This is a genomic window from Caulobacter sp. 1776 (assembly GCF_040545685.1).
Lineage (GTDB): Bacteria > Pseudomonadota > Alphaproteobacteria > Caulobacterales > Caulobacteraceae > Caulobacter.
This window is the reverse complement of sequence record NZ_JBEPMI010000006.1, coordinates 277,770-332,235: the sequence shown is the minus strand read 5'-3', so window position 1 is coordinate 332,235 and position 54,466 is coordinate 277,770. Positions and strand designations below refer to the sequence as shown.

General features: G+C 68.3%; 56 protein-coding genes and 4 pseudogenes (2 of these 60 only partly in view). 36 read left to right on the top strand and 24 right to left on the bottom strand.

Features of this window, described 5'->3' with window-relative positions; genetic code table 11:
• A protein-coding gene (locus ABIC66_RS17745; protein WP_502910367.1) for a protein adenylyltransferase SelO crosses the window boundary here: on the bottom strand, window positions 1-300 show its beginning. Its footprint begins 1,149 nt before the window's first position; the window shows 300 of its 1,449 coding nt (coding positions 1-300); its start codon is at window positions 298-300; its stop codon lies off the left edge, out of view.
• 245 nt (window positions 301-545) lie between these two features.
• Between ABIC66_RS17745 and ABIC66_RS17740 the strand changes: the two genes are divergently transcribed.
• Both ABIC66_RS17740 and ABIC66_RS17735 read left to right on the top strand, forming a co-directional pair.
• Window positions 546-3,062, top strand: a complete 2,517-nt coding sequence (locus tag ABIC66_RS17740; RefSeq protein ID WP_354071694.1) for a TonB-dependent receptor — start codon at window positions 546-548, stop codon at window positions 3,060-3,062.
• 187 nt (window positions 3,063-3,249) lie between these two features.
• Entirely contained in the window at window positions 3,250-5,667 is a 2,418-nt protein-coding gene (locus ABIC66_RS17735) for a M28 family metallopeptidase (protein WP_354071693.1), read from the top strand.
• A gap of 4 nt (window positions 5,668-5,671) precedes the next feature.
• Here ABIC66_RS17735 and ABIC66_RS17730 read toward each other — a convergent pair whose 3' ends face one another.
• The 4 genes from ABIC66_RS17730 to ABIC66_RS17715 form a co-directional block, all read right to left on the bottom strand.
• On the bottom strand, window positions 5,672-7,546 hold the full coding sequence (locus tag ABIC66_RS17730) for an AMP-binding protein (protein WP_354071691.1): 1,875 nt from the start codon (window positions 7,544-7,546) through the stop codon (window positions 5,672-5,674).
• Window positions 7,547-7,643: 97 nt separating this feature from the next.
• Window positions 7,644-7,913 (bottom strand): hypothetical protein, encoded by a 270-nt coding sequence (locus tag ABIC66_RS17725; RefSeq protein ID WP_354071689.1) that lies wholly within the window; start codon window positions 7,911-7,913, stop codon window positions 7,644-7,646.
• Window positions 7,910-8,119 (bottom strand): hypothetical protein, encoded by a 210-nt coding sequence (locus ABIC66_RS17720; protein ID WP_354071687.1) that lies wholly within the window; start codon window positions 8,117-8,119, stop codon window positions 7,910-7,912. Before ABIC66_RS17720 ends, ABIC66_RS17725 begins: the two co-directional genes overlap by 4 nt.
• Window positions 8,120-8,258: 139 nt before the next feature.
• Entirely contained in the window at window positions 8,259-8,501 is a 243-nt protein-coding gene (locus ABIC66_RS17715; RefSeq protein WP_354071685.1) for a hypothetical protein, read from the bottom strand.
• Between the two features lie 183 nt (window positions 8,502-8,684).
• Between ABIC66_RS17715 and ABIC66_RS17710 the strand changes: the two genes are divergently transcribed.
• The 5 genes and pseudogenes from ABIC66_RS17710 (at window position 8,685) to ABIC66_RS17690 (ending at window position 12,690) form a co-directional block, all read left to right on the top strand.
• Window positions 8,685-8,924, top strand: a complete 240-nt coding sequence (locus ABIC66_RS17710; protein ID WP_354071683.1) for a hypothetical protein — start codon at window positions 8,685-8,687, stop codon at window positions 8,922-8,924.
• Between the two features lie 66 nt (window positions 8,925-8,990).
• Window positions 8,991-10,529, top strand: a complete 1,539-nt coding sequence (locus ABIC66_RS17705) for a cation:proton antiporter (RefSeq protein WP_354071681.1) — start codon at window positions 8,991-8,993, stop codon at window positions 10,527-10,529.
• 795 nt (window positions 10,530-11,324) lie between these two features.
• A pseudogene (locus ABIC66_RS17700) lies at window positions 11,325-11,390 on the top strand (hypothetical protein); the annotation flags it as partial.
• Window positions 11,391-11,689: 299 nt separating this feature from the next.
• Window positions 11,690-12,178: a hypothetical protein gene (locus ABIC66_RS17695; protein ID WP_354071679.1), complete on the top strand. Its 489-nt coding sequence runs from the start codon at window positions 11,690-11,692 to the stop codon at window positions 12,176-12,178.
• On the top strand, window positions 12,175-12,690 hold the full coding sequence (locus ABIC66_RS17690; RefSeq protein ID WP_354071678.1) for a hypothetical protein: 516 nt from the start codon (window positions 12,175-12,177) through the stop codon (window positions 12,688-12,690). The genes ABIC66_RS17695 and ABIC66_RS17690 overlap by 4 nt, the downstream gene beginning before the upstream one ends.
• 49 nt (window positions 12,691-12,739) lie before the next feature.
• Here ABIC66_RS17690 and ABIC66_RS17685 read toward each other — a convergent pair whose 3' ends face one another.
• The gene (locus tag ABIC66_RS17685; protein WP_354071676.1) at window positions 12,740-14,179 is read right to left on the bottom strand and encodes an aldehyde dehydrogenase family protein; all 1,440 of its coding nucleotides are present in this window, start codon (window positions 14,177-14,179) and stop codon (window positions 12,740-12,742) included.
• 308 nt (window positions 14,180-14,487) lie between these two features.
• Window positions 14,488-14,958, bottom strand: a complete 471-nt coding sequence (locus ABIC66_RS17680; protein WP_354071675.1) for an NUDIX domain-containing protein — start codon at window positions 14,956-14,958, stop codon at window positions 14,488-14,490.
• 190 nt (window positions 14,959-15,148) lie between these two features.
• On the opposite strand from ABIC66_RS17680, the gene ABIC66_RS17675 reads away from it, so the two are divergent.
• From ABIC66_RS17675 to ABIC66_RS17650, 6 genes are all read left to right on the top strand, one after another.
• Window positions 15,149-15,904 carry an SDR family oxidoreductase gene (locus ABIC66_RS17675; protein ID WP_354071673.1) on the top strand — a complete coding sequence of 252 codons (756 nt, stop codon included), beginning with the start codon at window positions 15,149-15,151 and terminating at the stop codon, window positions 15,902-15,904.
• 10 nt (window positions 15,905-15,914) lie between these two features.
• Entirely contained in the window at window positions 15,915-16,334 is a 420-nt protein-coding gene (gene folB, locus ABIC66_RS17670) for a dihydroneopterin aldolase (protein ID WP_354071671.1), read from the top strand.
• A 3-nt stretch (window positions 16,335-16,337) separates the two neighbouring features.
• A complete protein-coding gene (locus ABIC66_RS17665; protein ID WP_354071669.1) occupies window positions 16,338-16,889 on the top strand; it encodes a hypothetical protein in 552 nt (183 codons plus the stop codon).
• 85 nt (window positions 16,890-16,974) lie between these two features.
• The gene (locus ABIC66_RS17660) at window positions 16,975-17,346 is read left to right on the top strand and encodes a DUF4870 family protein (protein WP_354071667.1); all 372 of its coding nucleotides are present in this window, start codon (window positions 16,975-16,977) and stop codon (window positions 17,344-17,346) included.
• 2 nt (window positions 17,347-17,348) lie between these two features.
• A complete protein-coding gene (locus ABIC66_RS17655; protein ID WP_354071666.1) occupies window positions 17,349-17,750 on the top strand; it encodes a DUF4870 family protein in 402 nt (133 codons plus the stop codon).
• Window positions 17,751-17,900: 150 nt separating this feature from the next.
• Entirely contained in the window at window positions 17,901-18,902 is a 1,002-nt protein-coding gene (locus tag ABIC66_RS17650) for a tetratricopeptide repeat protein (protein ID WP_354071664.1), read from the top strand.
• Between the two features lie 7 nt (window positions 18,903-18,909).
• Here the strand turns inward: ABIC66_RS17650 and ABIC66_RS17645 are convergent, their stop codons facing one another.
• On the bottom strand, window positions 18,910-19,704 hold the full coding sequence (locus ABIC66_RS17645) for a winged helix-turn-helix domain-containing protein (protein WP_354071662.1): 795 nt from the start codon (window positions 19,702-19,704) through the stop codon (window positions 18,910-18,912).
• A 172-nt stretch (window positions 19,705-19,876) separates the two neighbouring features.
• On the opposite strand from ABIC66_RS17645, the gene ABIC66_RS17640 reads away from it, so the two are divergent.
• The 3 genes from ABIC66_RS17640 (at window position 19,877) to ahpF (ending at window position 23,066) form a co-directional block, all read left to right on the top strand.
• Window positions 19,877-20,683 (top strand): DoxX family membrane protein, encoded by an 807-nt coding sequence (locus ABIC66_RS17640; protein WP_354071660.1) that lies wholly within the window; start codon window positions 19,877-19,879, stop codon window positions 20,681-20,683.
• 91 nt (window positions 20,684-20,774) lie between these two features.
• A complete protein-coding gene (gene ahpC, locus ABIC66_RS17635) occupies window positions 20,775-21,338 on the top strand; it encodes an alkyl hydroperoxide reductase subunit C (protein WP_354071658.1) in 564 nt (187 codons plus the stop codon).
• Between the two features lie 141 nt (window positions 21,339-21,479).
• Window positions 21,480-23,066, top strand: coding sequence for an alkyl hydroperoxide reductase subunit F (ahpF, locus tag ABIC66_RS17630; protein ID WP_354071656.1), 1,587 nt, complete (start codon window positions 21,480-21,482; stop codon window positions 23,064-23,066).
• A gap of 76 nt (window positions 23,067-23,142) precedes the next feature.
• Here ahpF and ABIC66_RS17625 read toward each other — a convergent pair.
• Window positions 23,143-25,976 (bottom strand): annotated as a pseudogene (locus tag ABIC66_RS17625) (TonB-dependent receptor).
• Between the two features lie 78 nt (window positions 25,977-26,054).
• Here ABIC66_RS17625 and ABIC66_RS17620 point away from each other — a divergent pair.
• A pseudogene (locus ABIC66_RS17620) lies at window positions 26,055-27,170 on the top strand (phosphatidylinositol-specific phospholipase C1-like protein); the annotation flags it as partial.
• Between the two features lie 63 nt (window positions 27,171-27,233).
• Window positions 27,234-27,839, top strand: coding sequence for an acid phosphatase (locus tag ABIC66_RS17615; RefSeq protein ID WP_354072004.1), 606 nt, complete (start codon window positions 27,234-27,236; stop codon window positions 27,837-27,839).
• Between the two features lie 234 nt (window positions 27,840-28,073).
• On the opposite strand, the gene ABIC66_RS17610 is transcribed toward ABIC66_RS17615, so the two are convergent.
• A complete protein-coding gene (locus ABIC66_RS17610) occupies window positions 28,074-28,964 on the bottom strand; it encodes a branched-chain amino acid aminotransferase (protein ID WP_354071654.1) in 891 nt (296 codons plus the stop codon).
• A gap of 80 nt (window positions 28,965-29,044) precedes the next feature.
• On the opposite strand from ABIC66_RS17610, the gene ABIC66_RS17605 reads away from it, so the two are divergent.
• The 3 genes from ABIC66_RS17605 (at window position 29,045) to ABIC66_RS17595 (ending at window position 31,733) form a co-directional block, all read left to right on the top strand.
• Window positions 29,045-29,545: a MarR family winged helix-turn-helix transcriptional regulator gene (locus ABIC66_RS17605; protein ID WP_354071653.1), complete on the top strand. Its 501-nt coding sequence runs from the start codon at window positions 29,045-29,047 to the stop codon at window positions 29,543-29,545.
• 9 nt (window positions 29,546-29,554) lie between these two features.
• Complete coding sequence (locus ABIC66_RS17600; protein ID WP_354071651.1) at window positions 29,555-30,256, top strand: response regulator; 702 nt, start codon at window positions 29,555-29,557, stop codon at window positions 30,254-30,256.
• Window positions 30,257-30,377: 121 nt separating this feature from the next.
• Entirely contained in the window at window positions 30,378-31,733 is a 1,356-nt protein-coding gene (locus tag ABIC66_RS17595) for an ATP-binding protein (RefSeq protein WP_354071649.1), read from the top strand.
• A 20-nt stretch (window positions 31,734-31,753) separates the two neighbouring features.
• Here the strand turns inward: ABIC66_RS17595 and ABIC66_RS17590 are convergent.
• From ABIC66_RS17590 to ABIC66_RS17570, 5 genes and pseudogenes are all read right to left on the bottom strand, one after another.
• Window positions 31,754-31,880: pseudogene (locus tag ABIC66_RS17590) on the bottom strand (hypothetical protein); the annotation flags it as partial.
• Between the two features lie 3 nt (window positions 31,881-31,883).
• Window positions 31,884-32,420, bottom strand: coding sequence for a TetR family transcriptional regulator (locus ABIC66_RS17585; RefSeq protein WP_354072002.1), 537 nt, complete (start codon window positions 32,418-32,420; stop codon window positions 31,884-31,886).
• Window positions 32,421-32,460: 40 nt separating this feature from the next.
• A complete protein-coding gene (gene proC / locus ABIC66_RS17580; protein ID WP_354071647.1) occupies window positions 32,461-33,243 on the bottom strand; it encodes a pyrroline-5-carboxylate reductase in 783 nt (260 codons plus the stop codon).
• Window positions 33,244-33,362: 119 nt separating this feature from the next.
• On the bottom strand, window positions 33,363-33,869 hold the full coding sequence (locus ABIC66_RS17575; RefSeq protein ID WP_354071645.1) for a type III secretion system chaperone family protein: 507 nt from the start codon (window positions 33,867-33,869) through the stop codon (window positions 33,363-33,365).
• Between the two features lie 130 nt (window positions 33,870-33,999).
• Window positions 34,000-34,269 carry an accessory factor UbiK family protein gene (locus ABIC66_RS17570; RefSeq protein WP_354071643.1) on the bottom strand — a complete coding sequence of 90 codons (270 nt, stop codon included), beginning with the start codon at window positions 34,267-34,269 and terminating at the stop codon, window positions 34,000-34,002.
• Window positions 34,270-34,386: 117 nt separating this feature from the next.
• Between ABIC66_RS17570 and lgt the strand changes: the two genes are divergently transcribed.
• The 8 genes from lgt to ABIC66_RS17530 all read left to right on the top strand — a co-directional run bounded on the left by lgt (window position 34,387) and on the right by ABIC66_RS17530 (window position 41,958).
• A complete protein-coding gene (gene lgt / locus ABIC66_RS17565) occupies window positions 34,387-35,286 on the top strand; it encodes a prolipoprotein diacylglyceryl transferase (RefSeq protein WP_354071641.1) in 900 nt (299 codons plus the stop codon).
• A complete protein-coding gene (locus ABIC66_RS17560; RefSeq protein ID WP_354071639.1) occupies window positions 35,273-36,376 on the top strand; it encodes a class I SAM-dependent methyltransferase in 1,104 nt (367 codons plus the stop codon). The genes lgt and ABIC66_RS17560 overlap by 14 nt, the downstream gene beginning before the upstream one ends.
• Window positions 36,373-37,161, top strand: coding sequence for a peptidoglycan editing factor PgeF (pgeF, locus tag ABIC66_RS17555; RefSeq protein ID WP_354071638.1), 789 nt, complete (start codon window positions 36,373-36,375; stop codon window positions 37,159-37,161). Before ABIC66_RS17560 ends, pgeF begins: the two co-directional genes overlap by 4 nt.
• A gap of 184 nt (window positions 37,162-37,345) precedes the next feature.
• Window positions 37,346-38,284 carry a ribose-phosphate pyrophosphokinase gene (locus ABIC66_RS17550; RefSeq protein WP_354071636.1) on the top strand — a complete coding sequence of 313 codons (939 nt, stop codon included), beginning with the start codon at window positions 37,346-37,348 and terminating at the stop codon, window positions 38,282-38,284.
• 322 nt (window positions 38,285-38,606) lie between these two features.
• Window positions 38,607-39,683 (top strand): hypothetical protein, encoded by a 1,077-nt coding sequence (locus ABIC66_RS17545; RefSeq protein ID WP_354071634.1) that lies wholly within the window; start codon window positions 38,607-38,609, stop codon window positions 39,681-39,683.
• Between the two features lie 157 nt (window positions 39,684-39,840).
• Window positions 39,841-40,440 (top strand): 50S ribosomal protein L25/general stress protein Ctc, encoded by a 600-nt coding sequence (locus ABIC66_RS17540; RefSeq protein ID WP_354071632.1) that lies wholly within the window; start codon window positions 39,841-39,843, stop codon window positions 40,438-40,440.
• Window positions 40,441-40,528: 88 nt separating this feature from the next.
• Window positions 40,529-41,149, top strand: a complete 621-nt coding sequence (pth, locus tag ABIC66_RS17535; RefSeq protein ID WP_354071631.1) for an aminoacyl-tRNA hydrolase — start codon at window positions 40,529-40,531, stop codon at window positions 41,147-41,149.
• 50 nt (window positions 41,150-41,199) lie between these two features.
• Window positions 41,200-41,958: a hypothetical protein gene (locus tag ABIC66_RS17530; protein WP_354071629.1), complete on the top strand. Its 759-nt coding sequence runs from the start codon at window positions 41,200-41,202 to the stop codon at window positions 41,956-41,958.
• A gap of 571 nt (window positions 41,959-42,529) precedes the next feature.
• Here ABIC66_RS17530 and ABIC66_RS17525 read toward each other — a convergent pair.
• Window positions 42,530-43,360, bottom strand: a complete 831-nt coding sequence (locus ABIC66_RS17525; protein ID WP_354071627.1) for a pirin family protein — start codon at window positions 43,358-43,360, stop codon at window positions 42,530-42,532.
• A 133-nt stretch (window positions 43,361-43,493) separates the two neighbouring features.
• Between ABIC66_RS17525 and ychF the strand changes: the two genes are divergently transcribed.
• From ychF to ABIC66_RS17510, 3 genes are all read left to right on the top strand, one after another.
• Complete coding sequence (gene ychF / locus ABIC66_RS17520) at window positions 43,494-44,594, top strand: redox-regulated ATPase YchF (protein WP_354071625.1); 1,101 nt, start codon at window positions 43,494-43,496, stop codon at window positions 44,592-44,594.
• Window positions 44,595-44,676: 82 nt separating this feature from the next.
• Window positions 44,677-45,357, top strand: a complete 681-nt coding sequence (locus ABIC66_RS17515; RefSeq protein WP_354071624.1) for a dienelactone hydrolase family protein — start codon at window positions 44,677-44,679, stop codon at window positions 45,355-45,357.
• Between the two features lies 1 nt (window position 45,358).
• On the top strand, window positions 45,359-46,036 hold the full coding sequence (locus ABIC66_RS17510) for a dienelactone hydrolase family protein (RefSeq protein WP_354071622.1): 678 nt from the start codon (window positions 45,359-45,361) through the stop codon (window positions 46,034-46,036).
• Between the two features lie 24 nt (window positions 46,037-46,060).
• On the opposite strand, the gene ABIC66_RS17505 is transcribed toward ABIC66_RS17510, so the two are convergent.
• Window positions 46,061-46,639 carry a DUF1579 domain-containing protein gene (locus tag ABIC66_RS17505; protein WP_354071621.1) on the bottom strand — a complete coding sequence of 193 codons (579 nt, stop codon included), beginning with the start codon at window positions 46,637-46,639 and terminating at the stop codon, window positions 46,061-46,063.
• Window positions 46,640-46,810: 171 nt separating this feature from the next.
• On the opposite strand from ABIC66_RS17505, the gene ABIC66_RS17500 reads away from it, so the two are divergent.
• Complete coding sequence (locus tag ABIC66_RS17500; RefSeq protein ID WP_354071620.1) at window positions 46,811-47,578, top strand: pepsin/retropepsin-like aspartic protease family protein; 768 nt, start codon at window positions 46,811-46,813, stop codon at window positions 47,576-47,578.
• 180 nt (window positions 47,579-47,758) lie between these two features.
• Window positions 47,759-48,229 carry a GNAT family N-acetyltransferase gene (locus ABIC66_RS17495; protein ID WP_354071619.1) on the top strand — a complete coding sequence of 157 codons (471 nt, stop codon included), beginning with the start codon at window positions 47,759-47,761 and terminating at the stop codon, window positions 48,227-48,229.
• Between the two features lie 27 nt (window positions 48,230-48,256).
• Here the strand turns inward: ABIC66_RS17495 and ABIC66_RS17490 are convergent, their stop codons facing one another.
• The 5 genes from ABIC66_RS17490 to petA form a co-directional block, all read right to left on the bottom strand.
• A complete protein-coding gene (locus ABIC66_RS17490) occupies window positions 48,257-48,595 on the bottom strand; it encodes an ArsR/SmtB family transcription factor (protein ID WP_354071617.1) in 339 nt (112 codons plus the stop codon).
• An 8-nt stretch (window positions 48,596-48,603) separates the two neighbouring features.
• Window positions 48,604-49,239 carry an SRPBCC family protein gene (locus ABIC66_RS17485; protein ID WP_354071616.1) on the bottom strand — a complete coding sequence of 212 codons (636 nt, stop codon included), beginning with the start codon at window positions 49,237-49,239 and terminating at the stop codon, window positions 48,604-48,606.
• Between the two features lie 130 nt (window positions 49,240-49,369).
• The gene (locus ABIC66_RS17480; RefSeq protein WP_354071615.1) at window positions 49,370-50,224 is read right to left on the bottom strand and encodes a cytochrome c1; all 855 of its coding nucleotides are present in this window, start codon (window positions 50,222-50,224) and stop codon (window positions 49,370-49,372) included.
• A gap of 5 nt (window positions 50,225-50,229) precedes the next feature.
• Window positions 50,230-51,516 (bottom strand): cytochrome b, encoded by a 1,287-nt coding sequence (locus ABIC66_RS17475; protein ID WP_354071613.1) that lies wholly within the window; start codon window positions 51,514-51,516, stop codon window positions 50,230-50,232.
• 5 nt (window positions 51,517-51,521) lie between these two features.
• Window positions 51,522-52,073 carry a ubiquinol-cytochrome c reductase iron-sulfur subunit gene (gene petA / locus ABIC66_RS17470; RefSeq protein ID WP_354071611.1) on the bottom strand — a complete coding sequence of 184 codons (552 nt, stop codon included), beginning with the start codon at window positions 52,071-52,073 and terminating at the stop codon, window positions 51,522-51,524.
• A gap of 204 nt (window positions 52,074-52,277) precedes the next feature.
• On the opposite strand from petA, the gene ABIC66_RS17465 reads away from it, so the two are divergent.
• On the top strand, window positions 52,278-52,763 hold the full coding sequence (locus ABIC66_RS17465) for a tRNA (cytidine(34)-2'-O)-methyltransferase (protein ID WP_354072000.1): 486 nt from the start codon (window positions 52,278-52,280) through the stop codon (window positions 52,761-52,763).
• Here the strand turns inward: ABIC66_RS17465 and ABIC66_RS17460 are convergent.
• Together ABIC66_RS17460 and ABIC66_RS17455 are read right to left on the bottom strand one after the other, a co-directional pair.
• Window positions 52,760-53,182, bottom strand: coding sequence for a hypothetical protein (locus ABIC66_RS17460; protein ID WP_354071609.1), 423 nt, complete (start codon window positions 53,180-53,182; stop codon window positions 52,760-52,762). The genes ABIC66_RS17465 and ABIC66_RS17460 overlap by 4 nt on opposite strands.
• A gap of 87 nt (window positions 53,183-53,269) precedes the next feature.
• A complete protein-coding gene (locus tag ABIC66_RS17455; protein ID WP_354071607.1) occupies window positions 53,270-54,007 on the bottom strand; it encodes a glycosyltransferase family 2 protein in 738 nt (245 codons plus the stop codon).
• 56 nt (window positions 54,008-54,063) lie between these two features.
• Here ABIC66_RS17455 and ABIC66_RS17450 point away from each other — a divergent pair, with 56 nt between their 5' ends.
• Window positions 54,064-54,466, top strand: the 5' portion of a protein-coding gene (locus tag ABIC66_RS17450; protein WP_354071605.1) for an ArnT family glycosyltransferase. 1,313 nt of this gene lie beyond the right edge of the window; 403 of the gene's 1,716 nt are visible here — the first part of the coding sequence; it begins with the start codon at window positions 54,064-54,066; its stop codon lies off the right edge, out of view.

Genomic DNA, 54,466 nt, shown 5'->3' with positions numbered 1-54,466 from the left:
CAGCTGGGCGAACAGGAAGCCGCGCCCGTCGCCCAGGTCGGGGTTGTAAACCCGGAACTGGTGGCCGTGATAGCGCATGGCCAGCGGGGTCGGCATGTTGTCCGGTAACGGCTCGAAGCGGCCGAAATGGCGGAGCCAGTCGGCGTCGCTCAATCCGTCCAGACCCACGGTCGCCGCGGCGCGGTCGTTCCGGAACCTCAGGATGGTCTGCGGAAAGTCGGCCGCCTCGACCGGATCGGCGAAGTCGCGCCCCAGCCCTTGGAAGCGCGGATCGGGACGATAGGCGGGCGAGAAGCTCATGGCCGCCAGATGAGGCCCGTCCGCCGCGTGCGCAAGAGCCTTTCGAATATCGATGACGGCGCGGGGACGCTGTCGCTTCCCGGCAACAGAAATCGTCAGAACCTTTCCACGGCAAGGGATTTTGCTTGCCGAGACCAGGGACGGCGCCTAACCCTTGGCTATCCATTCGAACAATCGTTCGACGGAGCAACGAAAAACAAGCCGGGGGCGGGCAAGCGCTTTCGGCCAACAAACCGAGGTAGGAAATGCGCTTCACCCAGGTGCTTTGCGGCACTGCGTCCGCTGTTGTCCTCGCCGGTCTTGGCGCCTCGAGCGCCGCGCAGGCTCAAACGAGCGATCAACAAACCGTCGACAGCATTATCGTCACCGCCCAGAAGCGGGAACAGAACCTGCAGGACGTCCCGGTGGTGGTCACCGCCGTCGGCGCCAAGCTGCTGCAGGACACCGGCGTCAAGGACATCAAGGATCTGACGATCCTGACCCCCGGCCTGACCGTCACCTCGACCTCGTCGGAAGCCTCGACCACCGCCCGCGTGCGCGGCGTCGGCACGGTCGGCGACAATCCCGGCCTGGAAAGCTCGGTCGGCGTGGTCATCGACGGCGTCTACCGCCCCCGTAACGGCGTCGGCTTCGGCGACCTGGGCGAAATGGAGCGCATCGAGGTGCTGAAGGGCCCGCAAGGCACCCTGTTCGGCAAGAACACCTCGGCCGGCGTCATCAACGTCGTCACCAAGGAGCCCGAGTTCGGCTTCGGCGCCAACGCCGAGGTCACCCTGGGCAACTATAACGCCCACGGCGTCGCCGCCTCCGTCACCGGCCCGCTGGTCAGCGAGAAGCTGGCCGGCCGCCTCTACGTGGCCGCCCGCGAACGCGACGGCTACAATGACGTGAGAACCGGCAACGGCCCGTCCAAGCGCGACCAGGACGCCGACCAGGGCTTCTACACCGTGCGCGGCCAGCTGTTGTTCGTGCCGGACGACCAAGCCACCTTCCGCGTCATCGCCGACTATTCGAAGCGTGACGAGAACTGCTGCGGCGCCGTGCAGATCCGCACCGGCCCGACCGCCGGCATCCTGGCCATCGTCTCGGGCCAGGCCGCGCCGGTGGCCATGACCGCCGATCCGTTCAAGCGCGTGGCCTATTCTAACCGGGGCGCGCCGGCGACGATCGAGGACAAGGGCGTGTCGCTGCAGGGCGATATCGACCTGCCGTTCGGCAGCCTGACCAGCATCTCGGCCATCCGCCAGTGGCGCACCGACAACGGCCAGGACGCCGACTTCAGCCTCGCCGACCTGGCCTATCGCAACAAGGACGGCACCAACTACTCGCAGTTCACGACCTACACGCAGGAACTGCGCCTGGCCGGCAAGAGCGACAAATTCGACTGGCTGGTCGGCGCCTTCCTGGCCGACGAGCGTCTCGAGACCCGCGCTAACTTCCTGTACGGCAACGACTACGAGCAGTATCTGGGTCGCCTGCTGTCGCGCTCGGCCGCCAACCCGGCGGGCGTGGCCAACTTCATCGCCGCCTTGACCGGCCGCGCGCCGAACACGACCTTCACGCCGGGCCAGGGCCTGTATGACCGCTACAACCAGCGGGCCACCACCATCGCCCTGTTCACCAACGATACCTGGCACGTGACCGACGCGTTCGAGATCACGGCCGGCCTGCGCTACACGTCGGAAGAGAAGAAGCTCAACACCTTCCAGACCATCAGCGACGGCGGCGTCGGCTGCGGCATCGCGCTGTCGGCCGCCGGCCAGGCCCGCATCGCCAGCATCGTCGGCGCGGCGGCCACCCCGACCGTCGTCGGCAACCTCTGCCTGCCCTGGGCCAACCCGCTGTTCAACAACCGCGGCACCCACCAGGAGCGTTCGGACAAGGAGTGGAGCGGCACCCTCAAGGCCTCGTACCGCTTCTCGCCACAGGTCTTCACCTACGCCTCGTTCGCGCGCGGCTACAAGGGCGGCGGCTTCAACCTGGATCGCACCCAGTCGTCGAACGGCCTGCCCTCGGGCGGCAGCGGCGTTCTGCCGATCTACGACACCTCGTTCCCGGCCGAATTCGTCGACAGCTATGAAGTCGGCGTGAAGAACACCCTGTTCAACCGCACGGTCCTGTTCAACGTCAGCCTCTTCGAGCAGAAGTTCACCGACTTCCAGCTGAACACCTTCCTGGGCACCTCGTTCGTGGTGCGCTCGATCCCCGAGGTGAAGTCCAAGGGCGTCGACGCCGACTTCCTGTGGTTCACCCCGGTCAAGGGCCTGATGGTCCAGAGCGGCTTCACCTATGCCGACACCAAGTACGGCAAGCAGCCGATCCCGAACGATCCGGGCAACGCCCTGGCCCTGCTGCCGGGCAGTAACCTGTCGCTGGCGCCGAAGTACTCGGCCTCGGGCTCGCTGACCTACGAGGCCCCGGTCGGCGGCAATCTGAAGGCTCGATTCAACATCGGCGCGAAGTACTCGTCCTCGTACAATACCGGCTCGGACCTGTTCCCGCCGAAGATGCAGAAGAACTTCACGGTCGTGAACGGCCGCATCGGCCTGGGCTCGGCCGACGATCACTGGACCGTCGAGCTGTGGGGCCAGAACCTGTTCAACGAGAAGTACTATCAGGTCGCCTTCAACGGCACCTTGCAGGGCTCCTCGGGCCTCAGCGCCACGCAGAACACCTATGTCCCGGCGAACGACACCATCACCTACGATGCGTTCCTGGGGGCGCCGCGCACCTACGGCGTCACCCTGCGCTCCAAGTTCTAGCCGGCCAAGGTTCTAGCCGGGAGGGGGAACCGGCGGCGCGGTCAGCGTCGTCGGCTTTCGGAAGAGGGAAAGGGCGATCCGGGCGACTGGGTCGCCTTTTTCTTTTCCTTGATCGGAGGGGTTCCGGTTCGGCGCGCATCACCTCAGCATGTCCCGGGGGATTCGTTGTGACGCCGGAGGCACGCCGATGAAGACGATCCGCTTCCTAGGGTTCTGGATCTGCCTGGTCATCGGCCTGGCTTTGGGCGTCTGGAGCCAGCGGCCGCCCGCCGCCGTTCCGGTCAGCGCGCCGGCCAGCGCCTTCTCGGCCGATCGCGCCATGGCCGACGTCGCCGCCATCGCTCGCAAACCCCATCCAACGGGCTCGGCCGAGATCGCCAAGGTTCGCGATCACCTGCTGGCGCGGATCAATGAGCTGGGTCTCGAGGTCTCGGTGCGGCCGGACGAGGGCTTCCGCCCCTATTCCCAGGACGGTCGCGCCCTGGGCGTGGCGGCGGTGCAGAACCTGACCGGCGTGCTGCCCGGCAAGGATCGCGACCTGCCAGCCATCCTGGTGATGAGCCACTACGACTCGGTTCCCAACTCGCCCGGCGCGGCCGACGACGCCACCGGCGTGGCCGCCGCCCTGGAGATCGCCCGCGCTCTGAAGGCTGACGGTTCTCATGCCCGCGACGTGATCTTCCTGTTCACCGACGCCGAGGAGCCGGGCCTGCTGGGCGCCGACGCCTTCTTCGCCCGCGACCCGATGCTGAAACACGTCGGCCTGGTCGTGAACTTGGAGGCGCGCGGCGACGCCGGCCGGGCGGCGATGTTCCAGACCGGGCCCGGCAACGGCGCGCTGATGAGCGTCTTCGCCCGCGCGGCCAAGGGTCCGTCGGCCAATTCCATGGCCTCGACCGTCTATGAGAAGATGCCGAACGATACCGACTTCACCCACGCGGTGAAGCGCGGCCTGCCCGGCCTGAACCTGGCCTTCATCGACGACCAGCTAGCTTATCACACGCCGCTGGCCCGGCCCGATCACCTGGAGCGCGGCAGTCTGCAGCATATCGGCGACCAGGCCCTGCCGACGATCCGCGCCCTGGCCGACGCTCCGACGCTGCCGACCCGCGCCGAGAACGCCATCTATTCCGACCTGCTGGGCCTGTTCCTGATCACCTATCCGCCGGTGGTCGGCTGGATCCTGCTGGGGCTCGCCGCCGTCCTGATCGGCTTCACCGCCTGGCGCACCCTGGCTGGCCAGGGCGCCAGCTGCTGGGAGATCGCCCGCGGCGCGGCGGGCCTACTACTGATCGCCTCCAGCGCCGGCCTCGTCCTGCACTTGGCCGGCCGAGCGTTGATGATCGAGGACGCCCAGCGCTATTACGGCCTGCTGACCCGCTTCGACTATCTGCTGTGGGGGGCCGGCGCGATCGCGGTCGCCGCGGGCCTGGGCGTCGCCACGGCCCAGGCCCGCGGCGCCAGCCGGATCATCCCCTGCGTCGTGGCCCTGGCCCTGGGTGGGGCGTGCAGCCTGGCCGGCGGCTTCGATCCCGTGGGCCTGGGCCTCGGCGTCGCCGCCTGCGTCTTCGCCGCCGCCGCCCTGGGCTTCCGGACCGGGGTCCTGGGCGCCTGGATCGGCGGCATGATCGTGGTGCTGATCCTGGCGACCGCCGCCCAGGTCCTGGCGCCGGGCGCGACCGTGATGCTGACCTGGCCGCTGCTGGTCGCCGCCGTCGGCGCGGCCCTGGTGATCGGGGTCGGCGGGACGCGGGACAAGCGCGTGGCGCTGGCTCTGACCTTCGCTGTCGGCCTGCTGGCCGTGCTGTCGACCGCCCAGCTGACCGCCTGGGGATCCTGGACCTTCGCCGGGGTCGGCATGATGGAGCCGGCGATCCTGGCCCTGTTCGCCATGCTGGCCGCCCCGGCCCTGTCGCCTCTGGCCCACGACTTCGCCGCCACCCGCTGGGCCTGGCGCGCCGCCGGCCTCCTGGCCGTGGCGGGGATCGCCCTGATCGCCAACGCCGCCCGTCTGGGTGGCGAGCCCGGCCGACCGGCCATCACCCAGGCGCTGCAGGTGGCCGACCTGTCGACCGGCAAGGCCTGGCGCGTCGCCGACCAGGCCCGGCTGGACGCCTGGACCAAGGCCGTGCTGCCCGACGACGGCGGCTCCGAACCGAAAAAGCAGGCCCTGGCTCCGTTCTGGCGCCAGCCGGTCTGGATGTCCGAGACCCGCGCCGCGCCAGTCCAGCCCCCGCAGCTGACCGTCGACCGCGCCGACGACCGCCTGCTGGTCCGGCTGATCCCCGCGCCAGGCGCCGAGATGGTGACGATCCGCCTTCGGCCCAGCGCTCCGCTCAGCCAGCCGCGCCTGAACGGCCGGCCGATCACCCTGAAGACCGAGGCCGGCCAGTGGTCCAACCTGACCTATCACGCTCCCGATCCGAACGGCGTGACGCTCAGTTTCACGATCCCGCCGGCCGGCAAGGTCGAGGTCGCGGCGCTGGAATATCACGATGGCTGGCCCGCCCTGGCCAAGGCCCCGCCCGCCAAGCCGGCCGGGCTGATGGCCTACGGCATGTCGGACAAGACGGCGGTGTTGGTGCGCGGCGGGCTGGGGTGGTGATCCGTCAAACCGCGAACACCCCGTCCCCCGGCGCTTTCGCGTACAGCCCCGCCACGCGATCGGCCCGCCGCTCCAACGTCGCGCGCTGGTTCACATAGCCCTTGTCGGTGATCTCGCCCGCGTCGATCGAGGGCGGTTCGGTCAGGATGGTGAAACGGCCGATCCGCCGCGACGAACCACCGGCCCTGGCGTTGAAGGCGCCCAGGCGCTCGCGCAGGATCGCCACCAGCTTCTCCAGCGGCGTCCCCGGCCCGGTGTCGGCCGCCAGGGCCGCCAGACCGGCCGGCGAAGGCCACAGCATCGCGCCGATGAACGGCTGGTCCTGGCCGGTGATCACCGCGTCGTGGATATAGGGGCTGCAGGCGGCCACCAGGTCGGGACGCAGCACGCCGACGCTCACCCAGGTGCCGCTGTCCAGCTTGAAGTCCTCGGTCACCCGGCCGTCGAACACCAGGCCCTTGGTCGGATCCTCCGGATCGACGAACCGCGCCGCGTCGCCCAGCTTGTAGAAGCCCTCCTCGTCGAAGGCCGCCGCCGTGCGTTCGGGATCCTTGTGATAGCCGGCGGCCACGGTCGGCCCCTTCACCCGGACCTCGTACTTCGACCCGCTGGGCGCCAGCTTCAGGGCGATGCCCGGCAGCGGCAGGCCGACCAGCCCGACCCGCTCGGTGATCCAATGGGTGACGGTGACGCCTTGGGTCTCGGTCGCGCCGTACATCGTGGTCAGCGGGATGCGCTGGCCCGTCTCGGCCACCGCCAAGGCCTGGATGCGATCGTAGACGTCGTTGGACAGCGTCGCGCCGCCGTAGCCCATGTAGCGCAGGTTCCTGAAGAACGATGACCGCAGCACCGGATCGTTCTCCATCGCCTCGGCCAGCATCGAGAAAGCGATCGGGGCCGACCCGAACACGATCGGCGAGACCTCGTAGAGGTTCTTGATCGTCGTCTCGAACATGCCCGGCAGCGGCTTGCCCTCGTCGATGTGCAGCGTGCCGCCGGCCCACAGCACGCCGTTGAAGCCGATATTGCCGGCCGAGATGTGGCTCCAGGGCATCCATTCCAGGCTCTGGGGGACGTCGTCGTCGGGCTGGTCCAGCCGCAGGCCCTCCTGGCCGGCGATCACGCCCGCCATCATGCCGTGGGTCTGGGGCACGGCCTTGGGCAAACCGGTCGAGCCCGAGGTGAACAGGTACTTGGCCACCGTCGCCGGGCCGAGGGTCTCGCGCATCGCCTCGACGGCCGCCGTCGGCGTCGTCGCGGCCACGTCCGCGAAGCCGATCGCGCCGTCGGCCCCGTCGACCGTGATCACCGCGATCGTCGGGTCCACGGCTTTCAGGGTCTCCAGCGCCTTGCCGAACAGGGCGCCGCTCTGGGCGAAGACGACGCGCGGGGCGACCTTGTCGAAGCAGTGCTTCAGCTTGGCGTGGTCGGTCGAGATCAGGCTGTAGGCCGGACTGATCGGCGCGACCGGGACGCCGGCGGCATAGGCGCCCAGGGTCATCAAGGCGTGCTCGATCGAGTTGCCCGACAGGATCATGACGCTGTCGTCCGCCGAGAGCCCTTGATCCAGAAGCCATTGCGCGACGCCCTCGACCGCCCGCAGCGCCTCGCCATAGGTGACGCCGCGCCAGGGGCCGTGGCCGGGCTCGCGCTGTTTCAGATAGGGCCGGTCGGGATGCTCGGCGGCCTTGCGGGCGAGCAGGTGGGCGATCGAGCGCGGACCCTCGCCGGGCGGATGGTTGGAGGTGATGACGATCGACCCATCCGGCCGCCGCTCGACCGTGACGTCGGGGCCCCTCATGGCCAACGGCTTGAACGGAACGCCGGGGGCCTTGTCTTCGACGTCGCGCGAGGGCGACGCGCCGTCGGGCGGCGTCATGGTCTCACTCCCTCAGATTATCACTGTTCTGTTGGGAGTGACGGTAGCGCAAAGCCGGCGCGCGGCAAGGTTGACGTTCGGGGAGTGGCCCGAAAGCTCAGCCCTCGGCGGCCCGTTCCAGCACGCTGGCTTCGATGCCGCCCTCGACCACCAGGACGCCCAGGAAGTGCATCTCGCCGCCCAGATAGCTGATCTGCTCCAGCGGCACGGCCTGGTCGCGGCGCAGTCGGCGGCCGTCGTTGAGGGTCAGGCGCAGGGTCATCTTCTTGGCCGGCACGCCCCCGGCGATCGCCGCCTCGATCTCGCCCCGGAACAGCACGGCCGGGGACACCGGCGGCTTCAGCGGCTTGGCGCTGGTCTTGATCATGTGCGCCCCCAGAAACCATGTTCGCCCGAGATACGGACCTGACAGGCCCGGCCGGACTCGTGCAGGCTCAAGGCCCGACGGTGGGCGGCGGCCTTGGCCACCTCCTTGTCGGCGGACTGGCCGAAATAATCGCCGTCCTGCTCGACGCTCCACCCACCATCATGTCGCAGGACGGTGAGGACGGTCCGATTGGTAATTTCACGCATTTCGCACAATTAACACGAAATTAAAAACGCCGCTTGATTAAAGCGCGCACGGAGAGACAGGCCGGCTTTTCTTCGATCGCTGAGATATTTCGGCCATCGAATTCACACCGACGACGTGTGAAAAACTTCGAGTATCCGCTCAAAACAACTCTTCGCCGGCCGCGACACAGCGCGCGGACCACAGGTCGCCGCGCCATTTCACCTCGATGACGACGAAGTCCTTGCAGTGATCGCCGGTCTCGCCGCCGATCGTGCAGACGTCGCCGCGGATCAACGGATGCGCCGATCGCGCCGAGATCGTCACCTCCAGCGACCGCGTCGACCAGCCGTAGACGATCTCGTAGTCGTGTGGCCCGAACAGACTGTCTTGCGAGGTGGCCATCGGTCCGGACCATGCGCCTTCCGCCTCGACAAAGCGAGCAACGTTCATCCAACGCGCGCCAAGCCCCGCCCGGCGTGTTACCCTGCGGGCGCTCATGTCGACCTGGCGGCATCCTCCAGGCGCCTCACCGAGGGCTCGTCCCCTCGCCGATCGGCGGCTTCGATCGCAACCTTCCGGAGCGACATGACCCAGACCCATACCGATGCGCTGCCCGACGGCCACCTGCGCGCCCTGCAAAGCCTGGCCGAGCGCCAGCCGGGCCAGGACTCCAACTTCATCAATATCGCCGCCGCCCAGGCCCTGACCTCGCTGGGCCTGGCGCGCCACGGCGGCGGCGGCTGGGAGATCACCCCCCTGGGCCGCAACCACCTGCTGCGCCTCGTATCGAGCGGCGACGTCGAAGGCGTGGCCAACCTGCGCTAAGGGGCGTTTTCCTTCCCGCGCGACGGCTCTAGGCTGGGCCGCCGCTCGCCACGGAGGGACGATCTCGTGAGCTTCTTCGAGAGCCTGCTGCTGCTGTTGCTGGCGGCGGTGTTGCTGCTGCAGGCCTCGCGGCGGCTGACCATTCCCTATCCGACCATGCTGGCCGCGGCCGGCGTGGGCCTGGCCCTGATCCCCGGCGCGCCGAAGATCACGATCGAGCCGCACACGGCCCTGGCCCTGTTCATCGCCCCGGCCCTGGTCGACGCGGCCTTCGACTTCCCGATCGGCGCGGTGCGGCGGCTGTGGCGGCCGCTGTTCGCCCTGGCCGTGGTCGCCGTGGCCTTGAGCGCCGCCGCGGTGGCCTGGCTGGGCGTGACCCTGGCCGGCCTGCCGCTGGCCGCCGCCCTGGCCCTGGGCGCGATCGTCGCCCCGCCCGACGCGGCCGCCGCCACCGCCATCCTGAACAGCGTGCGCATGCCGCGTGGCTCGGTCACCGTGTTGAAGGGCGAAAGCCTGCTGAACGACGCCACCGCCCTGCTGCTGTTCTCGGCCGCCACCGCCCTGCAGAGCCAGGGCCATATCGACAACGCCCTGGCCCTCCGCCTGACCCTGGCCGCGCCGGGCGGCATCGTGCTGGGCATCCTGCTGGCCCGGCTGCTGCGCGTCATCTCGCCGTTCGTCGCCGGCACCCTGGGCGGCAATGTCATCGAGTTCGTCACCACCTTCGGGGTGTGGATCATCGCCGAGCGGATCGGCCTGTCGCCGGTGCTGTGCCTGGTCGCCTTCGCCATGACCATCGCCCGCACCGCCGGCCTGCGCACCCCGCCCCGGACCCGGATCCACACCTTCGCCGTCTGGACCTCGGCGGTGTTCCTGCTGAACGTGCTGGCCTTCCTGCTGATGGGCCTGCAGGCGCGGATCATCGTCGCCGGCATGGACAGCGAGCGGCTGAGGGCGGCCGCGACCTTCGCCGGGGCCGTGATCCTGTGCCTGATCGTCGTCCGCCTGGCCTGGGTGCTGATCTACAACCGCCTGGCCTGGCGGTTTCAGTGGTTCCGGGGCGACGCCAAGCCGGTGTCGCTGCGCCACGGGATCCTGGTCGGCTGGTGCGGCATGCGGGGCCTGGTCACCCTGGCGACCGCCTTCGCCCTGCCCGCCACCTTCCCGCAGCGCGACCTGATCGTGCTGACCGCCTTCGCCGTGGTGCTGGCCACCCTGGTGGTCCAGGGCCTGACCCTGTCGCCGCTGGTCCGCCTGCTGAAGCTGGACGGCGAGACCGGGCTGGAGGCCGAACTGGCCCGCGCCCGCGCCGACCTCGCCGCCGCCGCCCTGGCGGCGCTGGAGCACAAGACCGGCCCAGCCGCCGACCACTGGCGCTATCGCTTCGCCGCCGTCGGTCCGGCCGAGGACGAGGGCGACTGCAGCGTGCTGGACGCCCGCCGCGCCGTGGGCTTGAAGGCCCTGCGCCGCCAGCGCGAGCGGCTGGAGGAGCTGAAGAACAACCAGTCCGTCGGCCCCGACGCCTTCCTGCTGCTGCAGGAGGAACTGGACTTCGAGGAGGTGTCGATCAGCAAGGCCGACGACCGGCAGATCGAGGAGAGCTGAGGTCACGACGTCTCCGCTTCACGCGGCCTGACCGCTGAAGGTGTGTGGGGAGGCGACGGAGCGGCCGGGCGAACCCGGAGACCGTGAGTTTGATTTTACGTTTCGGCTCGGACGACCGCTCCGCCAGGCTGTTCTTGCCCGTGAGGATGGGGGGCGTGAGCGTATTTCAGCTCGGGACCCCACTAGCCCCCGGACGGGCGCGGACCAACTGGATCGGCTATTCCGTCTCCAGCTCGGCGATCCACGATAGGCGGCTTTGGATCGATCACCGCCCTGTCGCTCCGCGCTCGCCTCTCCACGGCCCTTCCCGGGGTCCCGGATCTATCCAACGAACAGACCCCGGTCCGGACCGCTTCGAGACCACGCGGCCCCGCTCAACCTATCCCCGCCGCCGCTTTGGGCCGGATCCAAGCGCCCTCCCCTCGCGACGGGGACGGGATTGATTGTGCAGGGGTTTTGAACGCGGATCATTCAGAGCCGCGTAAAAGTGAGAAGTGGTTGATTTCGTGGGGTTCGATCTCGCGAACGCCGAGGATAGAGCCCGCTCAATCCCCGTGAATCCCTCTCTCTGAGAGAGAGGGAGGGGCCCATGCGCAGCATGGGAGGGTGAGTGGTTACACCCTCTCAGAACGAAGCTCCCCTTCACCCGCTCTCCCCGGCGAAAGCCGGGGCCCAGATTCAGCCTGAGCGGTTTGGGATGATCCGAGAAACGCCCGTCAACCTATCGACCGTCCATGGGCTCGATCTGGGCCCCGGCTTTCGCCGGGGAGAGCGGTGTTTGGTGGCGATCGGGATTCCCCGGCCAATGGCGTCCCCCCTCACCCTCCCACCGCTTCGCGGCGGGCCCCGCCCTCTCCCTGAAGGAGAGGGATTTTGGTGCGCGATCCTCCCCTTCGGGGGAGGTGGCCCGGAGGGCCGGAGCGGGCGTCTCCGACTTGGCCGGCCTGCCCCTCTCGCCGCCTTCCCACCCCGGGAAGGAGCCCTCCTTACATCTCACGGCGAGACGATCGCCGGACTGTCCAGGTCACTCAAGGACGACGCTCCGCGTCGCCGCGGAGCGGCCGCCGGAGGCGGTCCTTGACTGACCTGGACAGTCCGGCACGCTGCAGCCTTCGAGAGATGTAAGGAATAGATTGATCTTTTAGATCGGGAGGGAGCGCATGGGTAAAACCGTATTTGTTCTTGGCGCAGGTGCGTCCAAGGATTTTGGAAACGCCATGCCAGTCGGCGAGGAATTAGCCGCAATCATAGATCGAATGTTAATCGGCGAGTTTGCAGACGCTTCGATGAGCAGTGACGGTCTAGTCAAAGACGCTTTTCGTCGAAACACGGGGCTCAACAGAGAGCATCGCGCAGCTGCAATTCAAATTGGAAAGAGCTTACATTCGAAGCCTTCGATTGATGAATTGATCGACGAATGGTCGGATTTCCCAGAATTCACAAACGTTGCTAAGCATGCAATCGCCGCAGCTCTTCTTACAGCAGAGCTGAATAGCTCGTTGTGCCGCGCAATTACCGATGAAGTCGGCTGGGCCTCCGCCTTCCGACCAATGAGGGATAGTTGGGCTAGTTGGCTTTTTAGAAATGTTGGTGGACAGGGAGTGCAGCGTCGTCAGGCCTTCCAGGCTTTCAGTAGCGTAGCATTGTGACCTTCAATTATGATCGTTGCCTAGAGCAATTCTTGCTAGCCAACTTCATGCATACCTGCAATTTGCCGCAAGAATCCGCCCTGACAGCATTAGATAATATTGAAATACAACATGCGTATGGTTGGTTGGGGCCAATTGTCGCCGATCGCCATCCAAAGTCAGTCCCTTACGGCACAACGGACCCAATGCATGTCAGCTGGGCAGCCAGTCAGATCAAAACCTTTACGGAAGAAGTCGAGAGCGGTGCAGCAGAGCGCATCCGCAACACCATTCTCTGCGCAGATCGTCTAATTTTCTTGGGCTTTGGCTTCCACGACCGCAATCTAGACCTACTTTTCGGGAAGAACTGCAATTGTCCGGAAATTCCCGTAGCGGGCACGAATAGTCTTTTTGAAACAAGAGCATGGAGTCGGCTCGCTGCACGTTTCCAAACCGCCGCTAGCCAACTCTGGCTGAACGACAACACATCGAGCTTCATGAAAAATCGGGGCGAAGACGTGCTATTCGGATAAGGCGGAGCCTCACGACCCCGCCCCTTCACAATCCCAACCTCAGTAACCCCTACTCCGCCGCCACCTTCGCCGCGTACCCGAGGATCGCCTTCGTCTCCAGGAACTCCCCGAACGCGTGGTCGCCCCATTCGCGGCCGTTGCCGCTCATCTTGTAGCCGCCGAACGGGGCCATCAGGTCGGGGCTGGCGCCGTTGAGGTTCACCTGGCCGGCCCGCAGGCGCGAGGCCACCTTGCGCACCGCTTCCGGGTCGCCGCCCGAGATGTAGGCCGCCAGGCCGTACTCGGTGTCGTTGCCGACGCTGACGGCCTCGTCGACCGTGTCGTAGCCGAGGATCGAGACCACCGGGCCGAAGATCTCCTCCTTGGCGATGGTCATGTCGCTCTTCACGTTCGCGAACACGGTCGGCTTGACGTAGTAGCCCTTGTCCAGGCCCTCCGGCCGGCCGACGCCGCCGGTGACCAGGGTGGCGCCCTCGTCGATGCCCTTCTGGATCAGGCCCTGGATCTTGCTCCACTGGGTCTCGGACACCACCGGGCCCATCTTGTGGTTGCCGTTCGGGTCGCCGACCGTGTGGCCCTCGGCGGCGGCCTTGGCGATGGCGATCACCTCGTCCATGCGCTTGCCCGGCACCAGCATCCGGGTCGGGGCGTTGCACGACTGGCCCGAGTTCATCATCACCGAGGCCACGCCGCCGGCGACGGCGCGCCCGAAGTCGGCGTCGTCGAGGATGATGTTGGGGCTCTTGCCGCCCAGCTCCTGGTGGACGCGCTTGACGGTCGGGGCCGCGTTCTTGGCCACCTCGATCCCGGCCCGGGTCGAGCCGGTGAACGAGACCATGTCGACTTCCGGATGGCGGCTGAGCGCCGCGCCGACCGTGGGGCCGTCGCCATTGACCAGGTTGAACACCCCGGCCGGGACGCCGGCGGCGTGCAGGATCTCGGTCCAGATCTGGGCGCTGAACGGCGCGATTTCCGAGGGCTTCAGCACCATGGTGCAGCCGGTGGCCAGGGCCGGCGCGACCTTGCAGGCGATCTGGTTGACCGGCCAATTCCACGGCGTGATGAACGCGCAGACGCCGATCGGCTCCTTGACGATCCGGGTCGTGCCCCGGTCTTCCTCGAACTTGTAGTCCTTCAACACGGCGGCGGCGGTCTGGACGTGGCCGATGCCCATGGCCGCCTGGGCGCGCTGGGCCAGCCAGGCGGGAGCGCCCATCTCCTCGGTGATGGCTTTCGCCATGTCCTCGTAGCGCTTCTGGTACTCGGCGATGATCCGCTCGAGCAGGTCGATGCGCTCCTCGCGGGTAGTCTGGGAATAGGTCTCGAACGCCTTGCGGGCGGCGCGGACCGCGCGGTCGACATCGATCTCCGAGCCCATCGAGATCACGCCGGCGACCTCCTCGGTGGCCGGATTGATGACGTCCAGGGTCTTCTTCGCGGCCGGGTCGACCCAGGCGCCGTCGATATAGAACTTGGTGTAGTCGCGCATGCCGTGCTCCTGCCCTTGGATGTTCTGGATGGCCCGCTCTAGGTGGCGATATGCCGGGCGGTTTCAAACAGGCATTTAATGTGATCGGCGATCAGGTGGGAAGGGATAAATCCCTCTCTCATAGAGAGAGGGAGGGGCCCGCCGCCGCAGGCGGTGGGAGGGTGAGAGGTTTCAGCGCCAGCCGGAAAACCCCGAGCGATTTTGTTGAGCCCTTCGCCCGAGCCTTGATTGGAAGGGATGTAACCTCTCACCCTCCCACGCTGCGCGTGGGTCCCTCCCTCTCTCTAAGAGAGAGGGATTTTTCGAGCTCACCACATCACATCCGCTTCCGCCCCGCCCAACGCCTCGGCGATCCGTCGCCGGGTGGCCTTGGTCGTGTCCTCGGGCAGGTCGTCCAGGGCGAACCAGCCGACCGCGTGGATCTCGCCCTCGGCGTCCGAGGCGCAGGGCTCCCAGGCGTCGACGCGGTAGACCAGCACGTGGTCGCCGGGGTGCAGGACCTCGTTGCTGTGGGCCGAGACCAGGCGCGGGCGCGACAGCGCCTTGACGCCGGCCTCCTCGGCCAGTTCGCGGACGACGGCGGTCTCGGCCGTCTCGCCGCGCTCGACCCCGCCGCCGGGCAGGTACCAGCCCTTGATATAGGTGTGCTGGATCAGCAGGACCTTGCCCTCCGGGTCGGTGACCACCGCCCGCACGCCCAGGGTCAGGCCCCGCGTCAGGCGGAAGAAGGCGTAGACCAGGGGCCTCGTGAACGGTTCGATGCGACGTCGCCAGAGCATGGCCTCAGCTGTAGCGCGCCGCGCGCTCGCGGTCAGCGGCTTGCAGTCGGTTCGCGAGGCCGCTAAAGCCGGCTCACCTTTGTTGTCTCATTCCGGAGCCGCGCCATGCTCGCGATCGGTGTCATCGCCATCTTCCTGGGCGTCATTCTCGCCCTGAACTATTTCGAGTTCGGCCGCGTCGACTAAGACCATGACCCTGGCGCGCGGCGCGGCCCTGGTCACCGGCGCGGGGCGTCGGATCGGCCGGGTCCTGGCCCTGGAGGCCGCCCGCGCCGGCTACGACGTCGCCGTCCACCATCGCGCCTCGGCCGCCGAGGCGGAGGAGACGGCGCAGGCCGTGCGGGCGCTGGGCCGCCGCGCGGTGCTGGTCCGCGGCGACCTCTCGATCGAAGACGAGGTTCGCGGCCTGATCGGCCAGGTCGGTGAACTCGGCCCCGTCACCCTGCTGGTCAACAGCGCCTCGGCCTTCGAGGACGACCGGGTCGGCGGGCTGTCGCGCGAGCGCTGGGACCTGCACCTCGAGACCAATCTGCGCGCGCCGATCGTGCTGGCCGAGACCTTCGCCGCGGCCCTGCCCCAGGATCGGCCCGGCCTGGTGGTCAATATCGTCGACCAGCGGGTGCTGCGCCCCAATCCCCAGTTCTTCAGCTACAGCCTCGCCAAGGCCGGCCTGTGGTGGGCGACCCAGACCCTGGCCCAGGCCCTGGCGCCGCGTATCCGCGTCAACGCCATCGGCCCCGGCCCGACCCTGCCGTCGGCGCATCAGGCCCCCGGCGAGTTCGAGGCCGAGGCGGCCGGAGTGCTGTTGCAGCGCCACGTCTCGCCGGACGACATCGCCGCCGCCCTGCGCTACCTCATTGACGCGACGTCGGTCACGGGCCAGATGATCGCCGTGGACGGCGGCCAGCATCTGGGCTGGCGGACGCCCGATATCGTCGCGCCCTAGGAGGCCACGCTTGGCCGCTTCACCGCTCGCAGAGACCGCGCCCGCCGCCTCTCCCGCCCCGCAAGACCTGGCGCGCATCATCGTGACCAAGGTCTTCGTGCGCGGCCTGAAGGTCGAGGCGCGGATCGGCGTCTATGACCACGAGCATGGCTGGGTCCAGCCGCTGATCGTCGACGTCGAGCTGGACGTGGCCGCCAGCCACTGCGAACGCCTGGGCGATACGGTGAACTACGAGATGGTCGGCGAAGCCGCCCGCGCGATCGTCGCCGAGGGCCATATCGACCTGGTCGAGACCTTCGCCGAGCGCCTGGCCCAGGCCTGTTTCGTCGATCACCGGGTCACCCGCGCCCGGGTGCGGGTGGAAAAGCCCCTGGCCCTGGCCCCCCACGCCGCGGCGGCCGGCGTCGAGATCACCGCCGTTCGATCCTAGGCCATGCAGGTCTCCTACCGCGCCCGGATCGCTCCGTTCCAGCCCGAGACGGTCTGGACCCTGGAGGCCGGGACGCTGGTGGAGACGCGCGGCAAGGTCGAGCGCCGCTTTCCGCTGGCCAGCCTGACCCGCTATCGCCTGAGCGCCGATCCCAAAGGGGGCCGCCGCCGCAGCCTGCTGCTGACCTTCGGCAGGCGCCGGCTGGCGATCGTCTCCCAGAGCTATCTGGGGCCCGGCCGGTTCGAGGACCGGCTGCACGCCTTCTCGACCCTGGCCCGCGCCATCGCCGCCGTCGGGGCCGACCTCGCCCCCCGCGCCCGCTTCGGCGTGGCCCGGCTGGAGGCCCGCGCGGCCTTCACCTGGGTGATGGGGCTGCTGGCCTTCGGCGCCTCGGCGACCCTGGTGTTCTCGCTGACGGCCGGCATGGCCTCGGTCGGCATCGACATGGCCGCGCGGATGAGCTTCGTGCTGATCCTGATGTTCGCGGCCCTGCCCTGGCTGGGCCAGGAGCCGCGGTTCGATCCGCTGGACCCGCCGGCCGACCTGCTGCCCTAGGACCCGCGTTACCGCACCTTCATTTGCATCGCGCCGCGATCGGCGCGACGATTGGGCCAACGACGTTATCCAAGGCTCATCTCGCTTGACCGATCCTGCCCCCGACCCCGCCGTGCCGCCCGCGCTGCAGGACGACAAGACCCTGCCCACCATCATCTACGCCCTGCACATCGCCAGCGTGGTGACCGGCGGCCTGACCAGCGTGATCGGCGTGATCATCGCCTACATCAGCCGCAAGGACGCGCCCGCGTGGCTGGCCAGCCACTACGAGTTCCAGATCCGCACCTTCTGGCTGGCCCTGCTGTTCAGCCTGATCGGCGCGGTGCTGACCGTGGTCGGGATCGGGATCGTCGTCCTGGTCGCCGTCGGCGTCTGGCTGGTGGTGCGCAGCGTCGTGGGCCTGTCGACCCTGCTGAAGGGCCAGCCCTACCCCACCCCCAAGAACTGGATGCTCTGAACATGACCGACGCGACCGCCGTCACGCCCCGCGCGGAAGAGGACAAGGTCCTGCCCGCCGTCGTCTATGGCCTCTATCTGCTCGGCTTCACCAACGGCCTGACGTTCATCGTCGGCCTGATCGTCGCCTATGTGAATCGCGACAGCGCCGGACCGATCAACGAAAGCCATTACACCTTCGCCATCCGCAGCTTCTGGCAGGCCATCGCCTGGTTCCTGATCGGCGGCGCGGTGTTCCTGGTCGGCCTGCCGCTCAGCGTCGTGCTGATCGGCATCCCGTTGCTCGTCATCGGCGGCCTCATTATGGGGGCCGTCAGCCTCTGGTTCGTGGCGCGCTGCGTGATGGGAATCTATTATCTAACCCGTGGCGAGGCGTATCCGCGCCCGCGCACGTGGTTGATTTAGAGGCGCCTTTTCCGCCTGGCGCCCGCTGACAGGTCTCCAGCCCGCGCCCGCTTCCCCTGCCGGTTGAGACGGCTCGACGGAAGCTGAGCCGTAAGCTGACTTGTGCGGCCTGGCGGTGGGACGCCTTTTCAGGACGTCTGGGGGGACGTGATGCTGGCGCGACTGGTTGGGATCATCTTGGGGCTGATCCTGGCGACATCGGGATACGTGGTGGCGGGTTGGGGCTCGCTGGGGAACTGGGCCACGTCTCTCGATCTCGGACCTTTCGAGCCGCATCGGCCCACCGCCGGCGCGGCGGCGGCGATCGTGGGCGGTTTGCTCATCGTCGCCGCCCTGCTTCCCCGCCGCAAACCCAGGCGCAAGCCCGCGCCGATGGCCTTCGGCCTGGCGCTGGAGCCGACGCCGGTCCAACCGGCCGCGGCCGTCGAACCCGCGCCCGCCCCGACACCGGTCGTGGCCCCGCCGGCGGCCCAGTCCGCGCCAAAGCCCGAACCGATCGCGCCGCCGGTGATGGAGGTAGCCGCTGCGCCCGCGCCGCGGGCTCCGCCACCGCCCAAGCCCCCAACCTTCGCCGACATGCGCGCGCGCCTGGTCTCGCTCAGCCGCGAGGAGTCCTGGGCCGAGGCCGCCCGCATCCTGTCGGCCATGAAGACCGCCGCCCACACCGACGAGGAACTGGCCATCGTCTATCGCGACCTGGGCGACTTCGCGCGCGGCCAGGGCCAGATGGAGGACGCCGCCGAGGCCTATGAGACCTCGGTCTATTATGCCCGCCAGGTGCGCCAGGTCCGCCAGAACGACGAGAGCGCCGAGCTGCTGGCCGGCTCGCTGTCGGGGGTCGGCGACGCGGCCGAGGCCGAGGGCCGCCTGGACGCGGCCCTGTCCGCCTTCGAGGAAGCCCTGGCCCTGCGCCGCTCGCACGGCGGCCGCGAAGCCGGCGACACCGGCGCCCAGCGGGCGCTGTCGGTGAACCTGGAGCGCCTGGCCGATCTCCGCGAGGACCGCGGCCACCGGATGCGGGCTCTGGATCTCTATCGCGAGAGCTACGACATCGCCGGTCGCCTGGCCGCCGCCGACCCGGCGCGGTTCGGGCCGGACCTGGCGGCGACGCGAGCCCGGCTGAACGAGCTGGAAGCCAAGATCGCGACCTGACCGCGGATCAGGGCCGCCTGTCCGCCGGGGCGGGCGCGTTTTCGAGACGCCGGCCCAGGTCGCCCATCGCCCGCACGACATCGCCGGGGATCACGGCCTCGCCGCCCCGGGTCATGGCGACCCAGAACACCGCCCCGCCGGGCCGCTCGGCCGCCAGGGTGACGGCGGGCCGGCCGTTCCAGACCACCAGGCGCGCGTCCAGGGTGACGGCGCGATCCGCGTGGCGCGGCGGCGGCTGACGGAACACTTCCACGCCGCCGAAGGCCTGGGCCCGCGTCATCAGCAGGGCGTCGGTCGCCTCGGCCAGGGGCTGGTAGCGAGGACTGCCGGTCTCGTTGCGGACCGCCGGCAGCACCAACGGCGTGGGCGGCGTCCGCCAGGGCCGCGCCACCCCGACCCCGATCAAGACGATCAGAGCCAACGTCGCCAGCATGCCGTACAGCCAACGCCTCGCCGGGCGCGGCGCTGTCTCGACCGGTTTGGGCGATGCCAGCAGCCGATAGCCGCGCTTGGCCAGGGTCTCGATGTGCAGAGGCTCTCGGGCGTCGTCGCCCAGGGCCTGGCGCAGGTCGCTGATCACGACCGGCACGCTGTTGGGGCTGACCGTGCGGCCGCTCCAGACCTCGCGCACGATCTCGCCCTGAGAGACGATCTGACCGCGCCGCCGGCATAGCAACTCCAGCGTGCGCGCGGCGCGGTGTTCCAGGCGCCGGCGCTCCTGGCCCGCGCGCAGCTCGTTGGCGTCGGGCCAGAATTGCCAGTCGCCGATCTCGTATCGCTCCGCCGCGACCGCCGTGTTCACGCCCCTGATCTCCTCGCGACGCCTGTCTCGCCCTCAACAATGGTCGCGCCCGGGCCGCGATACGAGGCGCTTGAGAACAATTTGAGCTTTTCCTTAGTCGCCTTCACCGCGCGCTTCGACGTCCAGATCGCCGAGCGGGACCGTCCCCGCCCTCTTCTGGAGAAGAACCACCATGCGTTTCGCATCCCTCTCGCGGCAAGTGAACGATCTCGATCTCGGCGTCCGGCTGCTGGGCCTCTCGACCATCGCCTACGGCCTCACCTGCTTCCTGCAGCGCGACTTCGCCATCTACTGGCAGCCCGTCCCGGACGGCCTGCCCTTCCGCGCGCCCCTGGCTTTCCTGTCGGCGGGCCTGCTGGTGTTGTCCGGCGCCGGTCTGCTGGCGGAGAGGACACGGCGCGTGGCCGCCCTGACCATCATCGGCCTCTTCGCGCTCTACGCCCTGTGCTATGCGCCGCGCGTCCTGATCGCGCCGCTACGGATCGGCGGCGTGTGGCTGGGGATCTGCGAGCAACTGGCGGTGATCGTGGGCGCCGCCACGATCTGGATCCGCGCCTCGCCCCGACTGGCCGACCAGCGCGAGCGGCTCGCCCTGGCCGTCCGCCTGACCTATGGGGTCTGTTCGATCATCTTCGGCGTGTCGCATATTGAAAGCCTTCGGGCGACCATCACGCTGATCCCGGACTGGGCCCCAGGCGGGCCCGTCTTCTGGGCGGTGGCGACAGGACTGGGCCACGTCGCCGTGGGGATCGCGCTGATCACTGATCGCCTGGCCGTTCCGGCCACGCGCATCGGCGCGTTGATGTATCTGAGCTTCGCCCTGCTGGTCTGGACGCCCGGCGCCGTGACCCATCCGCAGCAGTGGTTGCGCTGGGCTGGAATCGCCATCTCTCTGGTGATGATGAGCGCGCTGTGGCTCGTGGGCGACTACCTGGCCCCGCACACGCGCGACCCAGCGGAGCGCCTTGATGCCGCATAGGCTGGCTCTATTCCATCGACAAGTTTTATCAATTTGATCGATCGTCGACACACCCGTAGAAGGGCGCATCCCTTTCCAAACGGAGCGCCTCATGTCGCTGGTCAACACCGAGATCAAACCCTTCACCGCCCAGGCCTTCAAGGACGGCAAGTTCATCACGGTCAGCGACGCCGACGTGAAGGGCAAGTGGTCGGTCTTCTTCTTCTACCCGGCCGATTTCACCTTCGTGTGCCCGACCGAACTGGAAGACCTGGCCGACAACTACGACGTCTTCACCCGCCTGGGCGTCGAGATCTATTCGGTGTCGACCGACACCCACTTCTCGCACAAGGCCTGGCACGACAGCTCGCCGGCCATCGGCAAGATCAAGTACACGATGATCGGCGACCCGTCGGGCGTGGTGACCAACAACTTCGGCGTCATGCGTGAAGGCCAGGGCCTGGCCGATCGCGGCACCTTCCTGGTCGACCCGCAGGGCGTGATCCAGTTCATGGAAATCACCGCCGAAGGCATCGGCCGCAACGCCATCGAGCTGCTGCGCAAGATCAAGGCCGCCCAGTACGTGGCCAGCCACCCGGGCGAAGTCTGCCCGGCCAAGTGGGAAGAGGGTGAAAAGACCCTGGCCCCGTCGCTCGACCTGGTCGGCAAGATCTAAGCGCCACTAGAATTCCCCGAGCCGCCGGCCGTTCATTCGGACCGGTCGGCGGCTTGGACCTCGATCGTCCGCCGCGTTCGATCTCCTCCCCCGAAAATCGAACGCCTCTCCTTTCCTCCCCTAGCCTTTTGGGAGCGCGCCATGTTGGACGCCGGTCTGAAGACCCAACTGACCCAGTACCTGCAGAACCTGCGCCAGCCGATCGAACTGGTCGCCTCCCTCGACGACTCGGCCGGCTCCAAGGAGATGCTGAGCCTGCTGGAAGACGTCGCCGCGACCTCGGACAAGGTCAGCCTGAACCTGGCCGGCGACAACGACCGCAGGCCCTCGTTCGCGATCACTCGCGAGGCCGGCGACGCCGATGTGCGGTTCGCGGGTTTGCCGCTGGGCCACGAATTCACCTCGCTGGTGCTGGCCCTGCTGCACGTCGGCGGCCACCCGCCGCGCGTCGACGCCGAGGTCATCGAGCGGATCAAGGCGCTGGATGGCGACTACCGCTTCGAGACCTACTTCTCGCAATCCTGCCAGAACTGCCCCGACGTGGTGCAGGCGCTGAACACCATGAGCGCGCTGAACCCGCGCATCCGCCACGTCGCCATCGACGGCGCCCTGTTCAAGGCCGAGGTCGAGGCTCGCCAGGTGATGGCCGTGCCGACCATCCTGCTGAACGGCCAGCCATTCGGCCAGGGCCGCATGGACGTCGAACAGATCCTGGCCAAGCTGGACACCGGCGCCGCCGATCGCGCCGCCGAGAAGATCAAGACCAAGGACGCCTTCGACGTGCTGGTGGTCGGCGGCGGCCCCGCTGGGGCCGCGGCGGCGATCTACGCCGCCCGCAAGGGCATCCGCACCGGCGTCGCGGCCGAGCGCTTCGGCGGTCAGGTGCTGGACACCATGGCCATCGAGAACTTCATCTCCGTCCCGCACACCGAAGGGCCGAAGATGGCCTCGGCGCTGGAGCAGCACGTCAAAGAGTATGACGTCGACATCATGAACCTGCAGAAGGCCGTCGGCCTGGTCCCGGCCAAGACCCCGGGCGGTCTGATCGAGGTCAAGCTGGAGAATGGCGCGACTCTGAAGTCGCGCACCGTCATCCTGTCGACCGGCGCCCGCTGGCGGAACGTCAACGTCCCCGGCGAGGCCGAGTACCGCAACAAGGGCGTGGCCTATTGCCCGCACTGCGACGGCCCGCTGTTCAAGGGCAAGCGCGTGGCGGTGATCGGCGGCGGCAACAGCGGCGTCGAGGCGGCCATCGACCTGGCCGGCATCGTCGCCCACGTGACGCTGATCGAGTTCGACAGCCAGCTGCGCGCCGACGCCGTCCTGCAACGCAAGCTGGCCAGCCTGCCGAACGTCAAGATCGTCACCTCGGCCATGACCACCGAGATCCACGGTGAGAACGGCAAGGTCTCGGGCCTGTCCTACAAGGACCGCAACCACGACAGCGTCCACCGCGTGGACCTGGAAGGGGTCTTCGTCCAGATCGGCCTGGTGCCCAACACCGAGTGGCTGAAGGACTCCGGCGTGGCCCTGACCGCGCGCGGCGAGATCGAGGTCGACTATCGCGGCGAGACCTCGCTGCCGGGCGTGTTCGCGGCCGGCGATGTGACCACCACGCCGTACAAGCAGATCATCATCGCCATGGGCGAAGGCTCGAAGGCCTCGCTGTCGGCGTTCGACTACCTGATCCGCCAGGTTCCGGCGAACGAGGCCCAGGAAGCGGCTTAGGGCGCTAATCGCCGTCAAACAAAAAGCCGCCCGGAATCGCTCCCGGGCGGCTTCTCCGTACCTAGGTCCAGCCCCCCTAGAACTGGATATTCGCCCCCACGAACACCGTCCGGCCGCTGGTCGTATAGTTCCACAGCCGCTTGGCGCCGACGTCGCCGAAGCCGTTGTTGTAGCTGTTGACCTGCTCCTCGCGCTCGTCGGTCAGGTTGATGGCGTCCAGCGACAGGCGGATGCGCGGGGTCAGCTGGTAGAAGGCCGCCGCGTCGACATAGGTGGTGGCGTTGAAGCCGCCGCTGTCGATCAGATAGTCCGAGCGGTAGTTGGCCGAGACGCGGCCGCCCCACTTGGCGGTCTCGTAGTAGAGCGTGGCGTTGGCGTTCACGTCCGACAGGCCGAAGATGTCGCTCTTCTGCGGCTTGCCGTTGATCAGGTTGGTCGTCTCGCTGTCGATCAGGGTCAGGTTGGCGACCACGCCCAGGTTCTTCAGCGCGCCCGGCAGGAAGAAGAAGTCGCTCTGCGCCGACAGCTCCAGGCCGGTCAGCTTGGCGGTGTTGAGGTTGACCTGGCGGGTGTAGGTCGACACCAGGCTCGCGCCGGTGACGCCGGGATAGAGGCCCTCGGCCAGGCCCGTGCTGGCATAGGTGACGTTGGTCGTCGTCTGGCTGGCGACCAGGCCGTCGATGCTTTTGTGGAACACGCCGGCGGTCAGCATGCCGACGCTGCCGAAGTACCACTCGGCCGCCAGGTCGAACTCGTCCGACTTGTAGGGGTCGAGGTTGGGATTGCCGGTCGAGACCGAGATGTTGGACCCGTCGACGCTGATCGTGCCGTTCATGGCGTAGGCGCCCAGGGCCGGGCGGTTGATGTTGCGGGCGGCGGCGGCGCGGATCTGGAAGCGGTCCGAAACCTCGAGCACGGCGTTGAAGGCCGGCAGCACGCCCGAATAGCTCTTCTTGGCCGTGGTCGGCGTGTTGACGCCCTTGACCGCCATCACGCCGGACGAGGTCAGCTTGGTGTCGTAGGCGCGCAGGCCGGTATTGCCGCGGATCGGCTTGCCGAACAGCGAGCCCTTCCAGTCCAGCTGCAGATAGCCGGCGGTGGTGTTTTCCTCGACCGCGTAGATCGACTTCGGCGCGCCCAGGACGCGGGTCACGCCGTAGGCGGCGAGAGCCTTGTCCCAGTCGACATTGACCCACGACTGATCGTCGTGCTTGTCGAAGATCGTGTAGTAGCTGGTGACGTGGTCATCCAGCGTGCCCTTCTCCCAGGCCGGCTTGTTCAGGTCGTCGGTGGCCTGGGTGTAGCCCGAGTTCTTGAAGCCGCGATACGACACGCCGCCCTTCAGGGTCAGGGCGTCGTTGACCTCATAGGCGCCGTTCAGCTCGCCGTTCTTCAGCTTGGTGCTCTGATAGGTGGCCGAGAAATCGATCTCGTGGGCCCGGTAGTTGTTCGGGTCGGTGGTGTTCCACTTGTAGGTGTTGTGGCCGGTGTCACCGCGATAGTCGGTGATCAGACCGCCGAACGCCTCGGTGTAGAACTTGTCCGAGATCGGAATGTCGTAGTCCGAGGTCTCCTGACCGAGGTGGCCGTCGACGGTCAGCCGGTCGGTGACCTTCCACTCGCCGGTCAGCACCAGCTGGTCGAAGGTGTTCTTGGTGTGCTGGCGACGGGTCTCGGTGGCGAAGACGGTGTTGTCGACGTCGGCGTACACCACGGTGTTGAAGCGGTCGTACTGGATCGCGTTCAGCACCGGCGGGGCGCTGACCAACGGTCCCGAGTGCGGGGTGGCCGCGCCCAGAATGGTCGAGTTCAGGGTGGCGCGGGTCGCCAGGCTGTTCTCGCTGCGCTTGTTGGTGAACTTGCCGTGCAGGGCGTCCAGCGTCAGGGTCACGCTCTCGACGGGACGCCACTGCACCGCGCCGGTCACGCCTAGGCGCTCCTGGTCCGAGCCCCAGACGGTCAGGCGGTTGCCGCGCTGGAAGATCAGCTCGCCGTTCATCGCCTTGGCCTGGTCGGCGGCGCTGAGATTGACGACGTTGGCGGCCAGGGCCTTGGTCGTCGGGGCGGCATAGGTGTTGTAGCCCTGCTCCTCGGTCTGGCGCTTGGAATAGGCGACCGAGACCAGGACGCCGAACTTGTCGTCCCAATTTTTGCTAATCATGGCCGCGCCGCGCGGCTGGAAGTCCTTGGTGGCGCTGTTGGTGCCGCCTTGCAGCGACAGGGCGGCCTTGGTCCCCGAATAGTCGAACGGCTTGGCGGTGTAGAGGCCGACCGTGCCAGCCATGCCGCCCTCGTCCTGCTCGGCCGAGAACGACTTGCGCACGTCGACCTTCGAGAACAGGTCCGAGGCGAAGATGTTGAAGTCGAACGCCCGGTCGCGCGAGGTCTGGCCGCGGCTGTCCATTGGCGAGTCGACATTGCCCAGCACTTCCATGCCGTTCAGCTGGACGCGGGTGAAGTCGGGACCCAGGCCGCGCAGGCTGACGCGACGGCCTTCGCCGCCCTCGCGGTTGATCGCCACGCCCGGCAAGCGCTGCAGCGACTCGGCCAGGTTCAGGTCCGGGAACTTGGCCATGTCCTCGGCGACGATCACGTCCGAGACGATGGCGCTGGTCCGCTTGGCTTCGCGGGCCGCGCCCAGCGATTTGCGGAAACCGGTTACCACGATGGCGTCGACGGCGTCGGCCGGCTCGGCGGCGGCCGGCTCCGCGGCGCGGGCGTAGGCGGCCGGCGCGAGCATGGTCGCGACGATGGTCGCCGCGCCGGCGAGCAGCGCGATCTTGGTGCGAGACATGAGAATACCCCTTTGTACTGCGGTCGGCGAAAGCCCTGTCAGGGTGCCGACGGTGGGGCGGCGTTAGGGATCGTCGATGACCTCGGCGCCTCGGTTCCATTAAAGGTTGATGACAACGTTGCCCTGACGCAGCGGAAGCGACGTCAAACCGTCATGCGCCGGCGATACTGCGACGCTCTGTTCTGGAGACGCCCATGCTTAGCTTGCTCGCCGCCCTGGCCCTCGCCACGACGCCCTGCCCCGCCGGCGACGAGAGCCCCGCCTGCATCCGCCAGCGGATGAACGCCTTGCGGGTCAATGACCTGCTGGCGGTCGGCACGCACAATTCCTACAAGCTGCTGCCGCCGGCCGACGAAATGGCGGCCATGGTCGCCGCGCGCGGCCAGGCGGCGCTGGGCGTCGACTACGGCCACCGGCCGCTGGCCCAGCAGCTGGACGCCGGGGCTCGCCAATTGGAGTTGGACGTCGTGGCCGACCCCGACGGCGGCCGCTACGCGAAGCCACTGACGGTATTCGGCGGCGGGACCGTGTTCACGCCCGCCATCGCGGCGGCGATGGCCAAGCCCGGCTTCAAGATGATCCACATGCCCGACGTCGACTTCCGCTCGTCGTGCGTGACCTTCGTGGCCTGTCTGAAGGAGATCCGCGCCTGGTCGGACGCCCATCGCGACCACGTCCCGATCCTGATCCTGATCAACGCCAAGGACGGCCAGGCCACGATCCCCGGCGGCGTCGTTCCGCTGGCCTTCACCGAGCCCCTGTTCGACGCCCTGGACGCCGAGGTCCGCTCGGTGTTCGGCGAGGACCGGCTGATCACCCCCGACCAGGTGCGCGGCAAGGCCGCCACCCTGCGCGAGGGCGTCCTCGCGAACGGCTGGCCCAAGCTCGCGGATGCGCGCGGCAAGGTCTTCTTCGCCCTCGACGAAAGCCCGGCCAAGGTCGCGATCTATCGCGGCCAGCGCGCCTCGCTGGAAGGCCGGGCGATGTTCGTCAACACCGACGAGGCGTCACCGGCCGCCGCCTACCTGACCCTGAACGATCCGACCGCCCAGAAGGATCGCATCGCCGCCGCTGTGAAGGCCGGCTTCATGGTCCGCACTCGCGCCGACGCCGACACCTGGGCCGCCCGCGCCAACGACGTCCGCCAGCGCACGGCGGCCCTGACCAGCGGCGCGCAATATGTCTCGACCGACTACATGTGGGCGGATCCGCGCCTGCCGGGCGGCTATGCGGTGCGGCTGACCGGCGGCGACGTCGCCGAGTGCAATCCGGTCCGCGCGGCCAAGGCCTGCGACGGCCTGGCGATCGAGGCCCTGCCCGGCGCCCCGGCGCGCGGCTACCTCGCGCCTGTCGCCCGGCCGGACCTGACCAAGGTGCTGGCGCCGCCGCCGGCGCCCGGCTCGCCCCGCGCCGTCGCCGACGCGGCGATCTTCGACCAGAGCCGCAGACTGAAGGACACGCCGCGCTGGGCGCTGGCCACGGCGGACGTCAAGGGTACGGCCTTCGAGCACTTCGAGACGGCGCTGGGCGTGCGCCTGACGCCCGCCAACGCGCCGATCCTTTCCGCTCTGCTGGAAAGAGCCGGCGACGACCGCTCGGTGGTCGGCCTGGCCAAGGACCACTGGGGGACCAAGCGCCCCTATATCGGCAAGGACGCCGCGCCGATCTGCGAGGCCAAGAGCGCCCATCTGGCCGGCAATCCCGACTACCCGTCCGGCCACGCGGCCTTCGGCGAGCAGGTGGCGATGATCCTGGCCGAGGTGGTCCCCTCCCGCGCCGACGCCCTCTATGCCCGCGGTCGCGAATACGCCGAAAGCCGCTGGATCTGCGGCAGCCACACCGTCAGCGCCGCCGAGGCCGGTCTGCAGGCCGGCGCGGTGATCTATGGCGCCGAGCACGCGTCGGAGGCGTTCCGGCGGGACATCGAGATGGCCCGCACGGAAGTGGCGGCGGCGATGGCGGACGCTGGGAAGAAGTAGCTTCCCTCTACCCTTGCGGGAGAGGGTGGCCCGCGAAGCGGGTCGGGTGAGGGGTTGAAGGTGAGGACCGCCGCGACGGGCGGCTGATGCCGGGCGCCAAGCTGACAGGATTATCGACCCCTCATCCGTGCCTGCGGCGACACCTTCTCCCGCAAGGGGAGAAGGAATGAGCACTCAAACGAAACGCCGCCCGAGGTCTCCCTCGAACGGCGTCATCTCTTCTAGCGACAGGCCTTAGGCGGTTTCGAGAACCTCGTTGCGCACTAGGGCCGCATAGGTGTCCATCAGGTCCAGCGACAGCTTGGCCGGGGTGAACTTGAACTCGCCGATTTCCGAGACCGGAGTGACCTCGGCGGCGGTGCCGACGATGAAGCACTCGGTGAAGGTCGACAGCTCTTCCTTCTGGATGTGGCGCTCGACCACCTCGATGCCCTTGTCCTTGGCCAGGCCGATCACCGTGCGGCGGGTGATGCCGTCCAGGAAGCAGTCGGGCTTGGGGGTGTGAAGCACGCCGTCCTTGACGAAGAACACGTTGGCGCCGGTCGCCTCGGCCACGTAGCCGCGATAGTCCAGCATCATCGCGTCGGCATAGCCGTCCTTCTCGGCGGCGTGCTTGGAGATGGTGCAGATCATGTAGAGACCGGCGGCCTTGGCCGCGACCGGGGCGGTCTTGGGGTCGGGACGCTGGTACTTGGCCCAGGTCAGGCGGATGCCCTTGGCCTTGGTGGCCGGGTCGAAGTAGCTGGGCCATTCCCAGACGGCGATGGCGACGTGGATCTTGGTCTGCTGCGCCGAAACACCGATCATTTCGCTGCCGCGCCAGGCGATCGGACGAACATAACAATCGGTGAGATTATTCTTGGCCGCGGTCGCCTTGCAGGCCTCGTCGATCTCGGCCACGCTGTACGGGATCTTGAAATCAAGGATCTCGGCAGACTTGAACAGGCGCTCCGTATGCTCGGTCAGCTTGAAGATCTCGCCGCCGTACATCCGTTCGCCTTCGAAGACGGACGAAGCGTAGTGGAGGCCGTGCGTCAATACGTGCACCTTCGCCTCGCGCCAGGGAATGAGCTGGCCGTCCAGCCAGATCCAACCGTCACGATCGTCGAAGGGAACCAGAGACATCGGCCCAAGACCTCCTTATTGAAAACCCGGCCCTTAGACGCCCCGGAAAAGGGTGCGTCAAATTAAATGGACTCCTCGCGATGATAGCCCCGCTGCAGCCCGGTTCGGACGATCCCCGTCTGATCCTCCGTGAGGAGGAGTTGGACGGCGGGCTCGAGCTGATCCTGCTGGCCGAGGCCTCGCTGTGGGCCGCGGTCGACGCGGCGCTGGAGAGCGAGGCCCTGGGCCTGGGCCGCTCGCACTGGCGTGCGACCTTCTTGCTGCGTCGCCGGCCGGGGATCGGCGTGCAGGACCTGTCCAAGCTGACCAGCCTTTCGAAACAGGCCGCCAGCCGCACCTTGGCCGACCTTCAGAAGGCTGGCCTGGTCGAGCGCGGTGCGGGCGACCTGGACGGCCGCCGCCGCCCCGCGACCCTGACCGCCGAGGGCGTGGCCTTCGAGCAGCGCACGGCCGAGCGCCTGCGCGCCCTGCTGGCCCGCGCCTATCGCACCGGCGGGCTGGACGGCGTGGCTGGCACGCGTCGGATCCTGGCCGCCCTGGCGGGCCCACGCCAGGGCGCCGGTCGACGCCAAGCCTCGTAGGGTTCGACCATGACTCCAGAAGAGCGTCGCGAACGTCACATCCTGGTCGTCGACGACGACGACCGCCTGCGCAAGCTGATCAAGGAATTCCTGAGCCGAGCCGGCTTCCGCGTCACGGCCGCCTCGGACGCGGCTGGCGCCGACCGGCTGTTCGGGGCGCTGGACTTCGACCTGATGGTGCTGGACGTGATGATGCCCGGCGAGGACGGCTACGCCTTCACCAAGCGCCTGCGGGCCAAGGGCGGCGAGAGCGGCCGCACGCCGATCCTGATGCTGACGGCGCGCGACCAGACGGCCGACCGCATCGAGGGCCTGTCCAGCGGCGTCGACGACTATCTGGGCAAGCCGTTCGAGCCGCAGGAGCTGCTGCTGCGCATCGAGGCCATCCTGCGCCGCTCGGCCGCGCGGCCGGTCGGGCCCAAGGCCCTGATGCTGGGCCGCTGCACTTTCGAGGCCGAGCGCGGCGAGCTGACCTGCGACGGCGAGGCCGTCCGCCTGACCGAGGCCGAGGTCACCTTGCTGCGCCGCCTGGCCCGCTCGGCCCACGAGCCGGTCGACCGCCTGGAGCTGGCCCGCGACACCGCCGACGCCACCGGCCGCGCCGTCGACGTCCAGGTCACCCGCCTGCGTCGCAAGATCGAGCCGGACCCGAAGAACCCGCGCTACCTGCAGACCGTGCGCGGGGTGGGATACCGGCTGGCGCCGGATTGATGATTACTGGCCCCCTCCGGACGCTGCGCATCCTCCTCCCCCAGAGGGGGAAGAAGGACCGCGCCCGCCCCCTTCTTCCCCCTCTGGGGGAGGAACGCCGCAGGCGCGGAGGGGGCCAGTGATGCGCTTGCGCACCAAGCTCTATATCCCGCTGTTCATTAAGCGCTGGCTGCCCACGACCCTGTTCGGGCGCAGCCTGCTGATTATTATCCTGCCGGTGGCGGTGATGCAGATCGCGGTGACCTGGGCGTTCTTCGACGCCCACTGGCAGTCGGTGACCAGCAAGCTGTCCGAGGGGCTGGCCGGCGACATCGCCTGGGCGGTGCAATCCTACGAAGACGATCCCAGCCCCGCCGCCGTCGACAAGCTGGCCAAGCGGGCCGAGGACTCGATGTCGCTGTCGATCGCCTTCCAGAAGGGCAAGAAGCTTCCGACCAGCCATCGGCCGTCGCTGTTCGCGGCCCTGGACCGCTCGCTGCAGAACGCCCTGGAAGACCGGCTCGACAATCCGTTCTGGTTCGATACCACCCGCTACACCGCCTATATCGACATCCGGGTGCAGGTGAAGGGCGGGGTCCTGCAGATCTACGCCCTGCGCGACCGGGCCTACGCCACCCAGGGCCACATCTTCATCCTGTGGATGGTGGTGGCGACCATGCTGCTGACGGCGATCGCCATCCTGTTCATCCGCAACCAGGTGCGGGCCATCGAGCGCCTGGCCGACGCCGCCGATGCGTTCGGGCGGGGCGAGGACCACGACTTCAAGCCGCACGGCGCGCGCGAGGTGCGCCAGGCGGCCCAGGCCTTCATGGCCATGCGGGCCCGCATCATCCGCCATATCGAGCAGCGCACGGCCCTGCTGGCCAGCGTCAGCCACGACCTGCGCACGCCGCTGACCCGCCTGAAGCTGGAAATGGCGATGTCCGAACCCAGCGAACAGCTGGACGCGATGAAGGGCGACCTCTCCGAGATGGAGCACATGATCGACGAGTACCTGGCCTTCGCCCGCGGCGAAGGCGGGGAAGCGGCCCAGGTCGTCGATCTCTCCGAACTGGTCGAGGGCGTCGTGGCCGACGCCGAACGGACCGGAGCGGCGATCGAGACCGAGATCACCCGGGGCCTGGAGGCGCGCGTGCGGCCCCTGGCCTTCCGCCGGGCCCTGGCCAACCTGATCGACAACGGCGTCGCCCACGCCCGTCGGGTGAAGGTGACCACCGCCGAGCGCCTGACAATGGGCGTCGAGACGGGCGGCGTCGAGATCGCCGTCGACGACGACGGCCCCGGCATTCCCGAAGACCGCTACGAGGAGGCCTTCAAGCCGTTCTCGCGGCTCGACGAGTCCCGGAACCAGAACGAGAAGGGCGTGGGCCTGGGCCTGGCCATCGCGCGCGACATGGCCCGGGGGCTGGGCGGCGACCTGGTGCTGGCGCGCTCGGAGATGGGGGGGCTAAGGGCGTCGATCAGGTTGCCGGGGTAGGCGTCAGAACGCCCCCTCCGTCACGCTGCGTGTCCGCAGCGCGCCACCTCCCCCGTTTCACGGGTGAGGAGGAAGGTGCTTCTCCTCCCCCGCCCGCGGGGGAGGTGGATCGGCGCGGATCCGCGCCGAGACGGAGGGGGCGTCTGACGCCTAGAGCCCCGCCCCGATCTTCTTCAGCTGCTCGGCCATCTGCTTCAGGCGCTTGTCGAGCTCGGCCATGGTGCGGTTCAGGGCGCCTTCGTCGTCGCGCCAGACCTGGACGACCCGGGCCCAGACGGCGGTCATGGCCAAGAGGCGCGGCGCGGTGGCCTCGACGCCGGCGGCTTCCAGCACGGCGCGGGCGATGCGCGGGAAGCGGGTCGCCGAGACCAGCGGCCCCTCGCCCCTGGCGATGGCGATCAGGGCGGCGCGGTGCGGCTCCATCGCCTCGAGGCGGGCCATGGCCGCGTCGAACAGGCGGTCATGCGCGGCCGAGCCCTCGGGATAGTCGACACCCAGCGCCGCGCGGTCGAAGCGGGTCGACAGGCAGTCCAGCACCGCGTGCTTGCTGTTGGCCAGGGCGTAGAGGTCGGCGAACGGGACCTCGGCCTTCAGGGCGATGTCGCGCAGCGAGACCTGCGGCCAGGGCTTGTCGGCGGCGAGAGCCAGGGCGGCGTCGGCGGCGCGGTCGAGGATTTCGTCGGTCATGGCCAAGAGATGAGCCGTGGAACGCTCCACGACAAGCCTCTCAGCCCCCGAGTTCCTTCGAGCGCGCCACCGCCGCGTCCATGGCCCTAGGCAGCAGGTCGCCGAAGCCGCCCTCGCCCATCAGCACCGCCAGCGCCGCTGCGGTCGTGCCGCCGGGCGAGGTCACCTGCTTGCGCAGCTCGGACGGCTCCTCGCCGCTCTTTTCCATCAGCGCCGCGGCGCCGATGATCGTGGCGCGGGCCAGCCTGGCGCTGTCGGCCGCGTCCAGGCCCTGGGCCGCGCCGGCCGCCTCCAGCGCCTCGATGAAGGCGTAGAGATAGGCCGGGGCCGAACCGGACACGGCGGTCGCCGCGTGCATCAACTCTTCCGACGGCAGGTCGACCACCGTGGCCACCGGCGCGAACAGGGCGTGGGCGGCGGCGCGGGCGGCGACGTCCTCGGCGAAGATGCTGGCCGCGCCGCGTCCGATGGCGACGGCGGTGGTCGGCATGACCCGCGCGACGCGCCGGCCTTCGAAGACCCGCGCGATGTCGGCGGCCCGGACGCCGGCGGCGATCGAGACGATGACGGCGTCGGCGGCCAGGTGCGGAACGACGTCCTTGACCGCCTCGCGCCAGATCTGCGGCTTCACGGCCAGCAGCACGGTCTTGGCGGCGGCGAGGGCTTCAGGGGGCGGATTGACCGTCGCGCCCGCGAAGGCGGCGGCGTCGACGTTCGGATCCCGGACGATCAGGTCGCCGGCGGCGAAGGCCCCGGCGTCACGCCAGCCTTCGATCAAGGCGCCGCCCATGCGGCCCGCGCCGAGGAGGAGGATGGGGATCATGACGCACTCCATAGCCTGTCATCCCGGCGAAAGCCGGGACCGCCGGATGCGCCGCGCCTGTCGCGGTCCCGGCTCTTCAGCCCGCGATGCGGGCTTTCGGCCGGGATGACAAGCGCGTTTTAAGCCTGCCCGACCGTCTCGAACATGCAGGCGGCCATGGCCTGGTCCGGGGTCTTGGCGCCCTGGAGCAGGAATTCGAAGGCCGGGAAGAAGCGGTCGGCGGCTTCGACCGCCGCGTCGATCATCGAGGCGGCCTGGGCCATGGTCGGGCGCTCGCCGGCCGGCAGGGCCAGGGCGTGGCGGAACACCACCTCGCCGTCGTCGGTCCAGACCTCGAAGTGACCCAGCCAGACCCGCTGATTGATCAGGGCCAGCAGTTCATAGGCGTTCGAGCGCTTGGACTTCGGCGCGCGCAGATCCAGCGACAGGCACAGCTGCAGGCAGTCGGCCTCGGGTCGCCAGGCGAACCACAGCTCGTAGTCCTTCCAGTCGCCCTTCAGCGCGAAGGCCAGGTCGCCGTCTTCGGTGCGATCGAAGGTCAGGTTTTCAGCGGACAGGACATGCTCGACCACCTCGAGGGGGTCGAGAGCCATCAGGACGTCGTCGTCTTCCGGTTGGGTATCCATGAAAAACCTACGTCCCCGCCAGCGAGGCGGGGGTTAGCCCCGCCGTGAATCGCTCACGTACCGAGGACACTAATCTGCTTCGCGGCGTTCGTCTCAACCCGCTTCACGTCGGGCGCGAGCGATGATTCGCCTATTCGCCTGAAGTCGCGGTTTTTCCCGAGGTCTTCGGAGTCGGAGTCTTCTTGCTCGCCTTGAGGTTGGCGACCTCTTCGCGGAGCGCCGCGACCTCGGCCTTCAGGGCCTCGAAATCGTCGCGACGGATCAGGTCGAACTCGGCCGCCAGGCGGTCGGCTTGGGCCCGCATCGCGGTCTTCGCCTCCTCGCCGGCCGTCTGGGCGATGCCCATGGCCGCCTGGGTCAGCTTGGCGAATTCGTCGAGGAAAGGGTTCTGGCTGTGCATCGCGGTTCCGAAGGCCCGAACGGCGGGCCGGCGCTTCTTATATGGGAAACGGGGGATGAAAGCGAAGCCCGAACCCTATAGACCTGCGTCGATCTGTCCCGAGCGGAGCTGTCCGGCGTGATCTTTCCGAACATCGATCCCGTGGTCCACATCGGCCCCCTGGCCCTGCAATGGGGGCCGCTGGCCCTGCGCTGGTACGCCCTGGCCTATGTCGCCGGCATCCTGCTGGGCTGGCGCTACGCCATCCGTCTGACGCGGACCGAGCGGCTGTGGGGCGGCCGCGCGCCGACCGCCACGCCGCTGCAGATCGACGACCTGGTGCTCTGGATCACCCTGGGCATCATCGTCGGCGGGCGGATCGGCTACATCCTGTTCTACATGCTGCTGAACCAGGACCAGCGGATCTGGCTGGCGGCCCATCCGATGGACGTCTTCAAGATCTGGGAAGGCGGCATGTCATTCCACGGCGGCTTCCTGGGCGTCTGCGCGGCGGTCGCCCTGTTCGCGCGGCGCAACAAGATCGACATCCTGAAGCTGGGCGACCTGATCGCGCCGGTGGCGCCGATTGGCCTGTTCTTCGGCCGGGTCGCCAACTTCATCAACGGCGAGCTGTGGGGCCGCCAGACCGACTCGCCGCTGGGCATGATCTTCTGCAACGAGACGATCAAGGCGGCCAATCGCGGAGCCTGCCCGGCCGGTCCCTACCCACGCCATCCCAGCCAGCTTTACGAGGCCGGCCTGGAAGGCCTGCTGCTGTTCGCGATCCTGGCCTTCGCCGTCTATCGGCTGAAGTGGCTGCGGCGGCGCGGGGCGCTGGTCGCCACCTTCTTGCTGTCGTACGGCCTGTTCCGCCTGTCGCTGGAGAACGTGCGCAACCCCGATGTCGGCATGCCCGAGTTCCCGTTCGGCCTGACCATGGGGATGATGCTGTCGACCCCGATGATCCTGGTCGGCGGCTGGCTGCTGTGGAAGGCGCTGCGCGCCCCCCTGCTCGACGAGGCTCATGAGCCTGCTTGATCGCCTGAAGGCGCAGATCGCCCAGGACGGGCCGATCAGCGTCCCCGAGTTCTTCACCCGCTGCCTGCACGACCCGCGCGACGGCTACTACGCCACGCGGCCTGATCTGGGGGTCGGCGGCGACTTCATCACCGCCCCGCTGGTCAGCCAGATGTTCGGCGAGCTGATCGGCCTGTGGGCGATCGAGACCTGGAGCCGCATGGGCCGCCCGGCGCCGTTCCGCCTGGTCGAGATGGGGCCGGGCGACGGCACGCTGATGAGCGACCTGCTGCGGGCAGCGCGCCTAGAGCCGGCTTTCCTGGGCGCCGCCGAGGTTTGGCTGGTCGAGGTGTCGGAACCTTTGCGGGCGAAACAGGCCGAGCGGCTGGGCGATGGTCCGCGCTGGGTCGGACGGCTGGACGAGGTTCCCGGCGGCGCGCCGATGATCCTGGTCGCCAACGAGTTGCTGGACTGCTTGCCGGCCCGGCAGTTCGTGCGGACGGAAAGCGGCTGGGCCGAGCGGGTGATCGGGCTGGGCGAGGATGGCGAGCTGGCGTTCGGGTTGCGGAGCCTCGGGAAGTCGGCCAACGCCGAAGTCACCCCCGTCCCCAGCCCTTCCCCCATCGAGGGGGAAGGGCGCATTGATATCGGCAGCATCTGGGAATCCTCCCCGGCCCAGGCGGCCCTAGCCTCGGACATCGCCCATCGTCTGGCGATCGACGGCGGCGCGGCGCTGCTGGTCGACTACGGCCGCGCCGCGCCGGAGCCCGGCGACACGCTGCAAGCCGTCCAAAACCATCGGAAGGTCGACCCGCTGAAGACCGCCGGCCTGGCCGACCTGACCGTCTGGGCCGACTTCCCCGCCGTGATCGCCGCCGCCCGCGAGGCCGGCGCCAAGGCCGGACCGGTCCTGAGTCAGGCCGAGTTTCTGCTGGCGCTGGGGATCGAGGCGCGCGCCCAAACGTTGTCCGCCGCTCGGCCCGAGCGCGCCGACCAGATCGCAAGACAGCTTGATCGTCTGGTCGGCAAGGCGCAGATGGGCGCTCTGTTCAAGGTCGCTTGCCTCTGCGCGCCCGACCTTTCGCCCCCCCTCTTCGAGGACGCGACATGACCAAGAAGTCCGACCTGCCGACGATCCAGTCGCCCCTGCTGGCCAGCCTGCCCGGCGTGCGCCACGCGTTCTTCACACGCAAGGGCGGGATCTCGACGGGCATCTATGCCAGCCTGAACGTCGGACGGGGCAGCAAGGACGATCCGGCCGACGTGGTCGAGAACCGGGCTCGCGCCGCGCGCTGGTTCGGTGGCGATCCGGAAGATCTGAACACCTGCTACCAGATCCACTCGACCATCGCGATCAAGGCCGACGGCTCGTGGGGCGACGCGCGACCGCAGGGCGACGCGGTGGTGACCAAGACTCCCGGCGTGATCTGCGGGGCCCTGGCGGCCGACTGCGCGCCGGTGCTGCTGGTCGATCCCGAGGCGCGGGTCGTGGCCGCCGCCCACGCCGGCTGGCGCGGGGCGCTGGACGGCGTCGTCCAGGCCGCCGTCGACTGCATGGTCGAGCTGGGCGCGAAGCCCGAGCGCATCACCGGCGTCGTCGGCCCCTGCATCGGCCCCAAGTCCTACGAGGTGGGGCTGGAGTTCCTGCACCGCTTCGAGGCCGACTGCCCGGGCTCCGGCCGGTTCTTCAAGCGGGGCGAGCGCGATGACAAGCGCTTGTTCGACCTGCCGTCGTTCGTGCTGGACCGGCTGGAGACCGCCGGCGTCGAGCGCCGCGAATGGGTCGGCCGCGACACCCGAGCCGAGGAGGAATGGTTCTTCTCCAACCGGCGCGCCTTCCTGAACGGCGAGGGCGACTACGGCCGCCTGCTGTCGGCGATCAGCCTGGAAGCCTGACACCTTCACCGCTCATCCCCACTTTCGGGGGATGAGCGAATATGGGGGGAATCCTGAGGCCCAAAGGACACGAGCACGATGCTCCGGACACGGAAGCTGAAGAGTCTCGCCCGTTAACACTTGTGTCGAGGGCGATCGCTGCTAGAAGGCCCGGCAACGGCGACCCCCACCCCGAGATATCCCCATGAAGCTGCTGTCCGGCAACTCCAACCGCCCGCTGTCCCAGGCGATCGCGGAATATCTCGACATGCCGCTGACCCGCGCCCAGGTGCGCCGGTTCGCCGACCTCGAGGTGTTCGTCACCATCGACGAGAACGTGCGGGGCGAGGACGTCTTCGTCATCCAGTCGACCAGCTACCCGGCCAACGACAACCTGATGGAGCTGTTGATCTGCATCGACGCCCTGAAGCGCGCGTCGGGCAAGCGGATCACCGCGGTGCTGCCCTATTTCGGCTATGCTCGCCAGGACCGTAAGACCGGCGGCCGCACGCCGATCTCGGCCAAGCTGGTCGCCAACCTGATCACCCGCTCGGGCGCCGACCGCGTCCTGACGATGGATCTGCACGCCGGCCAGATCCAGGGCTTCTTCGACATCCCGACCGACAATCTGCTGCCCTCGCGCCTGATGGCCGAGGACATCCGCCAGCACTACGCCATGGGCGACGATCTGATGGTCGTGTCCCCGGACGTCGGCGGCGTGGTTCGCGCCCGCGCCCTGGCCAAGCGTCTGAACGACGCCGACCTGGCCATCGTCGACAAGCGTCGCTCGGGCCCGGGCCAGTCGGAAGTCATGAACATCATCGGCGACGTCAAGGATCGCCGCTGCATCCTGTTCGATGATATCGCCGACTCGGCCGGCACCCTGTGCAACGCCGCCCAAGCCCTGATGAGCCACGGCGCCAAGTCGGTCAGCGCCTACATCACCCACGGCGTCCTATCGGGCGCGGCCGTGGACCGCGTCGCCAACTCCGTCCTGACTGAGCTGGTGGTCACCGACTCGATCGAAGCCTCGGACCCGGCCAAGGCCTGCGCCAAGATCCGCTACGTTTCGTGCGCCCCGCTGATCGGCGAGGCCATCCGCCGGATCGCCAACGAAGAGTCGGTGTCGAAGCTGTTCGACTGAATTACCCGCTCTTCCCGGCGCCACGGGTCGCGCCTTGCGCGCCCGAGCGTAAACTCCAGCCGGGATCCAGATCCTATGGCGTCTAGGTTGATTGGAAGAACGCGGCGTTCCTAGAACTCGCCCCAGCGTTTTTCCATCTGGGCCCCGGCTTTCGCCGGGGAGAGCGGATTGTAGGGGTATTGTCACCCTGCTACTCGCCTCCCGCACGGTCCCGCTTGTAAAAGTCTGGTTAACGGGGCGACAGTCACAATGTCGCCTGCCCGGGCTGCTATGCGCGCCGCCCAAGACCTACCGGCCAAGACTTGATGGGGAATTTCGGAATATGCGTTCCTTTTTGCGTACGCGGGTCGTCCTGACGACGGCCGCCGTGGCGCTGGCCGCGATGGTCGCGGCCTGTAGCTCCCCGCCCCCGCCGCCACCGCCGCCGGTCGTCCAGGCTCCGCCGCCCCCGCCGCCGATCACCCTGTCGGCCAGTGTCATCGAGCGCGCCAGCGCCTTCCGGGGTTACATGGCCCGCGCCGCCACCGTGTCGCCCAGCTTCCAGAACGGCGACCAGATCCAGGCGTCGCTGAAGCTCGGCGCGGCCTACGAGACCAAGTCGTTCATGAACGGCGCGGTGGCCTACGCCGCCGTCCTGGCCCTGCAGGATCCCACCTTCGTCGCCTCGGTGCGCGAGGTCGCGGCCAACCCGACCCAGCGCCAGGAGATGATCAACAACATCTTCTCCAACCCCTCGTACGCGGCCGTGTTCAAGGGCTCGGACAGCGCCGCCGGCCTGATCATCGACACGCTCGGCGGCGACGGCCTGAAGGTCTACATGGCCGGCAAGGCCGTGAAGCAGGCCGCCTACGACGTGCAGAAGTCGACCTGGTCGAAAGCCGCCGTCGTCGACCGCGACGGCCGCCTGGCCTCGGCCAAGAGCCTGTCGACGACCCCGGCCCTGGCCGAGAGCGCCGACGTGGCCGTGCTGCAGCAGGCCTCGACTGGCGGGCAGTCGCTGGGCCTGACGCCCCGCGCCGCCACCGCGCCGTACCAGCCGGTCGTCATCCGCGGCTTGGCCGTGGCCGCCCTCGCGGCCCTGGGCGCGGCCGGCGACAACAACCTCAGCGCCATCGACGCGCTCAGCAACGATCCGGGGACCAGCAACTGCCTCGCGATGGCCAAGCTGAACCTCTACCAGTGCCTGGCCGTGTCCAAGCCGCACTACGAGGACATCTTCTGCCTGGGCCAACACATCCTGATCGACACCGGCGCGTGCATGGTCAAGGCGGCCGGCGCCAGCCTGCCGCCCGAACCGCCGCGCGTGCTGCCGGTCAAGGAGTCGATCACCGTGAAGGGCGCTGGCTCGAACTCGGTCAAGGCCAAGGCCGCCGCCAAGAGGTCCGTCAAGAAGAGCTGATTTCCCATCCGACATGAACCGAAAGGGCCGGGCGTTGCGTCGCCCGGCCCTTTTGTGTATGTAGCGCGACCCCAAAAAGGCGCCGTCGGGCCAGACAATCCAGTCTTGTGCGATGGGCCACCTTCGAGAGCATCCGGCTCTCCAGAGAGATATCGATATGGCCGAGATTATTCTGAACGTTGAAGTCCGTGATGGCGCCGGCACCGGCGCGGCCCGCGCCGTGCGTCGCGAAGGCAAGGTCCCGGGCGTCCTGTACGGCGGCGGCAAGGCGCCGGTGAACATCGCCGTGAAGATGAACGAATTCCGCAAGTCGCTGTACACCGGCAAGCTGCTGGGCCACCTGGTGACGCTGCAACACGGCGACGAGAAGCAATCGGTCATCGCCAAGGCCGTGCAATTCCACCCCGTCACCGACGAGCCGGTCCACTTCGACCTGTATCGCGTCGACGAGCACCAGCTGATCAAGATCGAAGTGCCGGTGCACTTCAAGAACCACGACATCTCGGTCGGCATGAAGAAGGGCGGCTCGCTCGAAGTCATCCGCCACACCGTCGAGCTGGCCTGCCCGGCCGACAAGATCCCCGAGGAACTGGTCATCGACCTGGCCTCGCACGACATCGGCGACACCATCCGCATCTCGGAAGTGAAGCTGCCGGAAGGCGTGAAGCCGGCCACCGACCGCGACTTCGTGATCGCGACCCTGAAGGCCTCGTCGGCCGCTCAGTCGGACGCCGGCGACACCACGGCCGAAGCCTAATCCGCTCGGTCTTCGGATCGAACCGATCTAAGAGACGGGCGGGCCTTCGGGTCCGCCCGTTTTCGTTTGTCCCTCCGAGATCCAAGCGATGCTGATCCTCGCCGGCCTGGGCAATCCCGAGCCCAAGTACGAGAAGAACCGCCACAACGTCGGCTTCATGGCCGTCGACGCCCTGGCGCGGAAATGGGGCACGGCCCCGTGGCGCGCGCGCTTCCAGGGCCTGGCCTGCGAGGGGCAGGTCTCGACCCCCGACGGCCCGGTCAAGCTGCTGCTGCTCAAGCCCAAGACCTACTACAACGAGAGCGGTCGCGCCGTGGGCGAGGCGATGAAGTTCTTCAAGCTGGCGCCCAGCGACGTCATCGTCTTCCACGACGAGATCGACATGGCGCCGGGTCGCTTCCGAATGAAGTCGGGCGGCGGGGCGGCGGGCAACAACGGCATCCGCTCGGTGACCAGCCAGGTCGGCGACGCCTTCCGCCGCGGCCGCATCGGCGTCGGCCATCCGGGTCACAAGGACGCGGTCATGCACTACGTGCTGGGCGACTTCCACAAGGTCGAGCACCAGTGGCTGGACCCGATGCTGGACGCCCTGGCCGACGCCCTGCCCTTCGCCGCCGCCGGCGACGACGACCGCTTCCAGGCCGAGGTCATGCGCCTGGCGCCGGCGCCCAAGGCCGATCCGCGCAAGCCCGGCAAGGCGGACGATTGACGCCGGCCGACGGGCGGGAGAAAGACCGAACGTAGAGTCCGGGGTCTTCGATGTTCTCGCTGCCGCTGCCGCTGATCGGCCTGTCGTTCCTGATCGCCATCGCCCTGTGCGTCCACGTCGTGCGCACGGGCCAGCAGATGTACTGGCTGTGGATCATCCTGGCGTTCCAGCCGATCGGCGGGATCGTCTATTTCGTCGCCGTGATCGGGCCCGAGCTGTGGGGCGGCAAGACGGCCCGCAAGATGGGTCAGGCGGCGCGCAAGGCGCTGGACCCGCAGCGCGAATACCGTGAAGCCGCCAGCGCCGTCGACGATGCTCCGACCGTGGCCAACCGCGTCCGCCTGGCCGTCGCCGCCACCGAGCTGGGCAAGCACGCCGAGGCCGAACGCCTCTACGCCGACAGCCTGACGGGCATGTACGCCGACGACGCCCAGCTGCTGCTGGGCCGCGCCAACGCCCTGATCGAGCTGAACCGCCCGGCCGAGGCCCTGCCGCTGCTGGAAAAGCTGGGCGAGCAGCCCACCGCCGGCCGCACGCCCCACACCATGCTGGCCCTGGGCCGCGTCTACCACGCCCTGGGCCGCGAAGAGCAGGCCGACACCGCCCTGGCCTGGGCCGCCGATCACTATCCCGGCTTCGAAGGCATCGCCCGCTACACGGTGTTCCTGGCCAGCATGGGCCGCAAGGACGAGGCCCGCGAGCGGCTGGCCGAGATCGACAAGCGGCTCAGCAAGACTCACAGCCACTTCCGCAAGGAAGCCAAGCGCTGGCGAGACCTCGCGGCGGCGGCGGTGGGCGGAGTTAACTAACGCCCATCGGCGGTGGTTGGACGTCGCTAAAGAAGCTGGCGAAAGCCACTGTGGCGGCAGATCGAGACCGTTAGCGACTAGGGGGCGGTGTCACCGCGGTGCAGTAGGGATAGAAGCATCCTTGGCTGCCGCCGAAACTGATCCACAGCTGCACCTCCTTCCGAGCGTCTCTGGCAGGCCGAGCGTCATCGGGTCGGAGTCTGAACTTGGGCAAAAGCCGCGCGGCCGCGGCGCCAAACCCCAAATTCCCAGGCTCCTCGCTTGTCCGCACGCAGTGAGCTAGGCCGTCATTCCGGGCGATCTTGCACGCGAACCCAACAACGCCACGGTTCGGATCGCTGGGTTTGACCTTGGCGAGGTCGTCGGGGGTGGGAGTAGCGGCCCAGGACACGTAACTTCCGCCTGGAACCAGTTGAGCTTGCCCAAAAGCACCGGACGCGGCCGGATCTTGAGTTGCGAGCATTGCTACGAAGACCAACGCAAGCATCATGCACCTATGCGGCTCGCTCTATATCTACAGCTTTCAGTTAACCACAAGGGCCGATGGCGTCGCGGATCTCGATAGCGCGCGTCAGAACCGCCCGCTTCTGAAATCCTCGAACGCCTGCACGATCTCCTCGCGGGAGTTCATCACGAACGGGCCGTGCCAGAAGACCGGCTCGTCGATCGGGCGGCCGGCCAGCAGCAGCACCCGGGCGTCGGTGATCGCCTCGACCACCACCGTGTCGCCCTGGCCCAGGAAGACGCCCGACAGCGCGTCGATCTTGCCGCCCGCCACCCGGACCTGGCCCTCATAGACGGCCAGCATGGCGTTGCGGTCGGCGCCGACCGGCTCCTCGAACCGCGTCCCGGCCGGCAGCACGACGTCGAAATAGAGCGCGTCGACCGCGCCCCCACCGATCGGCCCCGCTGTTCCGCCGTCGGTGACCCCTGAGATCACCTTGACCGAGACGCCCCCGTCGCGGGTCTCGACCGGGATCGCGTCGCTCTCGAACTCGGAATAGCCGGGCTCGCTCATCTTCAGCTTCGCCGGCAGGTTCACCCACAGCTGGAAGCCGCGCATGCGGCCCTCCGCCTGCTCGGGCATCTCGGAGTGGACGATGCCCTTGCCGGCCCGCATCCACTGGATGCCGCCCGGTCCGATCACGCCCTCGCGTCCGGTGTTGTCGCGGTGCCGCATCCGGCCTTCCAGCATGTAGGTCACGGTCTCGAAGCCGCGATGCGGATGGTCGGGAAAGCCGCCCATGTAGTCGGACGCCTGGTCGTTGTCGAAGCAGTCCAGCATCAGGAACGGGTCGAACATCTGGGCCTCGGCCGTGCCCAGCATGCGGGTCAGGCGCACGCCGTCGCCGTCCGAGGCGGGCTGGCCTTTCACGATCTTCACGACGGGTCGAATGCTCATGGGGAGCTCCTTTCGCCGATCGATATCGGGCCTTGTTACAGTTCCCGCAAGAGGGCCGCCAAATGGCGGGCCAAGTTCGCCTTTCCCGGCCAACCGTGCTAATCGCCCGCCCAACGAAATCCACGAGAGTTCCATGGCCCTTAAAGTCGCCATCGTCGGCCTGCCCAACGTCGGCAAGTCCACCCTGTTCAACGCGCTGACCCAGACGGCGTCGGCCCAGGCCGCCAACTATCCGTTCTGCACGATCGAGCCCAACACCGGCGAAGTCGCGGTGCCCGAGCCGCGCCTGGACGCCCTGGCCAAGATCGCCGGCTCCAAGGAAATCATCCCGGCCCGGATCACCTTCGTCGACATCGCCGGCCTGGTGCGCGGCGCGTCCAAGGGCGAAGGCCTGGGCAACCAGTTCCTAGCCAACATCCGCGACTGCGACGCCGTCGCCTTCGTGGCCCGTTGTTTCGAGGACGGCGACATCGTCCACGTGGAAGGCCGCATCGACCCGATCAGCGATCTCGAGATCATCGAGATGGAGCTGATGCTGGCCGACCTGGAAAGCCTGGAAAAGCGCGTTCCCGCCTTGGAGAAGCGCGCCAAGGTCGGCGCCGACAAGGAAAGCGCCAACACCCTGCGCCTGGCCAATATCGCCCTAGCTTTGCTGCGCGAAGGCCGCCCGGCCCGCGCCGCCAAGATCGACGCCGACGACGAGAAGGCGTGGCACATGCTGCAGCTGCTGACCTCGCTGCCGGCCCTCTATGTCTGCAACGTCGACGAGGGCAGCGCCGACAAGGGCAACAAGTACAGCGACCTGGTCGCCGAGCGCGCCGCCAAGGACAACGCCAAGGCCGTGGTCATCTCGGCCCAGATCGAGAGCGAGATCGCCCTGCTGGATGCCGAGGAACGCAGCGAGTTTCTCGAGACCCTGGGCCTGGCCGAACCGGGTCTGAACCGCCTGATCCGCGAAGCCTACAACCTGCTGGGCCTGCAGACCTATTTCACGGTCGGCCCCAAGGAAGCCCGCGCCTGGACCATCCATGTCGGCGACACCGGTCCGCAGGCGGCCGGCGTCATCCACACCGACTTCGAGAAGGGCTACATCCGCGCCGAGACCATCGCCTTCGACGACTTCATCCGCCTGGGCGGCGAAAACGGCGCCAAGGAAGCCGGCAAGATGCGCGCCGAAGGCAAGGACTACGTCGTCAAGGACGGCGACGTGATGCACTTCCGCTTCAACGTCTAGCTCTTCAGAACATCGGGCGGCCGGAGCGGAAACGCCCCGGCCGTTTTGCTTTGGCCGGTCGTTTGGCTTTGGGAGGTATGCGATGTCCGAAATGGTCACCCTGACGGCCGCGCACGACGGCTTCGACTTCACCGCCCTGCACGCCCAGCCGGAGGGTCCGCGCAAGGGCGGCGTGATCGTCATCCAGGAGATCTTCGGCCTTGATCGCTATGTCCGCGAGGACGTGGCCCGCTGGGCCGGGCGCGGCTTCGAAGTGGTGGCGCCGTCGATGTTCGACCGGGGCGAGAAGGGCTTCACCGCCGAGCATGACGAGGCCGGTTTCGCGCGCGGTCGCGACCTGGCGCTCGCCAATGGGCCCGACAACGCCATGGGCGACATCCAGGCCTGCATCGACTTTCTGAAGGATCGCGGACCGGTCTTCGTCGTCGGCTACTGCTACGGCGGGACCATGGCCTGGCTGGCGGCCGCGCGCTGCGAAGGCCTGTCGGCCGCCGCCAGCTACTATGGCGGCCAGGTGGCCGGCATGGCCAAGTTCGCCCTCGCGGCGCCGGTCATCGTCCACTTGGGCCGCAAGGACCCCCACATCCCCGCCGACGACGTGAAGGCCGCCATCCAGGCCGCTCATCCCGAGGTTCCGGTCCATATCTACGAGGCCAGCGGCCACGGCTTCAACAATGACGGCCGCCCCGAGTCCGACCTTGCGGACGCCGAGCTGGCGCGCCAGCGCACCGTGGCCTTCTTCGCCGCCAACGGAGCGTTTTGAGATGGGCGAGCGCATCACCCTGGCCGATCGCGACGGCGCCCCGTTCGCCGCCTATCACGCGCCGCCGCGGGAGGCCCGTCGCGGCGGCGTCGTCATGCTGCACGCCATCTGGGGCGTCACCCCGCACATCCGCGCGTTGGCCGACAGCCTGGCCGAGCAGGGCTACGACGTCCTCGCGCCCAGCCTGATGGACGCGGCCGACGCCGACTTCCCCAGCGTCGACTTGCGCCCCGAGATCCTCGACGCGCGCATGGCGATGGGCAAGCTGACCGGCTGGGGCGCGACCACCCTGCCTCGGGTCCAGGCCAGCATCGACGCCTTGGACGGTCCGGTCTTCGCGATGGGCTTCTGCTATGGCGGCACCACGGCCTGGCTGGCGGCCTGCCGCTGCGAGGGTTTGCAGGCCGTGTCGGCCTTCTACGGCGGCGACATCGTGGCCTATCGCGACGAGACGCCCAGGGTCCCGACCATCCTGCACTTCGGCAAGGCCGACGCCCTGATTCCGATGCCGGACGTCGACGCCATCCGCGACGCCCATCCTGACCTGCCGATCTACCTCTACGACGCCGGCCACGCCTTCGTGGCGCCAAGCGGCCATCACCCCGACAGCGCCCGTCTGGCGCTGCTGCGCACCTTGCAGCTGTTTCAGCGCTCGGGCGGGAGCAAGGGCGAGGTCTAGGGCTCGGGCGCCGGCGGCTGGCCCCTACTTCGGCGGGATCGCGCCCGCCGTCGGCCAGGCGCTGTCGCCGACCCGCTTGAGGTTCATCTCGAAGAATTGCACGGGCGGACGGCCGTCCATGATCCGCTCGCCAACCTCGCGCCAGGCGCCGTCCTTGACCACGGCGGTGTAGCGCATCGTCATCGGCCCGGCCGGCACTTCCCAGATGAAGCCATCAGCCGTGGGGGTCAGCTTGAAGTCGCCCGCGTGGCCCATCGCATAGGAGCGCATGCTGTAGGCGCCGGTCTCGGGCTCGAAGGCGATGATCCCGAGCGCGTTGAACCCCGTCGTGCCGTCGGCATTGTAGCCCCGCCCCTCGACCACCTTCACCGAGCCGCCCAGCAGCGGGCCGATCCGCTCGGCCTGGGTCACCTCATGCTTGCCGCCGGGCATGATGGTCCACGCCGGACCGCGCCAGACGCCATCCATGAAGGCCAGCTTCTTCATCGCCTCGGCCTGGGCGGCGATGCGCGGACCCGTATCGGGCGGCGTCTGGGCCAAAGCGGCGCTGGCGCCGTGCGTGACGACGATGGCCGCCGTGGCGGCGAGAAGCTTGCGGATCATGGCGATCCTCCCCGGGGACGTCACTTCCCATCTTAGGAAGCTCCGCTTACTTTGTTATACAAAGTTCTTGTCGTCAACAGGTCGCCGTTGAAGTTGACCTGATCTCGAAGCGCATACCGGTGCTTGTCGAGAGGCGTCGCGTAACCGTCACGGCTGAGCTAGGCTCGCGCCATGCGTCGTCGTGTTCCCCTGCTGGCCCTGTCCCTTTGCCTGACGCTCGCCGGCGCGGCGCGGGCGGGCGAGACGGCGTGTTGGTTCGAGAACGGCGCGATCGTCGCGCCAGCCGTGATCGCCGACATGGCTGGCGACTACGTCATCGACCTGTCGGCCCCGCGCACCCTGCTGCACGAGACCAAGGCCCAGATGGCCGGCATCACCGAACCCGAGCTGGTCCTGCCCGTCGAGGTCGCCGGACTGAAGGCGCCGGCCGTGTCGGTCAAGGTCGCGGACCTCGACGCCCGGGGCGCCGGCTTCGTCACCCCGATCGCCGGGGTCATCGGCATGGACGTCCTGGGCGGCCACGACGTCGAGATCGACTTCACCGCCTGTCGCGTCCGCATCGACCGCCCCTGGCGAGCGCGGCGCCAGGTCGTCCTACCGGTCGTGATGGTCGATGGCCTGCCCACGATTGAAGCGGCCGTCAGCGACGGCCCCACGGCCCGGCGCGGGGCCTTCGCCATCGACACCGCCTCACAGGCCATGGCGCGGCTGTCGACGCGCGGCGCGACGGCGACGGGCAAGCTGGATGCGTCCGCCCGCCACAAGGCGCCGGCGCGCCTTCGAGCGCTTTCGATCGGCGGGGTCCTGGCCGAGAACGTTCCCGCAACCCTGGCCGACGACTTGCCCGAGGGCGTCGCGGGGACCTTGGGAGCCGGCTTCTGGGCCCGCCACCGTCTGCGCCTGGCCGCCGACGCCCGGACCCTGACGGTCGCGCCCTGAGCCTTGCGCGGCACGCGCGACGACCGTATGGCTGGACGTTCAGACGCAGGAGAGCGCCTTTGATCGTCGTCACCATCACGCAAAGCCGCCGCCGCGGCGACGCGAGCCCCCGCGCCTGACGTCCGCCGCTCGGCCCGTCGCGCTGATCCCGGCGCGGTTTTCAAAAAGCCGAGACCCTTGATGCTTATCGAAGCCAAGACAGAAGACTTCGCCGCCCTGTCGCGCGGCGAGGCCCCCGCTTCCCTACGCCTCTGCGACAGTCCCGTCGCGCCGCCCGAGGTGCTGGCCATGCTGGCCGAGCTCGCCGACCGCATCCGCGCGGTCTTCGCCCCCGCCGCCTGGATGATGGTGGAGGACGGCGAGATCGTCGGCTTGATCTCGCCCACCCGGCCGCTGAACGCCGAGGACCGGAGCCTGCATATCGGCTACGGCGTCGCGCCCACGCGCTGGGGCCGGGGCGTGGCGACCCGCGCGGTCGCGGACCTCGTCGCCTGGGCCAAGGCCGATCCGCGCGTCCACGCCCTGACGGCCGACACCTCGGTCGACAACCCGGCTTCCCAGACCGTGCTGGCCCGTAACGGCTTCCAGGTCGTCGGCGAACGGGAGGACAGCGAGGACGGACCACTGATCTGCTGGCGCCTCGACGTCTAGCGAACGCCGTAGCGGGCGCGGGCGGTGTCAGGGCTCTTCCTGGCGCCGCCCGCGCTTGCCGCGCGCCACCTCGGTGGCCAGAGCGTCCAGCCGGTGGGACCAGAACATCCGGAAGCGGTCCAGCCAGGCGTCCATCTCGGCGAACGGCTGGGGATCCAGGGCGTAGAGCCGCCGCTGGCCTTCGGCCCGCACCGTGGCGAAGCCACTGTCGCGCAGCACCTTCAGATGCTGGGACACCGCCGCCTGGGTCAGGCCGAACTCGGCCGTGATCACCTCGACGACCGCGCCCGAGGCGTGCTCGCCGTCGGTCAGCAGCTCCAGGATCCGTCGGCGCACCGGGTCGCCGATCACGTCGAAGGCGTGCATCGGCCGGCTCAGGCCTCGCCGGTGTAGAAGGCCGCGGTCCGCGCCGCGGCGGCCTTGGCCTGTTCGGGGTCTTCGCCGCCGGCGACGTCCGCCTCGGCCCAGGCCGCGCTGCAAGCCCGCATCAACGCCTTGGCGTCGCTGGAGGCGTTCCAGGCCAGGAACTCGTCCTGCGACGGCTTCACGCCGCCCGCCAGATGAAAGGCCAGGCCCATCATCGCCAGGTCCCAGCCCACCCCGACCGCGCCGGGGCCGTAGGTCGGCCAGAATTCGCCGTCGGGAACGGCCTCGTGCTCCAGCCGCAGCTGGGTCCGGTCCTCGCCGTCAGCGGCCAGGGTCACCGTGACCCAGCTGACCTTGCCGCCGAACTCCCAGGTGACCTCCAGCCGCTCGGGCGGCGCGCAGCCGGTGATCTGGCCGCCGGCGTTACCTTCGAACTGGTAGCGGCCGCCCAGGCGCAGCTCGCCCGAGATCGGCAGGAACCAGCGCGGGATACGCGTGGCGTTGGTCAGGGCGTCCCAGAGGTCGGCGGGATCGGTGTCGTAGGCGCGGGTGGCGACCACCACGCGGGTCTTCTGGCCGTCGCGCTCGCGATCCTCGACCTGGCGCACCACGGCGCCGACATGGCCGATCAGGGAGAAGGTCATGGTCGTCTCCTTAGCTGGAGCGACTATGAAAGCCTCGACTTATATAAGTCAATCCTTGTATTTCGATGCGCGAAAAAGGCCCGGCGTTTCCACCGGGCCTTTCCATGTCTCGGCTCCGAAGAGCGTGACGTCAGTGCGACTCGTTGCGCCACACGGTCTTGTAGCTGGCGTACAGCAGACCCGAGAGCAGCAGCAGGTAGATCAGCACGGCGAAGCCGGTCTGCTTGCGCTCTTCCAGCTTGGGCTCGGCGGCCCACATCAGGAAGGCCGACACGTCCTTGGCTTGCTGGTCCAGGGTCGACTTGGTGCCGTCGTCGAACGTCACCAGGCCATCCTTCAGCGGCGGGGCCATGGCGATGAAGCCGCCCGGCGGGACGTGCTCGTGGCTGCCCGACCAGGCCGACGACAGGTCGCCGGGGAAATACTGGTTGTAGTGGCCGCCCGTCGGAACCTTGAGGCCAGCCGGCGGGGCCTTGTAGCCCGTCACGACCGAGTAGATGTGGGCCGGGCCCTCTTCGCGCGCCTTGGCCAGCAGCGACATGTCCGGCGGCAGGGCGCCGCCGTTGCTGGCGCGGGCCGCGGCTTCGTTGGCGAACGGCGACGGGAAGTGATCGGCGCTGGTGGCCGGACGCTTGATGGCGTCGCCGGTCTCACCGTCGATGTCGGCGACCTCGTAGTCCTTGGCGATCGCCTTGACCCACGGGTTGTCGTTCGAATTCGGATACTTCTCGTTATAGAACGGGCCGCCCTTGTCGCCGAGGTTGCGGAACGCCACCAGCTTCATCGAGTGGCAGGCCGAGCAGACCTCGCGATAGACCTTGTAGCCGCGCTGCAGCTGGGCCTGGTCGAACTTGCCGAACGGGCCTTCGAAGGACCAGTGGACCTCCTTGGCCGGCAGGGCGCCGCCGTTGGCCAGGGCCGGGCCGGCGACGCCGACCGTCAGGACACCGACCGCCGCCGCGAGTACCGAGAGTTTGCGGAGCATCGGGATCAACCCTTATGAGCGTCGGCCGACAGGGCCGGCGAGGCGATCGAGTCCGGAACCGGCAGGGTCTTTTCGACCAGGCCCAGGACCGGCAGCACGATCAGGAAGAAAGCGAAGTAGTAGAGCGACGCGATCCGCGACAGCCACACGAAGCTGTTCAGGTCCGAACCCATCAGCTGGAACGTGGTCAGGTGCGGGATCACCGGATCGTCGGGCAGCTTGGCGCCGCAGACGCCCAGGACGCAGCAGGCCACCAGGAAGAACACGAAGTAGATCTTCGCGGTCGGGCGGTAGCGCATCGAGCGCACCTTCGAGGTGTCCAGCCACGGCAGGGCGAACATGCAGGCGATGGCGCCGAACATGGCCAGCACGCCCATCAGCTTGTCCGGCACGGCGCGCAGGATCGCGTAGAACGGCAGGAAGTACCATTCCGGAACGATGTGCGACGGCGTCACCAGCGGGTTGGCCTCGACATAGTTGTCGGCGTGGCCCAGGGCGTTCGGCATGTAGAAGACGAAGAAGGCGAAGAGGATCAGGAAGACGCTCATCGCAAAGCCGTCCTTCACCGTCGCGTACGGCGTGAAGGGCAGGACGTCGGCCTTCGACTTCGGCTCGACGCCGGTCGGGTTGTTCTGGCCCACCACGTGCAGCGCCCAGATGTGCAGGATCACGACGCCCGCGATCATGAAGGGCAGCAGGTAGTGCAGCGAGAAGAAGCGGTTCAGGGTCGGGTTGTCGACCGCGAAGCCGCCCCACAGCCAGGTGGTGATGCTCTCGCCGACCAGCGGCAGGGCGCCGAACAGGTTGGTGATCACGACGGCGCCGTGGAACGACATCTGGCCCCAGGGCAAGACGTAGCCCATGAAGGCGGTGGCCATCATCAGCAGATAGATCACGCAGCCCAGCAGCCACAGCACTTCGCGGGGCGCCTTGTACGAACCATAGTACAGGCCGCGCAGCATATGGATGTAGACGGCGATGAAGAACATCGACGCGCCATTGGCGTGCATGTAGCGGATCAGCCAGCCGTAGTTCACGTCGCGCATGATGTGCTCGACCGACGCGAAGGCGCCTTGGGCGCTCGGCGTGTAGTGCATCACCAGGATGATGCCGGTGATCAACTGGGAGGCCAGGCACAGCGACAGGATGCCGCCGAAGGTCCACCAGTAGTTCAGGTTACGCGGCGTGGGGTAGTCGACGAACGAGTCGTAGCCCAGACGCACGATCGGCAGACGGGCGTCGAGCCAGCGCTCGATACCGGTCTTGGGTTGATAGGTCGAATGTCCGCTCATCTCGCTTAGCCGATCTTGACCTTGGTGTCGGTGAGGAAGGCGTATTCCGGAACCACCAGGTTCTTGGGCGCGGGGCCCTTACGGATACGACCCGAGGTGTCATAGACCGAGCCGTGGCACGGGCAGAACCAGCCGCCGTACTCGCCGCCGCCGAAGGTCGGGACGCAGCCGAGGTGGGTGCAGTTGCCGCCGACGATCAGCCAGTTGGACTTGCCCGGCTTGACGCGCGCGGCGTCGGTTTCGGGATCCTTCATCGCCGCGTGGTCGTCGGCGACGGCCTTGGCGATCTCGGCCTTGGTGCGGTTGCGCACGAACAGCGGCTTGCCGCGCCACTTGATCGTGACCTGCTGGCCTTCGGCGACCTTGGTCAGGTCGAACTCGGTCGACGCCAAGGCCCGCGTGTCGGCGGACGGGTTCATCTGGTCGATGAACGGCCACACCAGGGTCGCGGCGCCGCCGGCGGCGGCCGCAATCGCGGCGATGTGAATGAAGTCGCGCCGGGAGGGATCGCTCCCGTGTTCCGGCTCGGTCGTTGCGCCCACGGCGGTGTCGGCCACCTAGTCACCCTCTAATTCCGCCAGTCCGCGAAAAGCGGTCCGGCTTGGAGAAGCGCTTTTCAGCGCCATATCTTGCTCGACCCGCAAGCGGATCTCCGCCACAAGGCAGCGGTCGGATCGTCGTATCGGACGCGCGGACCAAGTCCGCAAGCCCTTTCGATTCGCGGCAAAGCCCCTGCTGCCCTTGTGGTTGGTTCGCTTATTATGCGTATCGCACTTTTTCAACCAGGCATTCCCCAAAACGTCGGGGCGGCCATTCGGCTCTCGGCCTGTTTCGACGTCGGTCTGGACGTCATCGAGCCCTGTAGTTTTCCGTTGGACGACAAGAGCTTGAAGCGCGCGGCCCTGGACTACGGACCACTGGCGCATCTGAAACGCCATGACAGCTGGGCGGCATTCCTTAAGGCGCCGGAGCGCGTTGACGGGCGCCTGCTGCTGTTCACGACTAAAGGCGCCACGCCCTTCCACAGGTTTTCGTTCGAACCCGGAGATACGCTGCTGTTCGGCAACGAGAGTCGCGGCGCGCCCGAGGAGGTCCACGCGGCCGCCCAAGGCCGGATCGTCATCCCGATCATGCCCGAGGCGCGGTCGATGAACCTGGCCACCACGGCCGCCATGGCGCTGGGCGAGGCCCTGCGGCAGACGGGCGGGTTTCCGTCTTCGCCGGAGCACTCGCCGAACGCGCTCTAGTGATCGCCGAAGTCGACGTCGCGCCGGGCGGCGACGATGGTCACGATGAAGCCGGCCAGGACGTCCAGCAGCACCATCAAGGTGATCAAGAAGAAGGTCGAGGTGGCGAAGGCCGGGAAGAGCAGGAACTCGACCAGGCACAGGATGAACAGCACCATCGACAGCGAGTGGTTGATGATCGCGATCTTGCGGCTGGTCGTCGATTTCAGGAGCTCGACGAACAGCACCACCAGGGACGCGGCCAGCAGCAGGTCGCCCAGGCTGACGGCCCACTCGGCCCGCGAGGTCATGTGGATGGTGAACAGCTTGTCGGTCATGCGGACGCTGGCGTCCACGGCCCTGAAGCCGCCCGTCAGGGTCAGCGCGACCAGATTGTAGATGATGACCGGCAAGGCCAGCAGCGGAACCGCGGCGAACATTCTGACTTCCCCCTTCGGCGGACCCCCACCGTGGTTAAGGCGTAGCCGCTTTCCTTGTCTCGGTGAAGCCGCCTCGCCTGTCGCGCGCTACGCTTCGTCCACGCCTTGGGGATTGCGGGCCCGCGATTGCAGCCACATCACGCCCAGCAGGTCCGAGACCGAGGCCTTGAGGCGGCCGAAGTTGGTGTATTTCGACACCCCGCTCTCGCGGTGGCGATGGTTCACCGGCTGGAACTCGACGTCGTAGCCCTCGCGTAGCATCAGGGCCGGGATATAGCGGTGGATGTGATCGAAGTACGGCAGGCGCAGGAACGCCTCGCGCCGGAAGGCCTTGAGCCCGCAGCCGGTGTCGTTGGCCGTGTCCTTCAGCAGGCGCTTGCGCACGCCGTTGCCGAACTTGGAGGCGAAGCGCTTGGCGTTGCTGTCCTGGCGCTTGACCCGCTCGCCGCCGACCAGGGCCAGGGTCGCGGGCCCGGCTTGCAGCGCCTTGGCCAGACGCGGGGCGTCGGCCGGATCGTTCTGGCCGTCGCCGTCCAGGGTGACGATGATCGGACCGCGCGCGGCCAGGATGCCGCTGCGCACGGCGCGGCTCTGGCCCGAGTTCTTGCGGTGGCCCAGTACGCGCAGCTGCGGAATCTCGGCCTTCAGGGCGATCAGGCGGGCCTTGGTGTCGTCGCGGCTGGCGTCGTCGACGAAGATCATTTCATAGTTTTCGCCCGCGAAGGCGGTCGCGATCTCGCGCGCCAGCTTCGGGGCGGCCTCGCCCTCGTCGAAGACCGGAACGACGACCGAAAACTCAGGGATTTGGGCGGCTTGAGAGCTCATCGCCTCCTCATACAGCAAAAGTCGCGACACGAAAGGATCGTGCTAAACGTGACCGCATGACGCTTGAATCACGCCTCGATGACTGGAGCCGGGGTTGGCGCGGCCCTGTGTTCGCCGCGCTGGTGGCGCTGATCGCCGGCCTGCCAGGCCTGTTCGCCATGCCGCCGCTGGATCGCGACGAGTCCCGCTTCGCCCAGGCCACCTCCCAGATGCTGGAGACCGGCGACTATGTCGTCATCAAGTTCCAGGACCAGCCGCGCTTCAAGAAGCCGGTCGGCATCCACTGGCTGCAGGCCGCCAGCGTCAAGCTGTTCTCCGACGCCGAGGACCGGCGGATCTGGGCCTACCGCATCCCGTCGCTGCTGGGCGCCATGCTGGCCGCGGCCGCCTGCGCCTGGGGCGCGGCGGCGCTGTTCGATCCGCGCACCGGCCTGCTGGCCGGCGCGATCCTGGGATCCA

Coding starts and splice junctions, on each gene's coding strand:
- ABIC66_RS17740 (WP_354071694.1), top strand. CDS start 546: ATGCGCTTCACCCAGGTGCTTTGCGGCACTGCGTCCGCTGTTGTCCTC.
- ABIC66_RS17735 (WP_354071693.1), top strand. CDS start 3,250: ATGAAGACGATCCGCTTCCTAGGGTTCTGGATCTGCCTGGTCATCGGC.
- ABIC66_RS17730 (WP_354071691.1), bottom strand. CDS start 7,546: ATGACGCCGCCCGACGGCGCGTCGCCCTCGCGCGACGTCGAAGACAAG.
- ABIC66_RS17725 (WP_354071689.1), bottom strand. CDS start 7,913: ATGATCAAGACCAGCGCCAAGCCGCTGAAGCCGCCGGTGTCCCCGGCC.
- ABIC66_RS17720 (WP_354071687.1), bottom strand. CDS start 8,119: ATGCGTGAAATTACCAATCGGACCGTCCTCACCGTCCTGCGACATGAT.
- ABIC66_RS17715 (WP_354071685.1), bottom strand. CDS start 8,501: ATGGCCACCTCGCAAGACAGTCTGTTCGGGCCACACGACTACGAGATC.
- ABIC66_RS17710 (WP_354071683.1), top strand. CDS start 8,685: ATGACCCAGACCCATACCGATGCGCTGCCCGACGGCCACCTGCGCGCC.
- ABIC66_RS17695 (WP_354071679.1), top strand. CDS start 11,690: ATGGGTAAAACCGTATTTGTTCTTGGCGCAGGTGCGTCCAAGGATTTT.
- ABIC66_RS17685 (WP_354071676.1), bottom strand. CDS start 14,179: ATGCGCGACTACACCAAGTTCTATATCGACGGCGCCTGGGTCGACCCG.
- ABIC66_RS17680 (WP_354071675.1), bottom strand. CDS start 14,958: ATGCTCTGGCGACGTCGCATCGAACCGTTCACGAGGCCCCTGGTCTAC.
- ABIC66_RS17675 (WP_354071673.1), top strand. CDS start 15,149: ATGACCCTGGCGCGCGGCGCGGCCCTGGTCACCGGCGCGGGGCGTCGG.
- ABIC66_RS17665 (WP_354071669.1), top strand. CDS start 16,338: ATGCAGGTCTCCTACCGCGCCCGGATCGCTCCGTTCCAGCCCGAGACG.
- ABIC66_RS17655 (WP_354071666.1), top strand. CDS start 17,349: ATGACCGACGCGACCGCCGTCACGCCCCGCGCGGAAGAGGACAAGGTC.
- ABIC66_RS17650 (WP_354071664.1), top strand. CDS start 17,901: ATGCTGGCGCGACTGGTTGGGATCATCTTGGGGCTGATCCTGGCGACA.
- ABIC66_RS17640 (WP_354071660.1), top strand. CDS start 19,877: ATGCGTTTCGCATCCCTCTCGCGGCAAGTGAACGATCTCGATCTCGGC.
- ahpC (WP_354071658.1), top strand. CDS start 20,775: ATGTCGCTGGTCAACACCGAGATCAAACCCTTCACCGCCCAGGCCTTC.
- ahpF (WP_354071656.1), top strand. CDS start 21,480: ATGTTGGACGCCGGTCTGAAGACCCAACTGACCCAGTACCTGCAGAAC.
- ABIC66_RS17610 (WP_354071654.1), bottom strand. CDS start 28,964: ATGTCTCTGGTTCCCTTCGACGATCGTGACGGTTGGATCTGGCTGGAC.
- ABIC66_RS17605 (WP_354071653.1), top strand. CDS start 29,045: ATGATAGCCCCGCTGCAGCCCGGTTCGGACGATCCCCGTCTGATCCTC.
- ABIC66_RS17600 (WP_354071651.1), top strand. CDS start 29,555: ATGACTCCAGAAGAGCGTCGCGAACGTCACATCCTGGTCGTCGACGAC.
- ABIC66_RS17595 (WP_354071649.1), top strand. CDS start 30,378: ATGCGCTTGCGCACCAAGCTCTATATCCCGCTGTTCATTAAGCGCTGG.
- ABIC66_RS17585 (WP_354072002.1), bottom strand. CDS start 32,420: ATGACCGACGAAATCCTCGACCGCGCCGCCGACGCCGCCCTGGCTCTC.
- proC (WP_354071647.1), bottom strand. CDS start 33,243: ATGATCCCCATCCTCCTCCTCGGCGCGGGCCGCATGGGCGGCGCCTTG.
- ABIC66_RS17575 (WP_354071645.1), bottom strand. CDS start 33,869: ATGGATACCCAACCGGAAGACGACGACGTCCTGATGGCTCTCGACCCC.
- ABIC66_RS17570 (WP_354071643.1), bottom strand. CDS start 34,269: ATGCACAGCCAGAACCCTTTCCTCGACGAATTCGCCAAGCTGACCCAG.
- ABIC66_RS17560 (WP_354071639.1), top strand. CDS start 35,273: ATGAGCCTGCTTGATCGCCTGAAGGCGCAGATCGCCCAGGACGGGCCG.
- pgeF (WP_354071638.1), top strand. CDS start 36,373: ATGACCAAGAAGTCCGACCTGCCGACGATCCAGTCGCCCCTGCTGGCC.
- ABIC66_RS17550 (WP_354071636.1), top strand. CDS start 37,346: ATGAAGCTGCTGTCCGGCAACTCCAACCGCCCGCTGTCCCAGGCGATC.
- ABIC66_RS17545 (WP_354071634.1), top strand. CDS start 38,607: ATGCGTTCCTTTTTGCGTACGCGGGTCGTCCTGACGACGGCCGCCGTG.
- ABIC66_RS17540 (WP_354071632.1), top strand. CDS start 39,841: ATGGCCGAGATTATTCTGAACGTTGAAGTCCGTGATGGCGCCGGCACC.
- pth (WP_354071631.1), top strand. CDS start 40,529: ATGCTGATCCTCGCCGGCCTGGGCAATCCCGAGCCCAAGTACGAGAAG.
- ABIC66_RS17530 (WP_354071629.1), top strand. CDS start 41,200: ATGTTCTCGCTGCCGCTGCCGCTGATCGGCCTGTCGTTCCTGATCGCC.
- ABIC66_RS17525 (WP_354071627.1), bottom strand. CDS start 43,360: ATGAGCATTCGACCCGTCGTGAAGATCGTGAAAGGCCAGCCCGCCTCG.
- ychF (WP_354071625.1), top strand. CDS start 43,494: ATGGCCCTTAAAGTCGCCATCGTCGGCCTGCCCAACGTCGGCAAGTCC.
- ABIC66_RS17515 (WP_354071624.1), top strand. CDS start 44,677: ATGTCCGAAATGGTCACCCTGACGGCCGCGCACGACGGCTTCGACTTC.
- ABIC66_RS17510 (WP_354071622.1), top strand. CDS start 45,359: ATGGGCGAGCGCATCACCCTGGCCGATCGCGACGGCGCCCCGTTCGCC.
- ABIC66_RS17505 (WP_354071621.1), bottom strand. CDS start 46,639: ATGATCCGCAAGCTTCTCGCCGCCACGGCGGCCATCGTCGTCACGCAC.
- ABIC66_RS17500 (WP_354071620.1), top strand. CDS start 46,811: ATGCGTCGTCGTGTTCCCCTGCTGGCCCTGTCCCTTTGCCTGACGCTC.
- ABIC66_RS17495 (WP_354071619.1), top strand. CDS start 47,759: ATGCTTATCGAAGCCAAGACAGAAGACTTCGCCGCCCTGTCGCGCGGC.
- ABIC66_RS17490 (WP_354071617.1), bottom strand. CDS start 48,595: ATGCACGCCTTCGACGTGATCGGCGACCCGGTGCGCCGACGGATCCTG.
- ABIC66_RS17485 (WP_354071616.1), bottom strand. CDS start 49,239: ATGACCTTCTCCCTGATCGGCCATGTCGGCGCCGTGGTGCGCCAGGTC.
- ABIC66_RS17480 (WP_354071615.1), bottom strand. CDS start 50,224: ATGCTCCGCAAACTCTCGGTACTCGCGGCGGCGGTCGGTGTCCTGACG.
- ABIC66_RS17475 (WP_354071613.1), bottom strand. CDS start 51,516: ATGAGCGGACATTCGACCTATCAACCCAAGACCGGTATCGAGCGCTGG.
- ABIC66_RS17465 (WP_354072000.1), top strand. CDS start 52,278: ATGCGTATCGCACTTTTTCAACCAGGCATTCCCCAAAACGTCGGGGCG.
- ABIC66_RS17460 (WP_354071609.1), bottom strand. CDS start 53,182: ATGTTCGCCGCGGTTCCGCTGCTGGCCTTGCCGGTCATCATCTACAAT.
- ABIC66_RS17455 (WP_354071607.1), bottom strand. CDS start 54,007: ATGAGCTCTCAAGCCGCCCAAATCCCTGAGTTTTCGGTCGTCGTTCCG.